The sequence below is a fragment of the Rhodococcus sp. NBC_00297 genome, assembly GCF_036173065.1.
In the GTDB taxonomy this organism is placed as follows: Bacteria; Actinomycetota; Actinomycetes; order Mycobacteriales; family Mycobacteriaceae; genus Rhodococcoides.
On sequence record NZ_CP108041.1, the window covers coordinates 4,472,229 to 4,529,899 of the forward strand.

At 69.4% G+C, this 57,671-nt stretch carries 48 protein-coding genes, 1 tRNA gene, 1 other RNA gene and 1 pseudogene (2 of these 51 cut by a window edge); 31 read left to right on the forward strand and 20 right to left on the reverse strand.

Annotated features, from left to right (window positions below; all coding sequences use genetic code 11):
- Positions 1-320, forward strand: partial view of a sirohydrochlorin chelatase gene (locus OG947_RS21080; protein WP_328812804.1) — the final stretch only. 409 nt of this gene lie to the left of the window's left edge; the window shows 320 of its 729 coding nt (coding positions 410-729); its start codon lies beyond the left edge, outside the window; the stop codon is at positions 318-320.
- Here OG947_RS21080 and OG947_RS21085 read toward each other — a convergent pair.
- Together OG947_RS21085 and OG947_RS21090 are read right to left on the reverse strand one after the other, a co-directional pair.
- Positions 262-2,058, reverse strand: coding sequence for an NTP transferase domain-containing protein (locus OG947_RS21085; protein ID WP_328812806.1), 1,797 nt, complete (start codon positions 2,056-2,058; stop codon positions 262-264). The two genes, OG947_RS21080 and OG947_RS21085, sit on opposite strands and share 59 nt — an antisense overlap.
- A gap of 33 nt (positions 2,059-2,091) precedes the next feature.
- Positions 2,092-2,226: a hypothetical protein gene (locus OG947_RS21090; protein ID WP_261769634.1), complete on the reverse strand. Its 135-nt coding sequence runs from the start codon at positions 2,224-2,226 to the stop codon at positions 2,092-2,094.
- 75 nt (positions 2,227-2,301) lie between these two features.
- On the opposite strand from OG947_RS21090, the gene yczR reads away from it, so the two are divergent.
- Entirely contained in the window at positions 2,302-3,783 is a 1,482-nt protein-coding gene (yczR, locus tag OG947_RS21095; RefSeq protein WP_222638661.1) for an aminotransferase-like domain-containing protein, read from the forward strand.
- Positions 3,784-3,790: 7 nt separating this feature from the next.
- On the opposite strand, the gene OG947_RS21100 is transcribed toward yczR, so the two are convergent.
- Together OG947_RS21100 and OG947_RS21105 are read right to left on the reverse strand one after the other, a co-directional pair.
- Positions 3,791-4,093: an MGMT family protein gene (locus OG947_RS21100; RefSeq protein WP_222638660.1), complete on the reverse strand. Its 303-nt coding sequence runs from the start codon at positions 4,091-4,093 to the stop codon at positions 3,791-3,793.
- On the reverse strand, positions 4,090-4,911 hold the full coding sequence (locus tag OG947_RS21105) for an alpha/beta fold hydrolase (RefSeq protein ID WP_328812807.1): 822 nt from the start codon (positions 4,909-4,911) through the stop codon (positions 4,090-4,092). Before OG947_RS21105 ends, OG947_RS21100 begins: the two co-directional genes overlap by 4 nt.
- 112 nt (positions 4,912-5,023) lie before the next feature.
- Here OG947_RS21105 and OG947_RS21110 point away from each other — a divergent pair, with 112 nt between their 5' ends.
- Both OG947_RS21110 and OG947_RS21115 read left to right on the forward strand, forming a co-directional pair.
- On the forward strand, positions 5,024-8,413 hold the full coding sequence (locus OG947_RS21110) for an ATP-dependent helicase (RefSeq protein WP_328812808.1): 3,390 nt from the start codon (positions 5,024-5,026) through the stop codon (positions 8,411-8,413).
- Positions 8,410-11,766, forward strand: coding sequence for an ATP-dependent helicase (locus tag OG947_RS21115; RefSeq protein WP_328812809.1), 3,357 nt, complete (start codon positions 8,410-8,412; stop codon positions 11,764-11,766). The genes OG947_RS21110 and OG947_RS21115 overlap by 4 nt, the downstream gene beginning before the upstream one ends.
- Here the strand turns inward: OG947_RS21115 and OG947_RS21120 are convergent, their stop codons facing one another.
- Positions 11,767-12,198 carry a DoxX family protein gene (locus tag OG947_RS21120; protein ID WP_261769633.1) on the reverse strand — a complete coding sequence of 144 codons (432 nt, stop codon included), beginning with the start codon at positions 12,196-12,198 and terminating at the stop codon, positions 11,767-11,769. It lies immediately after the preceding gene.
- A gap of 159 nt (positions 12,199-12,357) precedes the next feature.
- On the opposite strand from OG947_RS21120, the gene OG947_RS21125 reads away from it, so the two are divergent.
- The gene (locus OG947_RS21125) at positions 12,358-13,428 is read left to right on the forward strand and encodes a potassium channel family protein (protein WP_027506830.1); all 1,071 of its coding nucleotides are present in this window, start codon (positions 12,358-12,360) and stop codon (positions 13,426-13,428) included.
- An 87-nt stretch (positions 13,429-13,515) separates the two neighbouring features.
- Entirely contained in the window at positions 13,516-14,391 is an 876-nt protein-coding gene (nudC, locus tag OG947_RS21130; protein WP_328814083.1) for an NAD(+) diphosphatase, read from the forward strand.
- A gap of 20 nt (positions 14,392-14,411) precedes the next feature.
- On the opposite strand, the gene OG947_RS21135 is transcribed toward nudC, so the two are convergent.
- Positions 14,412-14,639 (reverse strand): mycoredoxin, encoded by a 228-nt coding sequence (locus OG947_RS21135; protein WP_037186837.1) that lies wholly within the window; start codon positions 14,637-14,639, stop codon positions 14,412-14,414.
- 136 nt (positions 14,640-14,775) lie between these two features.
- Here OG947_RS21135 and OG947_RS21140 point away from each other — a divergent pair, with 136 nt between their 5' ends.
- The 3 genes from OG947_RS21140 to OG947_RS21150 all read left to right on the forward strand — a co-directional run bounded on the left by OG947_RS21140 (position 14,776) and on the right by OG947_RS21150 (position 17,748).
- Positions 14,776-16,905, forward strand: coding sequence for an ATP-dependent DNA helicase UvrD2 (locus OG947_RS21140; protein ID WP_328812810.1), 2,130 nt, complete (start codon positions 14,776-14,778; stop codon positions 16,903-16,905).
- 89 nt (positions 16,906-16,994) lie between these two features.
- Complete coding sequence (locus OG947_RS21145; protein ID WP_222647049.1) at positions 16,995-17,252, forward strand: hypothetical protein; 258 nt, start codon at positions 16,995-16,997, stop codon at positions 17,250-17,252.
- Positions 17,253-17,403: 151 nt separating this feature from the next.
- Positions 17,404-17,748, forward strand: a complete 345-nt coding sequence (locus OG947_RS21150) for a WhiB family transcriptional regulator (protein ID WP_155957109.1) — start codon at positions 17,404-17,406, stop codon at positions 17,746-17,748.
- Positions 17,749-17,771: 23 nt separating this feature from the next.
- Here OG947_RS21150 and OG947_RS21155 read toward each other — a convergent pair whose 3' ends face one another.
- The 3 genes from OG947_RS21155 to OG947_RS21165 form a co-directional block, all read right to left on the reverse strand.
- Positions 17,772-19,082, reverse strand: a complete 1,311-nt coding sequence (locus OG947_RS21155) for an ABC1 kinase family protein (protein WP_328812811.1) — start codon at positions 19,080-19,082, stop codon at positions 17,772-17,774.
- A gap of 82 nt (positions 19,083-19,164) precedes the next feature.
- Positions 19,165-20,046, reverse strand: coding sequence for a hypothetical protein (locus tag OG947_RS21160; RefSeq protein WP_328812812.1), 882 nt, complete (start codon positions 20,044-20,046; stop codon positions 19,165-19,167).
- Between the two features lie 123 nt (positions 20,047-20,169).
- Positions 20,170-21,549 (reverse strand): zinc-dependent metalloprotease, encoded by a 1,380-nt coding sequence (locus OG947_RS21165; protein ID WP_328812813.1) that lies wholly within the window; start codon positions 21,547-21,549, stop codon positions 20,170-20,172.
- Between the two features lie 133 nt (positions 21,550-21,682).
- Between OG947_RS21165 and OG947_RS21170 the strand changes: the two genes are divergently transcribed.
- Complete coding sequence (locus OG947_RS21170; RefSeq protein ID WP_328812814.1) at positions 21,683-22,708, forward strand: YlbL family protein; 1,026 nt, start codon at positions 21,683-21,685, stop codon at positions 22,706-22,708.
- Between the two features lie 17 nt (positions 22,709-22,725).
- Here OG947_RS21170 and OG947_RS21175 read toward each other — a convergent pair whose 3' ends face one another.
- On the reverse strand, positions 22,726-23,364 hold the full coding sequence (locus tag OG947_RS21175; protein ID WP_231476446.1) for a PPA1309 family protein: 639 nt from the start codon (positions 23,362-23,364) through the stop codon (positions 22,726-22,728).
- A 178-nt stretch (positions 23,365-23,542) separates the two neighbouring features.
- On the opposite strand from OG947_RS21175, the gene OG947_RS21180 reads away from it, so the two are divergent.
- On the forward strand, positions 23,543-26,539 hold the full coding sequence (locus tag OG947_RS21180; protein ID WP_328812815.1) for a UPF0182 family protein: 2,997 nt from the start codon (positions 23,543-23,545) through the stop codon (positions 26,537-26,539).
- 532 nt (positions 26,540-27,071) lie between these two features.
- Here OG947_RS21180 and OG947_RS21185 read toward each other — a convergent pair.
- A complete protein-coding gene (locus tag OG947_RS21185) occupies positions 27,072-27,602 on the reverse strand; it encodes a transglycosylase family protein (protein WP_222628530.1) in 531 nt (176 codons plus the stop codon).
- A gap of 462 nt (positions 27,603-28,064) precedes the next feature.
- On the opposite strand from OG947_RS21185, the gene OG947_RS21190 reads away from it, so the two are divergent.
- Positions 28,065-28,141, forward strand: a tRNA-Met gene (locus OG947_RS21190).
- A 99-nt stretch (positions 28,142-28,240) separates the two neighbouring features.
- On the opposite strand, the gene OG947_RS21195 is transcribed toward OG947_RS21190, so the two are convergent.
- From OG947_RS21195 to OG947_RS21210, 4 genes are all read right to left on the reverse strand, one after another.
- Positions 28,241-28,450: a hypothetical protein gene (locus OG947_RS21195; protein ID WP_328812816.1), complete on the reverse strand. Its 210-nt coding sequence runs from the start codon at positions 28,448-28,450 to the stop codon at positions 28,241-28,243.
- A 102-nt stretch (positions 28,451-28,552) separates the two neighbouring features.
- The gene (locus tag OG947_RS21200) at positions 28,553-29,773 is read right to left on the reverse strand and encodes an acyl-CoA dehydrogenase family protein (RefSeq protein WP_056447862.1); all 1,221 of its coding nucleotides are present in this window, start codon (positions 29,771-29,773) and stop codon (positions 28,553-28,555) included.
- A gap of 31 nt (positions 29,774-29,804) precedes the next feature.
- Positions 29,805-31,223: an acyl-CoA dehydrogenase family protein gene (locus OG947_RS21205; RefSeq protein ID WP_027506817.1), complete on the reverse strand. Its 1,419-nt coding sequence runs from the start codon at positions 31,221-31,223 to the stop codon at positions 29,805-29,807.
- Positions 31,224-31,262: 39 nt separating this feature from the next.
- Positions 31,263-32,087, reverse strand: coding sequence for an inositol monophosphatase family protein (locus OG947_RS21210; protein ID WP_051613595.1), 825 nt, complete (start codon positions 32,085-32,087; stop codon positions 31,263-31,265).
- A gap of 57 nt (positions 32,088-32,144) precedes the next feature.
- Here OG947_RS21210 and prfB point away from each other — a divergent pair, with 57 nt between their 5' ends.
- From prfB to OG947_RS21285, 15 genes and pseudogenes are all read left to right on the forward strand, one after another.
- Positions 32,145-33,260: a peptide chain release factor 2 gene (gene prfB, locus OG947_RS21215; RefSeq protein ID WP_027506816.1), complete on the forward strand. Its 1,116-nt coding sequence runs from the start codon at positions 32,145-32,147 to the stop codon at positions 33,258-33,260.
- Positions 33,261-33,326: 66 nt separating this feature from the next.
- Entirely contained in the window at positions 33,327-34,151 is an 825-nt protein-coding gene (locus OG947_RS21220; RefSeq protein WP_328814084.1) for a mechanosensitive ion channel family protein, read from the forward strand.
- Positions 34,148-34,600, forward strand: a complete 453-nt coding sequence (locus OG947_RS21225; protein ID WP_328812817.1) for a hypothetical protein — start codon at positions 34,148-34,150, stop codon at positions 34,598-34,600. The genes OG947_RS21220 and OG947_RS21225 overlap by 4 nt, the downstream gene beginning before the upstream one ends.
- A 53-nt stretch (positions 34,601-34,653) precedes the next feature.
- Positions 34,654-35,343, forward strand: a complete 690-nt coding sequence (gene ftsE / locus OG947_RS21230) for a cell division ATP-binding protein FtsE (protein ID WP_328812818.1) — start codon at positions 34,654-34,656, stop codon at positions 35,341-35,343.
- Between the two features lie 69 nt (positions 35,344-35,412).
- Positions 35,413-36,318 (forward strand): permease-like cell division protein FtsX, encoded by a 906-nt coding sequence (gene ftsX / locus OG947_RS21235; RefSeq protein ID WP_027506812.1) that lies wholly within the window; start codon positions 35,413-35,415, stop codon positions 36,316-36,318.
- 87 nt (positions 36,319-36,405) lie between these two features.
- Positions 36,406-36,879, forward strand: a complete 474-nt coding sequence (gene smpB, locus OG947_RS21240; RefSeq protein ID WP_027506811.1) for an SsrA-binding protein SmpB — start codon at positions 36,406-36,408, stop codon at positions 36,877-36,879.
- A complete protein-coding gene (locus OG947_RS21245; RefSeq protein WP_155957108.1) occupies positions 36,876-37,745 on the forward strand; it encodes a DMT family transporter in 870 nt (289 codons plus the stop codon). The genes smpB and OG947_RS21245 overlap by 4 nt, the downstream gene beginning before the upstream one ends.
- A gap of 69 nt (positions 37,746-37,814) precedes the next feature.
- The gene (locus tag OG947_RS21250) at positions 37,815-39,332 is read left to right on the forward strand and encodes an SDR family oxidoreductase (RefSeq protein ID WP_051613594.1); all 1,518 of its coding nucleotides are present in this window, start codon (positions 37,815-37,817) and stop codon (positions 39,330-39,332) included.
- 62 nt (positions 39,333-39,394) lie between these two features.
- Positions 39,395-39,765: a transfer-messenger RNA gene (gene ssrA, locus OG947_RS21255) on the forward strand.
- 122 nt (positions 39,766-39,887) lie between these two features.
- The gene (locus tag OG947_RS21260) at positions 39,888-40,544 is read left to right on the forward strand and encodes an alpha/beta fold hydrolase (protein ID WP_328812819.1); all 657 of its coding nucleotides are present in this window, start codon (positions 39,888-39,890) and stop codon (positions 40,542-40,544) included.
- A gap of 59 nt (positions 40,545-40,603) precedes the next feature.
- Positions 40,604-41,902 carry an NAD(P)/FAD-dependent oxidoreductase gene (locus OG947_RS21265; protein ID WP_328812820.1) on the forward strand — a complete coding sequence of 433 codons (1,299 nt, stop codon included), beginning with the start codon at positions 40,604-40,606 and terminating at the stop codon, positions 41,900-41,902.
- 41 nt (positions 41,903-41,943) lie between these two features.
- Positions 41,944-42,570 (forward strand): annotated as a pseudogene (locus OG947_RS21270) (DUF1365 domain-containing protein); the annotation flags it as partial.
- Positions 42,571-42,726: 156 nt separating this feature from the next.
- On the forward strand, positions 42,727-44,001 hold the full coding sequence (locus OG947_RS21275; RefSeq protein ID WP_056448067.1) for an SAM-dependent methyltransferase: 1,275 nt from the start codon (positions 42,727-42,729) through the stop codon (positions 43,999-44,001).
- Positions 43,998-45,293, forward strand: a complete 1,296-nt coding sequence (locus tag OG947_RS21280; protein ID WP_027506806.1) for an SAM-dependent methyltransferase — start codon at positions 43,998-44,000, stop codon at positions 45,291-45,293. The genes OG947_RS21275 and OG947_RS21280 overlap by 4 nt, the downstream gene beginning before the upstream one ends.
- Positions 45,290-46,084: a DUF1295 domain-containing protein gene (locus OG947_RS21285; RefSeq protein ID WP_056447886.1), complete on the forward strand. Its 795-nt coding sequence runs from the start codon at positions 45,290-45,292 to the stop codon at positions 46,082-46,084. Before OG947_RS21280 ends, OG947_RS21285 begins: the two co-directional genes overlap by 4 nt.
- Before the next feature lie 79 nt (positions 46,085-46,163).
- On the opposite strand, the gene treY is transcribed toward OG947_RS21285, so the two are convergent.
- From treY to OG947_RS21305, 4 genes are all read right to left on the reverse strand, one after another.
- A complete protein-coding gene (gene treY / locus OG947_RS21290; protein WP_328812821.1) occupies positions 46,164-48,512 on the reverse strand; it encodes a malto-oligosyltrehalose synthase in 2,349 nt (782 codons plus the stop codon).
- A 9-nt stretch (positions 48,513-48,521) separates the two neighbouring features.
- On the reverse strand, positions 48,522-50,834 hold the full coding sequence (gene glgX, locus OG947_RS21295; protein ID WP_222647058.1) for a glycogen debranching protein GlgX: 2,313 nt from the start codon (positions 50,832-50,834) through the stop codon (positions 48,522-48,524).
- 80 nt (positions 50,835-50,914) lie between these two features.
- Positions 50,915-51,844 (reverse strand): NAD(P)/FAD-dependent oxidoreductase, encoded by a 930-nt coding sequence (locus OG947_RS21300; protein ID WP_056447895.1) that lies wholly within the window; start codon positions 51,842-51,844, stop codon positions 50,915-50,917.
- Complete coding sequence (locus tag OG947_RS21305; RefSeq protein WP_222638640.1) at positions 51,841-52,437, reverse strand: TetR/AcrR family transcriptional regulator C-terminal domain-containing protein; 597 nt, start codon at positions 52,435-52,437, stop codon at positions 51,841-51,843. Before OG947_RS21305 ends, OG947_RS21300 begins: the two co-directional genes overlap by 4 nt.
- A gap of 66 nt (positions 52,438-52,503) precedes the next feature.
- On the opposite strand from OG947_RS21305, the gene OG947_RS21310 reads away from it, so the two are divergent.
- Together OG947_RS21310 and OG947_RS21315 are read left to right on the forward strand one after the other, a co-directional pair.
- Positions 52,504-53,079 carry a DUF2567 domain-containing protein gene (locus OG947_RS21310; RefSeq protein ID WP_328812822.1) on the forward strand — a complete coding sequence of 192 codons (576 nt, stop codon included), beginning with the start codon at positions 52,504-52,506 and terminating at the stop codon, positions 53,077-53,079.
- Between the two features lie 113 nt (positions 53,080-53,192).
- On the forward strand, positions 53,193-54,269 hold the full coding sequence (locus OG947_RS21315; RefSeq protein WP_328812823.1) for a GGDEF domain-containing protein: 1,077 nt from the start codon (positions 53,193-53,195) through the stop codon (positions 54,267-54,269).
- On the opposite strand, the gene OG947_RS21320 is transcribed toward OG947_RS21315, so the two are convergent.
- Positions 54,262-55,017 (reverse strand): NUDIX hydrolase, encoded by a 756-nt coding sequence (locus OG947_RS21320; RefSeq protein WP_081821419.1) that lies wholly within the window; start codon positions 55,015-55,017, stop codon positions 54,262-54,264. The two genes, OG947_RS21315 and OG947_RS21320, sit on opposite strands and share 8 nt — an antisense overlap.
- Positions 55,018-55,097: 80 nt before the next feature.
- Between OG947_RS21320 and nadA the strand changes: the two genes are divergently transcribed.
- Positions 55,098-56,135, forward strand: a complete 1,038-nt coding sequence (gene nadA / locus OG947_RS21325) for a quinolinate synthase NadA (protein ID WP_222627055.1) — start codon at positions 55,098-55,100, stop codon at positions 56,133-56,135.
- A protein-coding gene (locus OG947_RS21330) for an L-aspartate oxidase (RefSeq protein WP_328812824.1) crosses the window boundary here: on the forward strand, positions 56,132-57,671 show its 5' portion. It continues 83 nt past the right edge of the window; 1,540 of the gene's 1,623 nt are visible here — the first part of the coding sequence; its start codon is at positions 56,132-56,134; its stop codon lies off the right edge, out of view. The genes nadA and OG947_RS21330 overlap by 4 nt, the downstream gene beginning before the upstream one ends.

Here is a 57,671-nt window from a genome sequence, read left to right on the forward strand (position 1 = left end):
CCGCGGCGGATCAGCTCGCCGCCGTCACCGGATCGGCGGTCACCGTCGCCTACGTCGCCACAGGCGAGCCGCGCGCGGCGGACCTGGTCCCCACTCTGAAGGCCACCGGGGAGAAGGTCTTCGTCGCCTCGTACCTGTTGGCGCCCGGCCTCTTTCACACGAGGTTGCAGTCCGCTGGAGCGGACGGTGTCACCGAACCGCTGGGGCTGCACGGGGGAGTGGTGCAGCTGCTCGTCGATCGCTACCGCGAGGGTGCCGACGTCATCTCTGCGGCAGCGGCACGATCTCGACGGGAGCGCCCGGACTCCGGCCCGCAGTGACGACGGCGATGCCGTCACGGCCCACCAGCGCCGCGAGATGTGCTGTACGCACGGAGCTCTCGCACCGCCAGGTACCCGCGCCGAGGTAGGACGCGGGCAGGGCTCGAGTGACGTCACCGGCATCGACCTCGGTGGCCAGTGTTCCGGTCAGCGGTATCGGGACGGACCGTCCGGTCAAGGCCGCGGCGATGGCGGGGCCGAGCAGCATCACCGTGGTGACGGCGGCATACGGATTGCCCGGGACACCCAGGACCACGCGATGATCGGGCAGCTCCGAGACGGAGGCGGAACCGCCGGGGCGGCAGGCGAGTCCGTCGACGACACGGTGTGCTCCGGCGCGTCGAAGTGCGTCGTCCAGTCGATCCGCGGCGCCGCCGCCGGTCGCGCCGATGATGACTACGACGTCCGGCGGTGCGGAGTCCGCACCGCCGTGGATCGCCGCGTCGAAGGCATCGTCGGTGTCGGCGCAGTGCGCGACGTCGGCGAGTGCGAACCCGCACGACCGTAGGTACGTCGGCATGACCGGCCCGATGGTGTCGCGGATGCGCCCGGCCGCCGGCGCGGTGTCGTCGCCGATCTCGTCGCCCGTGAGAACGAGTCGGACGGTCGGGGCGGGGCGTGTCGACGCCCGGATCACGCCGGCAGAGAGCGCGGCCGACACGACGGCGGGGGAGATCACGGTGCCCGCCGGCGCGAGTTCGCTTCCGCCGTCCCAGTCCTCGGCGATACTGCGGGCGTCGTTGCGCACGGGTGCGCCGTCCGACCGGTGGAGCAGACCGTCGTCGTCGAGAACGACGAACTCGTCGCGGACCACGCCCGACTCCGCCGGAACCGCTGCGCCGGTGGCGATGCGCACCGCGTGGCCGGTGTCGAGGACGACGTCGTCGGTGGCGCCGGCGACCACCACGGCGTCGTCGACGTGCCAGGGTCCGTCGCCGCACACGGCGTAGCCGTCCATCGCGGACGTGACGAAGCTCGGAAACGGGCGTGCGGCGATCAGCGGCTCCGCGAGCGTGCCGCCGAGGCTGTCGGCCAGCGACGCGGTACGAGGTGCGATCGCGGTGAGTCTGCTCCCCACGAGGAGGCGCGCCACCTCGACGGAGGGGCGTCTCGACGCGGTGCGGACGGCCGCGAGTTCGGTGGGCGTGTCCACGTCGTCGATGCCGGTGAGCGCCACGGTGCCCACGACGTCCGGCAGGGCGTCGCGGATGGACGGGCCGCGCTCGGCGTCCGCCGGACAGCGTGCGAGCGCGGCGGTGACGCCTCGAACGAGGGCGTCGCGACGCCAGGCGCCCACGAGGTACTGGGTGCGACCGGTCGAGTCGGTTCCGAACACTGCTTCGACTGTCGTGTCTCGCAGCAGTTCTCGCACGAGCAGTCGGAGTGCAGGCTCGGTGATGTACGGCAGGTCGGCGGACAGGGTCAACACGACGTCGTTCTCCCGCGGACCGTCACCGTCGTCGACGGTGACGGCCAGCCCGGCCGCCAACGCACGTACCGGGCCTCCGAACGGCGGGTCCTCGCGGGTGCGGCGGACACGCCTCGGTCCCGGCGGGTCGGCAGTCACGTCGTCCGGTCCGACGAGGACGGTGACGGTGCAGAACGACGTCGCTCCCAGCACCCGATCGACGAGGGTGACTCCGTCCACGAGCGCGGCAGGCTTGGTGGTTCCCTGCATCCGTGAGCTGCGTCCGCCGGCGAGTATCAGCGCGTCCGTGCGCGCTGTGCGTCCCGACATGTGATCCACAGTAGTGGAGGCGACGCGGCAGCCTCATCGACCGGTGGTGGACACGGGCCGACTGCGCGGTGGGCCCTCGAGAGAGTGGCGACCGCCGCCCGCGACGGCGACGGCGCCGAACCCGATGCTGAGAGTGGACAGGGCCAGAAGTGTTCCGATGACGATCATGGACAGAGTCTCGACCGGCGAAAGGCCTGATGGAGCAGTCCACTGGACTCGAGTGGACTGTGGCATAGTGGCGGCATGGCATCCACTCCCGCACGGCTGCGCGACGGGTTGTCGGCGCGCGCACTCGCCGCCGCGATCGACATGACCGCCGTCGCGCGGGACAGTCGGTCCCTGTACCTCGGACTCGCGCAGGAACTGCACCGTCTCGTCGAGGAAGGCGCGGTGGCCGCCGATGCCCGCCTGCCCGCGGAGCGCGTCCTCGCGTCGGTGCTGGGGGTCAGCCGGGTGACGGTCGCGTCGGCCTATCGCGAACTCCGTGAGCACGGCATCGCGGTGTCGGTGCACGGGGCGGGCACCTTCGTCGTTCCGCGCGGGGACAGTCAGCCGTGGGGCGGCATCCTGCGCGGCACCCAACCGGGCGTGCTCGAATTCGTCAACGCCGCGCCGCCGGCCTCGGCCCTGCTGGGACCCGCTTACGACGCTGCTGCCCGCGCGCTGAGCACGACGGGCCTGCACGTCGGCTACGTGCCCACCGGTGTGGGCCGACTGCGCGAGGCGATCGCCCGGTACTACTCCGCTCGCGGGCTCCCCACCAGCGCCGACCAGATTCTCGTGACCGCTGGCGCCAGCGATGCGTTGCACGCCGTGATCGACACCTTCGTCGAACAGGGCAATCGTGTGCTGACCGAACACCCGACCTACCCGGGCGCCATCGACATGGTGCGAGCCGTGGGTGGCAAGTGTGTTCCGGTGGCCATCGATCCGGATGATCCCGACACGTTCGTGGAGAACATGGACAGGGCTGCGCGGCAACATGATCCGGTACTGGCCTACCTGATGCCCGACCACTCCAACCCGTCCGGAGCGGTGTTGCCCGAGACGTCCCGGCGTCGGCTCGCGGCCACGCTGCATCGGCACGCCGTGGTGACCGTGGTGGACGAGGCGTCGGCCGACCTCCGTCTCGACGGCGACGCCGACGTCGAGCCGTTCGGCGCACCGGTCCCGGACCGCGCCTGCATCACCGTCGGATCGTTGAGCAAGACCGTGTGGGGCGGGCTGCGGGTGGGGTGGGTGCGCGCGGACCCGGTGCACCTGGCGCGCGTGGCCACGACCTACGCGAGGCGGCAGCTCTCGGTGTCGATGATGGATCAGTACACGGCCGTGGAACTGTTCGGCGAGTACGACGCGGTGGTGGCGCACCGCGCCGATCAGCTGCGGGCGGGTCGCGACACGGCGATGGCGGCCGTGACGCGGTCGCTGCCGGGCTGGACGTTCCACCGGCCGCGCGGCGGACTGTCGCTGTGGTGCACGCTGCCATCGGGCGTCCGGTCCACGGACCTGGTGGAATCGGCCCGCGGTCGCGGACTGCTGCTCGCCCCCGGATCACGCTTCGGGACGGGATACGCCTTCGACGAGTGCCAACGCATCCCGTTCTCCCGCAGCCCCGAGGAGATCGAGGACGCGGTCGCCGTCCTCGCGGAACTGGTGGGAGCGGGAGTCGATGCCGGGCCCCGCGAGAGCGTTCCGTCGCACGCCGTCCCCGAAGCGATGGTCTGACACTCGATCAGGGCTCGTGGCGGTACCGGACCGACGCCAGAGCGATGCGGCCGTCGACGGACGACACCCCCTCCTCGGCCAGCGCCGCGAGTTGACGTGTCACGAGGTGGGGAGCCGGGCGGCCGTCGGCACGGATGACCCGGTGCCACGGCAGATCGGAGGAGTCCGTCCGCATGATCCACGCGACGATGCGTGGGCTTGGCAGTCCGACGACCCGGGCGATGTCGCCGTACGTGGTGACACTGCCCGCGGGGACTGCGGCCACGACGGCGCGCACGGCCTCGACCTGTTCGTCGGTGATGCGGCTCACGACGTCGTCACGCGTCGGATCATCTCGTCGACCAGAGCTGCCGATTCGGGACCCTTCGCCTGCGGCACCATGTGGTCGCAGTCCAGGTCGACGATCCGCACGTCCGGCGACGAGCGGACGAGTGCGTCCCGGAACTCCGGTGTGAGGTACGGCGGGTCCACCCGCGCGGCGCGCACGACGGTGACCGGAATGTCACCGGGCGGCAGCACGAACGGGCGCGCGAGCTCGCCCCACGACGCGACGACGGCGGCCGTCGACGTCCGCCATCGCACTCGCCCGTCGTCGGTGTCCACCAGGTGCTCGGCGATCTCCTCGTCGACGAGAGCCGGGTGGACGTCGGACCACGCACCGTGGAGCTTCTCCGAGCGTGCCTCCGCGGCATCGGTGTAGTCGTCGTACAGCACCGTCGACTGCGCCGTCTCCAGCATCGAGTCCGGCGGCAGGCCGATGGCGGGATCGAGCAGCACCAGTCCCGCGACGAGCGACGGGAACGACCTCGCGAGATGGATCGCGAGCGCGCCCCCGTAGGAGTGGCCGACCACGACGACGGGCCCGGCCGAGTGGGCCCGTAGGACGTCGGCCAGCCGATCGACCTGGCGCTCGATCGACCACGGCGGAGTCCACGGTGCCCTGCCGTGACCCACCAGGTCCGGAGCGACGACGCGGGCCTCGGGCAGGTGCTCGCTCCACCGATGCCAGCGCCTGCCGTGGCCGGTCATGCCGTGGATCGCCAGGACCACCGGTCCGGACGCCGGGCCGTACACGGCGACGTCGTCGGCATCCGTCGTGGGGGCGGGGGATTCGGAGGTCGTCGGCATGGGGTCTCCTGAGCGGTCGAGTGTCGACGCGGTGGCGGAACCGAGTCGGTCTCGGAGAGGGGGCTGTGTGGGAACTGGGGGTGTGTCGGACTCCCATGATGCAATGCGCCTCATGAACGACGACGGCGCGGGCACCACCGGAGACGCGGCTGTCACCCGTGGCGGTATCCGGCTGGTGCGCCGGACGCACCGTGTCGCGCAGGTGCGCACGTGGCCGCAGGAGTGTGCGCCGCTGGTCGCGCCGAGTGAGCCCGGCGACTCCCGGCCGTGGCAGGTTCTGGGCGGTCCGGGCACCGGGAAGACCGCGCTCGTCGCCGATGTGGCGGTGGCGCGGATGACGGCGCCGGGAAGCGATCCGGAGTCGGTCCTGGTGCTCACGCACTCGCGTCAGGCGGCCGTCGACATGCGCGAGCAGATCACCGCCGGGCTGTTGGGCGTGTCCTCCGAGCCCCGCGCGACACGCGAGCCACTCGTACGCACGGTGCACTCGTACGCCTTCGCCGTGCTGCGGTTGCAGGCGTCCGCCTACGGCAATCCGCCGCCGCGTCTCCTCACCAACGCGGAGCAGGACTCCGTGATCCGCGAGATGCTCCGCGGTGAGATCGCGGACGGCGCCGCCCGGTGGCCGGAGCGCGTGCGCCCGGCGCTCGGACTGGTGGGCTTCGCGTCCGAGCTCCGTGATCTCGTCCTGCGCGCCGCGGAACGCGGGCTCGGTCCGGAGGACCTGATCGCGTGGGGGCGGAAGCACTCTCGGCCCGAGTGGGTAGCTGCGGGCAAGTTCGCCGCACAGTACGAACAGGCGATGTTGCTTCGAGGATCGGTCGGCGTCGAGACTCCGGAGGCCACGTCGCCCGGACTGGACGCGGCCGAGCTCGTGGGTGCAGCGCTCACGGCGTTCGCGACGGATCCGGACCTGCTCGTCTCCGAACGTCGGCGCATCCGCCACGTGCTGGTGGACGATGCCCAGCACCTCGATCCGCAGGCGGCCCAGCTGGTGCGGCTGCTCTCCGCCGGTGCGTCGTCCACCGTCGTCGCCGGCGATCCCGATCAGGCGGTCTTCTCCTTCCGCGGCGCGGACGCGCACTTCCTCACCGATCTGGACGACGGGCACGGTGGTCGTCGTGTCGTGTTGTCCCGCAACCACCGTTCGGACTCCGGTGTCGCCTCGGTGCAGCGGGCGATCACCGCGCACCTGTCCGGTCGGGTCGCACACCGTGTCGGCACGCAGTTCCGCGACGACAGGGCGGAGGACGAACACCCGTCGGCCGAGGAGGAGACCCGCGCGGTTCCGCCGGTGCGGGTGGTCGTCGCGTCCTCGACGGCGAAGGAGGCCACCGCCATCGCCGACAGGTTCCGCCGCGCGCATCTCGCCGACGGCGTGCCCTGGTCGGAGATGGCCGTCGTCGTCCGCTCCGTTCCGCGGTCGCTGCCGTCCCTGCGTCGCGCGCTGCACGCCGCGGGGGTGCCGGTGGTGTCGTCCGCCACGGCCGTGCCCCTGCATCGGCACCGTGGTGCGGCTGCCCTGCTGCTCGCGATGCGTGCGGTCGCCGCTGCCCGGTGCGCACCCGAGCGGTCGGCGGCGGTGTTCTCCGACGACGCTGCGTTGGCACTGCTCGAAGGTCCCATCGGAGGGGCGGATCCGCTCGCCGTCCGCAGACTGCGTCGCGGGCTACGGCGGGGCGACGTGGCCGAGGGCGGCGAGCGGGACTCGTCCGTGCTGCTGCGCGCCGCGATGATCGGCTCCTCGGTCGACCCGCTCGTCGCACGTCTGTCCGACGTCGAGAAGGCACCGCTCACCCGCGTCCGTGCCGTGGTCACGGCCATCGCGAAGGCGGTGGGCCCGGCCGGTCGTCGCGTCGAGGACGCACTCTGGGCCGGGTGGCGTGCCACCAGGCTCGAACGCCGGTGGGTGGCGTCGTCCGGCCGGGGTGGGCCTCTCGGCGTGCAGGCAGATCGGGATCTGGACAGCGTCGTCGCGTTGTTCGACGCCGCGGCCGCGTACGTCGACGCACTCCCGCGCGGCACCCTGGAGGGGTTCGTCGAGTACGTCACCGACCAGGAGGTTCCCGTGGGCGACGGGCGGCGTCCCGCGATCGTTCCCGACGCGGTGCGGATTCTGAGTGCCCATGCCGCGGTCGGGCGCGAGTGGGACGTCGTCGCGGTGGCGGGCGTACAGGAGGGACTGTGGCCCGCGCTGCGCCCGCGCGGATCGCTGCTCGGGGTCGAGGCCCTGGTGGATCTCGCCGCGGGTGTCTCCGACGGCGATCGCGAGTTGGACGATCGGGTCTCGCGGACCGCACCGTTGCTCGCGGAGGAACGTCGCCTGTTCCTGGTGGCGTGCAGCCGCGCACGGTCGAGCCTGCTCGTCACCGCCGTCGACTCGGTGACCGGTGGCGCGGACACCGTGCGGTCGAGGTTCGTGGACGACCTGCTCGCGTCCGATGCCGTGCGGTACTCGGACGTCGACGAGAGCGACTCCGGTGCCGGCCCCACCGCGCCTCTCGGCCGGGTGCTCGCGTTGCCCGCTCTGGTCGCCGAGCTGCGTGCGGTCGTGTGCGACCGTCGTGTCGCGGAGAACGACCCCGACCGCCGTGCGCGCGCCGCACGGCACCTGGCGCGACTGGCGCGGGAAGGGGTGCGCGGCGCCCACCCGGACGAGTGGTACGGGCTGTCCGGAACCAGTACCGAGTTGCCGCTGTGGGATCCGGCGGACGGGCCGGTGTCGTTGTCGCCGTCCACGGTGGAGGTGCTCACCGCGTGCCCGCTGCGGTGGGCGCTCGAACGCAACGGGGGCACCGACGGCGACACCGTGCACGCGGTCACCGGAACGCTGGTGCACACGCTGGTGCAGGCAGTGGCCGGTCGGGTGCCGCCGCACGAGGTGCGCAGAGAGCTGGAGAAAGCTTGGGTGGCAGTCGATCTCGGATCTGCGTGGTTCTCGCGCAAGGAGCTCGCACGTACCGCCACCATGATCGAGACGTTTCAGGAGTGGATGTCACGCTCACGCGGCGAGCTGACGGAGGCCGGTGTCGAGGTGCCGGTGGACGGGGTGTTGGAACCGCGCACGCCGGACGAGCCCGCCGTCGCGCTGCGCGGACGGATCGATCGGCTCGAACGTGACCCCGACGGACGACCCGTGGTCGTCGACGTCAAGACCGGTAAGAACGCGGCGACGGCCGCGGCGACGGCCGAGCACGCGCAGCTCGCGACGTATCAGGTGGCACTCGCCGCCGGTGCGGTCGAGGGCGAACCGGCCGGCAGTCCCGGCGGCGGGCGGTTGGTCTACGTCGCCAAGCCGCACACCAGGACCGGTGCCACCGAACGAGCGCAGGCAGCACTCACGGGGGAGACCCTCGAGCAGTGGCGCACCGTCGTCGTCGACGCGGCGCGTGCCACGCGGGGCCCGGTGTTCGAGGCTCGCGTCAACGACGGCTGTCGGCACTGCCCGATAGCGTCGTCCTGCCCGGCACAGGACAGAGGCAGGCAGGTGACCGAAGGATGAGAGACGTGGCCCGAGTGAGCCCCGCCGAGGTCGCCGTCGCTCTCGGCCAGTTCCCGCCCACCGACGAGCAGTCGGAGATCATCGCGGCTCCGCGCGGTCCGTTGCTGGTCGTTGCCGGCGCCGGTGCCGGCAAGACGGAGACCATGGCGGCGCGAGTGGTCTGGATGGTGGCCAACGGTCTGGTCCGGCCGGAGGAGGTGCTGGGCCTGACCTTCACGCGCAAGGCCGCCCAGCAGCTCACCACGCGCATTCGCCAACGGCTGGCCCGATTGGCCGGGTCCGACCTGCTGCGGCGTCTCGATCCGTCCGGTGAGCTGCGGCGCACCGTCCTGTCGGGCGAGCCCGAGGTGAGCACGTACCACTCGTACGCGGGCCGACTGCTCCAACGCCACGGCATGGTGCTGCCGCTCGAACCGTCCACGACTCTCGTGTCGGAGACCGAGCTGTGGCAGCTGGCCCACCGCGTGGTGGCCGCATGGGACGGCGACGTCCCACTGGACCGGGCACCGGCGTCGATCACGGAATCCGTGCTCGCCCTGTCCGGTCAGCTCGCCGAGCACCTGGTCGAACCGGGCGACCTGGGAGAGGCCCACACAGAGCTCGAGAAGCTGATCCACCATCTGCCACCGGGCCCGAAGCAGAAGAGCGGCGGTCCCACCAAGGACCTGCTGGGCATACTGCAGGTGCAGGAACACCGGCTCGATCTGCTGCCCCTGGTGGCGCGGCTCCACGAGGTCATGACCCGTGACGGACTGCTCGACTTCGGGCGGCAGATGTCCCTGGCCGCCCGTGTCGCGGCGGACCACCCGAACGTGGGCCGCGACGAGCGCACGCGGTGCCGGCTGGTGCTGCTGGACGAGTACCAGGACACCGGTCACGCGCAGCGCGTCCTGCTGTCCTCGCTGTTCGGGGGTGGCCGTGACTCCACTCTGACGGTGACGGCCGTCGGCGACCCGATGCAGTCGATCTACGGCTGGCGCGGTGCGTCCGCCGCGAACCTTCCCCGGTTCGCTACCGACTTCCCACGCTCGGCGCGCTACCCGGCCCCGGTGCGTCAGTTGTCGACCAGCTGGCGCAACCCGCCCGAGGCGCTCGCGCTGGCCAATGCGGTGGCTGCCCCGTTGCGCATGCGCGGTGTCGCGGTGGACGAGTTGCGCGCGCGTCCCGGTGCGGTGCCCGGCGATGTCCGGCTCGCGCTGACCACCACGGTGGACGACGAGCGCCGGTGGATCGCCGAGGCGATCGCGGGGGAGTACCGCACGGCGCGGGAGGACGGGCGCACGCCGCCCACCGCGGCGGTCCTGGTGCGGCGCAACGCCGATGCGGGGCCGATGGCCGAGGTTCTGCGCGGCGCAGGCCTGCCGGTCGAGGTCGTCGGACTCGGTGGGCTGCTCCGGACGCCCGAGGTCGCCGACCTCGTGGCGATGCTGCGGCTGGTGAGCGACCCGCTGGCCGGCAGCGCCGCCATGCGCGTTCTCACCGGCTCGCGCTGGCAACTGGGTGCCGCCGATCTGCGTGCCCTGTGGAGGCGAGCGCGGGAGATCGCGGCGCACACCGGCCGCGGGCGGACGGGCACGGTCACCGACGCCGAGGAGTTGGGGCGCGCGCTCGAGGACGGCATGCCCGGGGAGCGATCGGAACAGTCCGGGCTGGTGGACGCCCTGGCGGATCCGGGCGACCCGTCGCGCTACTCCGAGGCGGGACATCGGCGCATTCTCGCCCTCGGCGGGGAACTGCAGTCACTGCGCCACCGGCTCGGTCAGCCACTTCCCGATCTGGTCGCCGACGTCGAGCGAGTGCTCGGGATCGACGTGGAGGCGGGGGCGCGTCGTCCGTCGGGGGACGCGGGCGGGCGCGAGCATCTCGACGCCTTCGCCGAGGTGGTCGCGGAGTACGGCGATCAGCAGACGGCGACTCTCACCGGGCTGCTGTCCTTCCTGTCCGCCGCCGAGTCCGTCGAGGACGGCCTCGCGCCCGGCGAGGTCGACGTCGACCCGCACCGGGTGCAGGTGCTCACCGTGCACTCCGCGAAGGGTCTGGAGTGGGAGGTCGTGGCGGTACCGCACGTCTGCGAGAGCGTGTTCCCGTCCACCAGGTCGTCCGCGTCCTGGTTGGGCTCGGTGGCCGAGCTACCGCCGTCCCTGCGCGGTGACAGGGCGATTCCGGGTGACGACGCCGGGGGCGTCCCCGTTCTCGATCTCGAGGGCGCGACGCACCGCGGCGACATCGCCGACGCCGTCACCGAACACAAGGCTGCGCTCGCACGTCGCCGACTCGACGAGGACCGACGGTTGTTCTACGTCGCCCTCACGCGCACCGAGCGGGTGTTGCTGGTCTCGGCGCACCACTGGGCTCCCGGCGCCTCGTCGCCGAAGGGTCCCTCGTCGTTCCTCGCCGAACTGCACGGCCTCGTCGAGACCACCTCGGCGATCGGCGGCGCGGAGATCGGGACCGTGCAGCACTGGGAACCCACTCCGCCGGACGGAGCCGACAACCCCTACGCGACAGTCGAACTGACGGCACTCTGGCCGGCCGATCCGCTGGGTGCCCGCCGTGAGGACGTGATCATGGGGTCTGCAGCCGTGCGCGCCGCACTCGTCGAGTCGGCATCGGTCGAGGAATCGTCGTCCGAGAATCCGGACGACGACGATCCCGACGGGTGGGCGCGTGACGTCGAACTGCTTCTCGCCGAACGTGATGCGGTGTCGCGGCCGGAAACCGACGTCGTCGTGCCCGACACCATGTCGGTGAGCCAGGTGGTCCACCTCGTCGCGGATCCGGACGCCCTGGCATCGACGCTGCGGCGACCGGTCCCGTTCGCGCCCAACCCCTTGGCGCGTCGCGGCACCGCGTTCCACGCCTGGGTCGAACGACGCTTCGGGGCGACCCGCCTGCTCGACCTGGACGAGCTGCCCGGCGCGGCGGACGGCGCCTCGGCCGCCGACACGGACCTCGAGGAGCTGCAGCGTGCGTTCGACGCGTCACCGTGGGCGTTGCGCAGTCCCGTCGAGGTGGAGGTCCCGTTCGAGACGTCGGTCGGTGGAGTCGTGTTGCGGGGACGGATGGACGCCGTGTTCGCGGACTCCGACGGTGGCTGGACGGTGGTGGACTGGAAGACCGGCGCGCAGCCGACACCGGCCGAGGAACGTGCGGTGGCGATCCAGCTCGCCGCCTACCGACTCGCCTGGGCGGAGCTGATGTCGGCGACCCGCTCCGAGCCGGTGCCCCTCACCACGGTGCGGGCGGCCTTCCACTACGTGCGATCGGGAGTCACCGTGTCTCCGACGGATCTCCCGGACGCGGAACGGTTGGCGGAGATCATCTCCACGGCGGGCGCGGACCCGGCGACGTGATCAGCGCGCGTCGCGGTACACCTTCCAGGACTGCGTGATCAGCGGGATCTGCAGCGGCAGTCGAGCCACGACCCCCACCTTCATCGCGGTCGAGGTCTTCTCGCTCTGCAACCACGACGCGGCCATCTGCAGGTTGGCCGGGAACACGGCCACGAAGAAGGCGGCGGCCGCGGCGCCGGTCAGGCGACGAGTGCGGGGAACGATCAGTCCTGCCGCCAGTCCGAGCTCCGCCACTCCCGACACGTACGTGTACGTCCGCGGTGATCCGGGGAGCACGTGCGGCACCTGGGAATCGAACGGCGCCGGTGTGACGAAGTGCAGGACACCGGCTCCGCCGAGGAGGACCGCGAGTCGCTGCGCCGCCGTGTCCGCCGCCCGTCGGCGCGACGGGAGTCGAACGGAATCGAGCAGCGGCAGGGTACGGAGCGTCATGGTCGCAGCCTGCACCATCGTCTGCTCGTTGCCAACAGGACGGTGGAGCACCGGAGTTCTGCAGCGACTGATGGGGGTCCGCGGCTCGATGCTCCGATACAGTCACGGCAGCCGACGAGGCGGATCGACGACCACGAGCGACGGACGAGGACCACATTCATGGCAGGACGGTTGCGGAATCGGCTGCTGAACACCGACACCGGACTCACGGATCGCCCCGACTTCGCACTGGTGGGTGTCCTGCGGATCCCGGAGTTCGAGCAGAGCCCCTGGCGGGCGATCTACCAGCGCATCATCATCGCGCTCGCCACGCTCTTCGTGGCCGCCATGGTCGTCTACGTGGACCGGGACGGGTACGCCGACAACCAGGACAATCAGCTGTCCTTCCTCGACGCTTTCTATTACACGACCGTGTCGCTGTCGACCACCGGCTACGGCGACATCGCGCCCATCACCCCGTCCGCGCGCCTGGTGAACATCCTGGTCATCACGCCGCTGCGCGTCTTCTTCCTGATCCTGCTCGTCGGCACCACCCTGTCAGTGCTCACCGAACGTTCGCGCCAGGCGTTCAAGATTCAGCGATGGAGGCGCAACGTGCGCAATCACACCGTGGTCGTCGGGTACGGCACGAAGGGTCGCACCGCGATCGCCGCGATGCTCGGAGACGGGGTGTCGGCCTCGGACATCGTGGTCGTCGACACCGATCAGTCGTCCCTGGACGCGGCGAGCAACCTGGGGCTGGTGACCGTGCAGGGCTCGGCCACCCGGTCGGACGTCCTGCGCCTGACCGGTGCTCAGTACGCCGCGTCGATCATCGTCGCGACCAACCGGGACGACACCGCCGTGCTGGTGACGCTCACGGCGCGGGAGATCGCGCCCAAGGCGAAGATCGTGGCCGCGGTGCGCGAGGCGGAGAACGTGCATCTCCTGCGCCAGTCGGGCGCCGATTCCGTGGTGGTCTCCTCGGAGACCGCCGGGCGACTGCTGGGCATCGCCACGACCACGCCGAGCGTCGTGGAGATGATGGAGGATCTGCTGACCCCCGAGGCGGGCTTCGCGATCGCCGAGCGCGAGGTCGAACGCGACGAGGTCGGCGGATCGCCCCGCCACCTGTCGGACATCGTGCTCGGTGTTGTCCGTGACGGTCGCCTGGTGCGGGTCGGTTCGCCCGAGGTCGATGCGATCGAGGCGGACGACAGACTGCTCTACATCCGACGCGTCTCCAACTGACCAGCCGCACTGCGGTGCACCGGATCTGCCGCCGTCGGACCCGGTCAGTAGGGTCGTGACGTGTCCTTCCGACTTCTGTCCGAGCCCATGCTCTCGCGTTCCCCGATCGACCGCGCCGAGGAATTGCGTCGCGACGACGCGGCACTCGCCGCAGGGTGGCCCACCGCACGGCTGTTGCGCGTGGACAGTCAGGGTCGCGTGCCGGTCGAGGACGGTCGAGTGGCGCTCGTACCGGCCGTCGACACGGCGGACTCGCCGCCGGAGGACGCGGTGTTCCTGGGAGTCGTCGACGACCACCACGTCTGGGCGGTCTCCGTCTCCGCACTCGCCGGCGAGGTGACGGATCTGCGGTCGTTCGGCGACGTCCTCACGGAGTCGTCGGCGGGGCTGGTCGTGACGGCGGTGGCGTTGTTGAACTGGCACCGGGCAGCCGCGTTCAGTGCGCGCGACGGATCACCGACCGTGCTCTCGTCGGCGGGGTGGTCCCGCACCAGCACGCTCACGGGCCACGAGGAGTGGCCTCGGTCCGACCCGGCGATCATCGTCCTCGTTCACGACGGGGCGGACCGCGTCCTCCTCGCACGCCAGCCGATGTGGCCGGAGCGTCGGATGTCGGTGCTCGCCGGTTTCGTGGAGGCGGGGGAGTCGCTCGAGACGTGCGTGAGCCGCGAGGTGGGCGAGGAGGTCGGTCTCGACGTGTCCGACATCACCTATCTCGGCAGTCAACCCTGGCCGTTCCCGCGCTCGGTGATGATCGGGTTCGCGGCGCGCGCGAACGCTGCACAACCGCTGTCGTTCAACGACGGTGAGATCGCGGAGGCGCGATGGTTCACCCGCGACGAGGTACGCACCGCCCTCGCCGCCGGGGACTGGAGCGGCTCGGAGGACGCTCCGCTCCTACTTCCGGGAAGCATCTCCATCGCCCGCGCGATGGTGGAGTCGTGGGCGGCGCTCGAGTCCTGACGAACGCGAGCGCCCGCGGCTCAGTTCAGGCCGATTGCCTTTTTGACCTGCGCGAGGCTGGGGTTGGTCGCAGTGGACCCGTCGGCGTACTTCAGAGTCGGCACGACGTGGTTTCCGTTGTTGACGCTTCCGACGAACTCGGCGGACGCGGGATCCTTCTCGATGTCGATCTCCGTGTAGGCGATGCCGTTCTCGTCGAGCTGCGTCTTGAGACGTCGGCAGTAGCCGCACCAGGTCGTCGAGTACATCGTCACTGCGGGCACGTGGGCTGTGTCTTTCTGCTGTGCTGTGGTCACGGAACTCTCAACGCGGAGTCATCGACGGTTGTTCCGATCGGGCGATGGGCGCGCCGGCGGTGTCGGTGCGGGCTGACATGATGGCCACGTGAACGACAGGGATGCGGTGGAGGGTCTCGACCCCGAACAGTCGGCCGCCGTGCTCGCTCCGCGAGGCCCCGTGTGTGTGCTCGCGGGTGCAGGAACCGGCAAGACCAGGACGATCACCCGTCGCATCGCCCACCTCGTCGCGGACGGGCACGTCAAGCCGAGTCAGGTCCTCGCCGTCACGTTCACCGCGCGGGCTGCGGGGGAGATGCGCGAACGGCTCCGCGTCCTCGGTATCCGGGGGCAGTCGTCCGACGGGCAGGTGCAGGCGCGCACGTTCCATGCCGCCGCGATGCGGCAGCTCAAGTACTTCTGGCCGCAGGTCGTGGGAAACACGGACTGGCGTCTGCTGGATCGCAAGTTCGGCGTCGTCGGGCAGGCCGCCTCTGCTGCCGGCGTCTCGACGTCCACCGACAGTGTCCGCGACCTGGCGGGTGAGATCGAGTGGGCCAAGGCCTCGCTGATCGCGCCCGAGGACTATCCGGCCGCCGCCGCGCGGCTGCACCGCGACACGCCGACCGACGCGGATCGTGTCGCCGCGGTCTACGAGGGTTACGAGGAACTCAAGAACCGCGATCCCGATGCTGTGCTCCTCGACTTCGACGATCTGCTGCTGCACACGGCGGCGGCGCTCGAGAACAGTCCGTCCGTCGCACAGGAGTTCCGCGAGCGGTACCGGTGCTTCGTCGTGGACGAGTACCAGGACGTCACTCCACTGCAGCAGCGTGTGTTGGACGCCTGGCTGGGCGATCGGGACGACCTGACGGTGGTCGGCGACGCCAACCAGACCATCTACTCCTTCACCGGGGCCACACCGCGGTTCCTGCTCGACTTCTCGCGGCGGTTCCCGGAGGCGACGGTGGTGCGCCTGGAGCGCGACTACCGGTCCACACCGGAGGTCGTCGGGCTCGCCAACAAGGTCATCGGCGCGGCGAAGGGGCGCATCGCGGGGACACGGCTCCAGCTCATCGGACAGCGCGCGGCGGGACCGGACCCCACCTTCGTGGAGTACGACGACGAGGCGTCCGAGGCCGCGGGAGTCGCGCGCACCATTCAACGGTTGATCCGTACCGGCACGGCGCCGTCCGAGATCGCTGTGCTCTATCGCATCAACGCTCATTCCGAGGCGCACGAGAAGGCGCTGACGGATCTGGCAATTCCGTATCAGATCCGCGGCGGCGAGAGCTTCTTCCAGCGGCAGGACGTCCGGTCGGCCGTCGCCGCCGTTCGGTCGAGCGCCGCCCGGGACGACCTGCCGTCCGACGCACGCAGCGGGGCCGGGCTGCCGCGGCTCGTGGAGGCGGTGCTGGCTCCCCTGGGACTGTCGGCGACGGAACCCAACGGTGCTCAGGCGCGGGAGAAGTGGGCTGCGTTGCGGGCTCTCGTCGCGCTGACCGAGGATCTCGTCGTCCAGATACCCGATCTCGATCTCGAGGGACTGGTGCGTGAGTTTGCGATGCGCGCGGAGGCTCGGCACCCTCCGGTGGTGGAGGGGGTGACGCTGGCGTCACTGCACGCCGCCAAGGGACTCGAATGGGACGCGGTCTTCCTCGTCGGTCTCACCGACGGCACGCTGCCCATCAGTCACGCTCTGGGAGACAACAACTCGTCGCCCGACGAGGCCGCGGTGGAGGAGGAGCGTCGCCTGTTGTACGTGGGTGTGACGCGCGCCAGGGAGCACCTCGAACTGTCCTGGGCGCTGGCCCGCAACGAGGGCGGTCGCAAGTCGCGTCGGCGTTCGCGGTTCCTGGTCGACCTGGTTCCCGAGTCGTCGCCCGCATCGCGCATCGCCGCACCCACCGTCCACAAGAAGCGGCCGGTCTGCCGTGTGTGCGGCAAGCCCGTCATCGGCACGGTGGCCACCATGCTCGGCCGGTGTGAGAACTGCCCGGCCGACGTCGACATCGCTCTGCTCGAATCCCTGCGGACCTGGCGGTCGGAGACGTCGAAAGCGCTCAAGGTTCCTGCCTACGTGGTCTTCAGCGACAACACGCTGACCGCCATCGCGGAGCAACGGCCACGCGATGATCGCGGGCTCGTCGCGATCCCGGGTATCGGGGCGAAGAAGCTCGAGCGGTTCGGAGCCGACGTCTTGGCGCTCGTCGACGCCCGTCTCTCCGCCACCGAGTGAGCGCATCTCCGCAGGTCGAAAAAGGGTTGTGCGGTCTGAGACAGCCGTTTACTGTGTATTTCGTACCGCGCGCCCCGTGAGGGTTTCCGGTGCGTGACCTGCTCGATTCCGACTCGCCGCCGAAGGAGGTGTCACCCGTGGAGATCTACACCACCGCAGCGCTTCTGCAGCAGAAGTCTGCCGTCTGCAGCACCGGCATGAACAAAGCCGGCGCAGGCGCAGTCGCCGAAGCAATCGCACTGAGCACGACCGGTTTCGGAGTGGCACCCTTGCCGCGCCGTCACCGCGAGCGCTGGGCGCATCGCGCATCCGTGGGCACCGGAGTCGATCGGGACATCACTCGATAGGCACCGCACAGCATTCCTTCGTCGAAGGCCACGGATTCGCACCTGCGAACCGTGGCCTTCGTCGTGGGACACCCCTCGACGCCGTTCACGGATCTCGCCAGATCTGTCGAGTTCGACACCACCGTGAATCGCAGCAGAAGAGGAGAACGACGTGTCACCCGCCACCACCCGGACGACATGCCGCACCGACGACACCACGACCGACCGGTCCGTGGCCGCCATCGACGACTTCGTCGCAGATCAGTTGCCGTGCCGCCGAGCCGATCCGGATCTCTGGTTCGCCGAGTCGCCCGACCGTCTCGAACGCGCCAAGCAGCTGTGCGCACACTGCCCCATCAGGTCGGGGTGCCTCGACGCGGCGCTCGACCGTGCCGAGCCGTGGGGAGTGTGGGGCGGCGAGATCTTCGATCAGGGAGTCGTCATCGCGCGCAAGCGGTCTCGCGGCCGTCCCCGCAAGAACCCGGTTTCACCCGCACCGTCCGTCGTCTGTGCTTGACGGTCGGTGCGGGTGTCGCCCGGCTACTCGGCGAACCCGGGCATCCACTCGGTGAGAATCGCCATGTACGGAGCATTCGCGTCGAGCTGGGCGCAGATGCCCACCGATCCCAGGAGAACGCGGAAGATCACCGCGTACCGCGGCGGCAGATTGAGGGACCGGGCCGTACGGAACTGCGGACCGTTGAAGTCCGCGGCCTTGCCTGCCGTGCCCTGCAGCCACTTTCGAGTGAAGTGGAACGACTCGGTCATGATCGGATCGGTGAAGGGGCGGAGATAGTCGGCGATCTCCTGCTCGGTGACCTCGCGGCCGGGAATCACGAATCCCGTCTCGCGCAGCAGTTCCGTCAGCTCGTCGAACTCCTCGTCGCGCGAGAGTCGCACCATCCGACCGAGTTCCGGGGGCAGACCGTCGGGGAGAGTGAGGCACGCACCGAAGTCGATGACGCCGAGCCTGCCGTCGGCGAGCAACTTGAAGTTGCCGGGGTGCGGATCGCCGTGGATGCGGCGGACGCGCTCCGCCGATTCGAAGTGGAAACGGGCCAGGTTCTCGCCGGCGGTGTTGCGCTGCTCCGCGGTTCCGGTGGCGATGACGGAGGAGAGGGACGTTCCTTCCATCCACTCCGTGATGACCACCTTGGGAGCACTCGCCACGACACGAGGCACGGCGAATCGCTCGTCCCCGTCGTAGACCGCGGCGAACGCACGCTGGTTCTCGCCTTCGATCCGGTAGTCGAGTTCCTCCTCCGTGCGCGCCGACATCTCGTCGAGGACGGCCTTCACGTCGGTACCCGGCACGATGGTGCCGAGGATGCCGACGAAACGCGACAGCGTCTTGAGGTCGGCCTTCAGCGCCTCGTCCGCACCCGGGTACTGGATCTTGACCGCCACGTCGCGACCGTCGGACCAGGTCGCTCGGTGCACCTGCCCGATGGAGGCCGACGCGGTGGCCGTGTCGTCGAAGTCGGAGATGCGCGAGCGCCACCCGGTGCCGAGCTGTTGATCCATCACCCGATGGACCGTCGCGATCGGCATCGGGGGCGCCTCGGCCTGCAGCTTGGTCAGCGCCTCGCGGTAGGGCTCTGCCATCTCCTCGGGTACGGCCGCCTCCATGACGCTGAGAGCCTGACCCAACTTCATCGCTCCGCCCTTGAGTTCGCCGAGGACGGCAAACATCTGCTGGGCGGCCTTGGCGCTGAGTTCGGCGTCGATCTCCGCACGATTTCCGCCCGCGAGTTTGCGTCCGAAGCCCATCGCTGCGCGGCCTGCCATCCCGAGGGGGATGCTGGCCAGCTTGGCTGTCCGGGCGGAACTGCTGCGGGGGATGTCGGGCATGACTCCATCATGTCTGACGATCGGCCGACGCGCCGCGACGGCCGAGACCCGGCCGCGCATCCGTGACACGTCACACCGTCCGTCACCGACGAGCGCAGGTGCACAACAGGTGACGCGGCCATCGTCGACGACGGGTGGCCGCGGCGACGAGGTCCACCTCCAGGCTGTGCCCGACGGTCATCGGTGCGGGCGAGTCCGCGTGTGCGTCGAGGAACTCGGTGACCTGCGCGACCGCGAACGCCGCGGTGGCGGCGATGGTGGCGCCGCTCGCGGACCCGACGGTGCCGAGTAGCTGCGCGGCGAGGTGCGGCCATTCCCGGTCGTAGTCGCACCGCGTCAGCTCGACGCACTCGAGGCAGGGCGTGTGTCCGGGCAGGACGAGCGGACCCACCACGCCGACGCCGTCGCGCAGCCGCACGGGAAGGTGCGGGATGCCGTCGTCCATGAGCACCCGGGAGACCTCGGGAGCACAGAGCACGGTGTCCGCCACGACCACGCAGTCGACGTCCGCGTGTCTGTGGGGGAGCGACACGTGCCGGCGCTGGACGCGGCCCGTCGAGGACAACCCGATGGACACCGCATCCGACAGGGGACCGCGTCCCAGAACGAGGACCGTGCGGACGGCGGACGACCGCGGACGACGACGTCCGAGCACGCCCAGTCGTTCGAGTTCGGCCTGCACCGCGGTGAGCACTGCCGCGTCCACGCCGAGTTCGGCTGCACGCCAGTAGACGTCGGGTATCGACCGTCGTCCGTCCAGGAGACGCAGCACCGAGGCCATGACGGCCGGTGTCACGCCGTCCGGCGGGGTGAGGACCACCCGGCGCTCGGGATGCCAGCCGACCTGCAGCCGACCGTCTCGGCGCACGAGGAGCGTGACCGACTCGGCCAGGTGCGGGAGGCCGTCCCGGTCGGCGCGCGTGCGGGCGATCTCGGGCGAGCTCGCGTGGCGTGTCTCCGTCATGCGCAGACGATGGCACGCCCCACACTGCGGACGGGGGTGTCTCGCGCCGTTTGTCCACAGGCGTTCGGCGCTCCGACCTGCGATCCAGTCACGCGGGCGCCGGGAAGTCCCAGGTCGGCGGAATCAGACGGGGGCGGGGCCCTCGTCGTCTCCCTCGGCCTTCTTCTCGGCCGCGCGCTTGCGCTCGAACTCCTCGAGCTGCGCGATGGGGTCGTCGAAGGACCCGGTGTCCCCGCCCACGATGCGACCGATGAAGGACGACGAGTCGTCGAGGTCCGCGGTGTCGGGCAGCAGATCGGGGTGGGCCCACACACCGTCGCGGCCGTCGATACCCGCAGCGTCGGTCAGTCGACGCCACAGATCGGCTGCTTCACGCACCTTGCGCGGCCGCAATTCGAGGCCGATGAGCGTCGCGAAGGTCTGCTCGGCCGGGCCGCCGGACGCGCGACGGCGCCGCATCGTCTCCGACAGCGCGGACGCTCCCGGCAGCCGCTCGCCCAGAGCGGTGGTCACCACCGTGTCCACCCACCCCTCGACGAGGGCCAGCAATGTCTCGAGGCGCTCCAGGGCCGCCTTCTGCTCCGGGGTCGTCTGCGGCTCGAACGCACCCTGCTGCAGGATCTTCTCCAGCTGGCTCGGGTCGGTGAGCGCGGACGGATCGATACCGCGGGCCGCCTCCTCGATGGCACCGAAGTCCATCCGGATGCCGCGCGCGTACTCCTCGACGGTGGCCAGAACGCGCTGACGCAGCCACGGCACGTGCGAGTAGAGACGGTGGTGGGCGACCTCGCGCGCGGCCAGGAACACCAGCACCTCGCGCTCGGGCAGCTCGGTGCCCTCGCTGAACACCGCGACGGCGTCGGGAAGCAGCGCCGCAGTGTCCGAGGGGCCGAGCGGCAGGCCGATGTCGGTCGAGGTGAGGACCTCCTTGGCGAGCTGGCCCAGGGCCTGGCCCAGCTGTGAGCCGAACGCCATACCGCCCATCTGACCGAGCATGCCGATCATCGGACCGACCATCTGTTGCGCCTCCGGCGGCAACGCGGAGGTCCACATGCCGGAGATCTGCTCGGCGACGGGATCGCACAACCGCTTCCACGTGTCGAGCGTGTTGTCCAACCATTCCTGCGGAGTCCACGCCTCGGTGCGTACCGCGCCGGCCGGGAGGATGGTGGCCTCGTTCAGCCACTGCTCCGCCAGGTGCGCCGCGTCGACGACGGCGGACTTCGACCCCTCCCGCACGGGGGTGGTGGACCCGATCTGCTGGAGGGCCAGCTTCTTCGCCAGGTCGTAGTTCACCGGTCCGGACGTGGCACCGGATCCCATCCCGCTGAACATCTGACCCATCTGCGTGAACATCTGGCCGAGCGCCGCCGGATCGAAACCCTCGGCGCCGAAACCGAATCCGCCGGCACCACCTCCGGGCGTGCCGGAGCCGCCGCTCGACCCCTCGTTCTTGTCCGGGTCGTCGTCGGAATTGGAGAATCCGAAAGGCGTGTTGGTCATGGTTCAACGGTACAAGCCGAACACGGGTTCGGCGGCGATGCCGAGTGCGCCGAGCGCGAACACAGCGACGCCACGGGCGACGTCGACGCGTCTCCCCGACAGCGCTGACGGTGTCGTTCTCTACTGTGGTGACGTGAATCGAAGGATCGCGACGCTCCTGGTCGCTCTGTTGCCGGTGGTCGTCCTCGGAGTTCTGGGATCTGCGGTCACCGTTCCGTTCGCGGCCCTAGGGCCCGGACCGACGTTCGACACCCTCGGTGAGGTGGACGGCAAGCCCGTCGTGGACGTCCAGGGCACCGACGTCGATCGGCCGTCCGGCCACCTGAACATGACGACCGTGGCGGTGCGGGACGAGTTGACGGTGTTCGACGCCCTCGGCCTCTGGCTCAGCGGCAGGCAGGGGCTGGTCCCGCGCGACGAGATCTACCCGCCCGATCGCAGCCGAGAAGAGGTCGAGAACGCCAACCAGGCCGACTTCGCGGAATCCGAGGACAGTGCGGAACTCGCAGCCCTGGATCACCTCGGACTGCCCACGGTGCTCACGGTCGCGCAGATCGGCGACGACAGCCCCGCGGCGGGCGTCCTCGAGGAGGGTGACCGAGTGACCGCGATCGACGGCGCGCCCGTGTCCACTGTGGCCGACGTCCAGAAGGCCGTCGGTGCCGTGAATCCCGGCACGACCATCTCGGTGGACGTCACGCGGGACGGCGCGACGACGACGGAGAACGTCACCGTCGCCGCCCGTCCGGACGACGCCGAGCGCGGCTATCTCGGCATCACCCCGGAGGAGACACCGGACGTGCCGTTCACCGTGGAGTTCAATCTCGCCGACGTCGGCGGCCCGTCCGCCGGACTGATGTTCTCGCTGGCGGTGGTGGACAAGCTCAGTCCCGGCGACCTCAGCGGCGGTGCCTTCGTCGCCGGCACGGGAACGATCGACGCCGACGGCGCTGTGGGTCCCATCGGCGGCATCCCGTACAAGTTGGTCGCCGCACGCGAGGCCGGCGCGACGATCTTCCTCGTTCCCGCGGACAACTGCGCCGAGGCGGCGCCGCGGACGCCGGAGGGGCTACGCCTGGTGAAGGTCACGAGCCTGGACGATGCGATCGGGTCGCTCGACGCTCTGGCCGGTGGGGGAGACGCCCCGTCCTGCTCGTGACGATCCGGGTGCGAACGTCAGTAGTCCTCGTCCTCGGGATCCGCGTCGAGCGTGGCGTGCAGCGCCGCGACGACGTTCGGCGCCAGGTTCTCGTAGGTCAGTAGCTCCGGCGCCTCGTCGAAACTGCTGTCGTCCTCGTTCTCGGGACGCAGCTGCAGCAGGGCGATGGACGGACCGTCCCGAAGTACGGCGACGATGAGCCGCCCGTCGCGCCGGTCGGGGTGCTCCTCGGCCGTGAGGCGCGCGGCCTGGTCCGCCGCGTCGCGATCCGCCAGGAGCGGAGCGAGGGCGCTGTCGAGATCCGATTCGGCCTCGGGCGGCAGAACGACGATCTCCTCGACCAGTGCGCACCCGGCGACCGACGCCGGCCAGGTGGTCGTGCCGAGGAACTCGTCGAGCGCGTGCGATCCGCCCGCGACGTCGGCGGGCAACCGCTCCTGGGCGACAGGGGTCAGGTCGGCGCCGTCCTCGAGCTGGTCGAGCAGGCTGGGCTCCGCGGCCGCCAGATCCTCGGTCGGGACCAACGCGAACAACTGAGGCCCCTGGTCCCACCCGCCGGCGTCCACGTAGTCGACGACCTCGCGCACACAGCGGGCGAGGGCGCGTTCGGCGCGGGCGTCCCCGGATTCGGGATCGAACCACTCGCTCCCGGTCACGATGCATCCTCGTTGTCACTCACCGCTCCATCCTCGCATCGAGGGCTAGAGTCGTGGACGTCGCCACGGCGGGACACTCCGCGTTCGAGGGTGTCCGTACAGTGGTCGAAAACGGACATGTGGTGTCGTCACGGTGGTGTCACGAGGCGACGGCGCGCGAGATCTTGGAGTGTGGCACGTGGGCATGAGGCCCCCAACCGGTTTACCGTCGTTGTCGAGACGGAGCCGTACGTTACTGGTCCTGGCGTTGGTTCTGGCCGCGCTGTTGCTCATCGGTCCCCGGTTGGTGGACACGTACACGGACTGGTTGTGGTTCGGGGAGGTCGGTTTCCGCAACGTCTTCACGACGGTGCTCCTCACTCGCGTGATCACGTTCCTCGTCGTCGCTCTGCTGGTGGGCGGCACGGTGTTCGGTGCACTCACCGTCGCCTACCGGTCGCGTCCGGTCTTCGTGCCCACGGCCGGACCGAACGATCCCATCGCTCGCTACCGCACCACCGTCATGTCGCGTCTGCGCGTGTTCGGTATCGGCATCCCGGTCGTCATCGGCCTGCTCTCCGGCCTTGTCGCACAGGGCAATTGGGTCACGGTGCAGATGTTCCTGCACGGTGGATCCTTCGGCGTGCAGGATCCGCAGTTCAACCTGGACGTCGGCTTCTACGCCTTCGATCTGCCGTTCTACCGGTCGATCCTCAACTGGCTCTTCGTCGCCGTCGTCATCGCCTTCTTCGCGGCACTGGTCACGCACTACATCTTCGGCGGCCTGCGCCTCAGCGGCCGCGAGGGTGCGCTGACCAAGTCGGCGCGCATCCAGTTGGCCGTGCTCGCCGGCACCTTCGTCGTCCTCAAGGCGGTGGCGTACTGGTTCGATCGTTACGCACTCTTGTCGAGCAGCCGTAAGGAGCCCACGTTCACGGGCCCCGGCTTCACCGACATCAACGCCGTCCTGCCCGCGAAGCTCATCCTGCTGGCCATCGCTGTCATCTGTGCGGGTGCCTTCTTCGCGGCGATCTTCCTGCGCGATCTGCGGATCCCGGCACTCGCCACCGCGCTTCTCGTCCTGTCGTCGATTCTCGTCGGCGCCGTCTGGCCGTTGGTCGTCGAGCAGTTCTCGGTGCGCCCCAACGCTGCCGACAAGGAGCGGGCGTACATCGAACGGAACATCGAGGCCACCCGAGCCGCCTACGGCATCACGGACGACACCGTGACCTACGAGGACTACACGGGCGTCGGTTCCGCGTCGCCTCGGGACGTCCCCGCGGACCAGACCACCATCGCCAACACCCGTCTGCTCGATCCGAACGTGCTCTCGCGCACCTTCACCCAGCAGCAGCAGCTCAAGAACTTCTACGGGTTCCCGTCCACGTTGGACGTCGACCGCTACGAGATCGACGGGCAGCTCCAGGACTACATCGTCGCGGCGCGTGAGCTGTCTCCCAACAGCCTCACCGGCAACCAGACCGACTGGATCAACCGCCACACGGTGTACACGCACGGCAACGGTTTCGTGGCGGCCCCGGCCAACCGCGTGAACGCCGCCGTGCAGGACGCGACGAGCACCGAGTCGAACAGCAACTCCGGGTACCCGATCTACACCGTCAGCGACCTCGCGTCGCAGGCCGCGGACGACCAGGTCATCCCGGTGGAGCAGCCCCGCATCTACTACGGCGAGGTCATCGCGTCGTCCAACCCCGACTACGCCATCGTCGGTGGCAGCGAAGGCTCGGACGGCCGCGAGTACGACACCGACACCTCGCGCTACACCTACACCGGTTCGGGTGGCGTCAGCATCGGCAACTGGTTCAACCGGTTGGCGTTCGCGGCGAAGTACACCGAACGCAACATCCTCTTCTCGGGCGCCATCGGCGACGACTCGAAGATCATCTTCAACCGCGATCCTCGTGAGCGCGTGCAGAAGGTCGCACCGTGGCTGACCGCGGACGGCAACTCCTACCCGGCCGTGGTCGGTGGAAAGATCGTCTGGATCGTCGACGCGTACACAACGCTGGACCAGTACCCCTACGCGCAGCGCAGTTCGCTCGAGGGACTGGTGCAGGACAGCATCGACGCCAACACCGGTCGACTGCTTCCGCGTGACGAGGTGTCCTACATCCGCAACTCGGTCAAGGCCACCGTCGACGCCTACGACGGGTCGGTGAACCTGTACCAGGTGGACGACAACGATCCCGTCCTCGCCGCGTGGATGGGCGCGTTCCCGGGTGCGGTCCAGCCCGAGTCGGCGATCTCCGACGAACTGCGTCAGCACTTCCGCTACCCCGAGGACCTGTTCAAGGTCCAGCGCGAGATGCTCGCCAAGTACCACGTCAACGATCCCGGCGAGTTCTTCACCAACAATGCGTTCTGGTCGGTCCCCAGCGACCCGACCGTCGAGGGTGGCACCAACCTCAACCAGCCGCCGTACTACGTCCTGATCGGTGATCCGGACACGGGCCAGCCGTCGTTCAGGTTGACCAGTGCGATGGTGGGCTTCAACCGAGAGCTGTTGTCCGCGTACATCTCCGTGCGCTCCGATCCGGAGGGTTACGGCGAGTTCACGGTGCTGCAGTTGCCCACCGACACGCAGACTCAGGGTCCGCAGCAGGCGCAGAACTCCATGACGTCGGACACCCGTGTGGCGTCGGACCGAACGCTGCTGCAGCAGTCCAACAGGATCCAGTACGGCAACCTGCTGACACTGCCCATCGCCAACGGCGGAATCCTGTACGTCGAGCCGCTGTACACCGAGCGCAACACGACGAACACCTCCACGTTCCCGCAGTTGTCCCGCGTACTCGTGAGCTATCGCGAGCCGGGTGCGGGCGGCGGTGTCCGCGTCGGGTACGCGGCGACGCTGGCCGAGGCACTGGACCAGGTGTTCGGCTCCGGTACGGGCAGCGTGGCGACCGCGCCGGGCGGTGAGGCGACAGAGCCGCAGCCGGACAACGGCTCGTCGACCGGCACCACCTCGGCACCCACCGAGGGGTCTGCCACCACGCCTCCGTCCACGTCGGCCGCACCCGCTGCGCCCGTCGACCGGACGGCCGCGGTGAACAACCTCAACAGTGCGCTGGCAGCAGTGCGGACCGCGCAGCAGTCGGGTGACTTCGCCCAGCTCGGTACCGCGTTCGACAACCTGCAGCGCGCGATCGACCAGTACAACAGCACCGGGGGATAGTCGGCCCGGTAGTCACGACCGAAGCCCCGTCACTCGTCACGAGTGGCGGGGCTTCGTCGTGAGCGCGGGTCGTTGTGTTCGGGTCGTTGCGCGCAGGTTCCAGCGCCCCGCACGCGTTGCCGCCGGCGGGTGGGGGTGTGCGGCTTGTGCGACGTGTGCGGATGGCAGTGGTGGTATCGGGGAGCCGGGTTGCGGGGGAGCCGCTGCGTCGACCCGCACGGGTTCCAGCGCCCCGCACGCGTTGTCGCCGGCGGGTGGGGGTGCGCGGCTAAGGAAACGTGTGCGGATCGCCTGCGCCGACGACGGGGCCGGGGCGTGGCCGGGTGTGGGGGAGCCGCGTCGACCCGCACGGATTCCAGCACCCCGCACCCCTTCCCGCCTGCTGGAGGGGGTGTGAGCCCCGAGCACAGGGTGCAGATCGCGTCGCGGGGCCGGTGCGGCGACACCAGGGCCCCAGCAGACGCCCCGCACACGACGAAGCGGGCGCACCCGATGATCGGGTGCGCCCGCTTCGGACGTTCGAGAGGATGCTCTAGCGAGCGAGGCCCGCGAGGACGCCGGAGTTGGCGGCCACGAAGTCCTGGTACTGCTGGCCGACGCCGTACTGCTGGGCCAGTGCTGCGCCCTGCTCGACGACGGACTGCACGGGTGCCGGTGCGGCGGGTGCAGCAGGCGCGGGAGCGGGTGCCGGCGCGGGCGCCTCGGCGACCGACGTGGTGCCCGACGAGAGGTACTGGCCGCAGGTGGGCCATGCGCCGACGCCCTGGGTCGCGAGAACGTTCTCGGCGACGCGGATCTGCTCGGCCTTGGAGGCGCTGGACGCGGTGCCGGAGCCGCCGTTGGCCGCCCAGGTGCTCTGCGAGAACTGTAGGCCACCGTAGTAGCCGTTGCCGGTGTTGATGCCCCAGTTGCCGCCGCTCTCGCACTGTGCGACGCCGTCCCAGTTGTGGGCGGGTGCTGCGGAGGCGGTTCCGGTGCTCAGGACGAGCGGTGCGGCGACGACGGCGCCGGTGACGGCGGCCCATCCGAGCGCGCGGGTGGTGAAGTTACGTGCAGTGGTCATGCGGGGTAGATCCTCTCAGCGCTGGTCGACGTGAGCGCGCAGGCGAGTGACGCCTGCATTCGCTCGAATCCCTGCCCCCATCGAGTCGGGTCTCCGATCCCGCGGGGCAGAAGAATCCAGCGGCGGGTCGGCCTGGCCCTTGTTTCGGGCCGAGCGCGACGGTAACGAAACAATCACGAGCCGTCACCCGGCCCTCCGGCGAGGTCGGAAACGGGCGAGATGGTGGGTTTGTGACATCTCTGCAGGTCATGACGGATGACAACCGTCTCGTGTCCTCTTCGTGACCCCATCGTTATGTGAGGGGGAACACGGGTGAAAAGAGACCGCGGTCACCCTCCGAGGCTCGATCTCGTTGCTCAGCAGGCGATTTGCAATTCACCGACGCCGTCCGGTAACTTCTTGTTCAGCAAGAACGCAGTACAGCTTGCACCGCAGACGGAGCCGAAAGGTTCTCGATGCTGACGCGGGGTGGAGCAGCTCGGTAGCTCGCTGGGCTCATAACCCAGAGGTCGCAGGTTCAAATCCTGTCCCCGCTACCACCACGAAAGGCCCGACAGTCTCAGACTGTCGGGCCTTTTGCGTTGCCGCAGACACCGGCGTCGACTCGATCGGATCAGAGCGACGTCGGTGCCTGGTGCTCAGTGAGAGACGTCGGGATCCGCCGACGTCATGCCCGTGCTGGGCGCGTCGTTCTCGTCGACGTCCCCGCCGGCGTCCGTACGGTCCCCCGAGTCGTCCGTCTCGTCCAGATCGACGGCGTCCGCACCCTCGAGGTGGGTGAGGCCCACCTCGGCCTCCGCGACGAGGCCCTTGGCTTTGTCCTCGATCTTCTTCGCCCAGTCCGACATGGCAGTCTCCCTCGTGTTCGCCGTGCTTCGTCCGTTCCAGCTTGCCAGAACCGCAGAAAGGCCCGGCACATGTGCCGGGCCTTTCTCAGGGTCGTGTGGCCGTCACTTCAGCTCGGCGGACGTCTTCCCGAGCACGCGGCGAGCCACGATCAGCTGCTGGATCTGCTGGGTGCCCTCGAAGATGTCGAGGATCTTCGAGTCGCGTGACCACTTCTCGAGCAGCAGGTGCTCGGAGAAGCCGAGCGTGCCGGCCAGTTCCACCGCCTTGAGCGTGATGTCGGTGGCGCTACGGCCTGCCTTCGCCTTGGACATCGACGCCTGCAGCGAGTTGGGCTCCTTGTTGTCCGCCATCCACGCAGCGCGGAGAGCGAGCAGGTAAGCAGCCTCCCAGTCGGCCTCGAGCCGGATGTACTCCGCAGCAGCGGCCGACTGGCTGTAGGTGGCAGCGTCGTAATCGATGACCACTCCGGCGTCGGTCAGGATCGACCGGAGCTCCTCGAGCGCTGCACGGGCGACTCCGATGGCCATGCCGGCGACCAGAGGACGGGTGTTGTCGAACGTCTGCATGACGCCGGCGAAGCCCTTGTCCGTGTCGACGTCCGGGGAACCCAGGAGGTTGTCCTTCGGGATGCGGCAGTTGTCGAGGAGCAGGGCTGCGGTGTCGGACGCCTTGATTCCCAGCTTGTGCTCGAGGCGTGCGACGGACAGGCCCGGCGCGTCCCGCGGGACGACGAAGGACTTGATCGCGGCGCGGCCCTTGGTCTTGTCGACGGTGGCCCACACGACGATGTGCGTGGAGCGCTCGCCGGCCGTGACGTAGATCTTCTCGCCGTTGAGGACCCACTCGTCACCGTCGAGTACCGCGGTGGTGCTCACGGCGGCCGAGTCGGAACCGAACGAGGGCTCGGTGATGGCCATCGAGGCCCACACCTTGCCGAAGCGCTCGAGCTGCTCGTCGGTGGCGACGGCGGCGATGGCGGAGTTGCCGAGGCCCTGGTACGGGATGGACAGGGTCAGACCCACGTCGCCCCAGCAGGTCTCGATGACGTTGACCAGAGCGGACATGTTGCCGCCGTTGGCATTTGCGGTCTTGCTCGGCTTCGGAGCGTCGCCCTTGGCCTCACGGCCGCCCTTGGCGCCGCCGATCTCACCGCCGGCGTCGCTCATGCCCTCGATCATGGCGGCCATGGTGTCGAGCTCGACCGGGTAGGCGTGCTCCGCCAGGTCGTACTTGCGCGACACGGGGCGCATGATCTCGGCCGCGACCTGGTGAGCCTGGTTGGCCGACGCCCTGAGCTTGCGAGGAAGTTCGAGATTGATCATGAGAGTTCCAATCGAAAGGTGGGGTGTCGGATCAGATCAGGACGATGCCCTCGGCAACGCCGACGGCGCGGAGATCGCGGTACCAGCGCTCGACCGGGTGCTCCTTGGTGAAACCGTGTCCGCCGAGAAGCTGGACACCGTCGAGGCCGATCTGCATGCCCTTGTCCGTCGCGAGTCGACGGGCGAGCGAGGCCTCGCGTGCGAAGGACAGTCCCTGCTCCGCACGGGACGCACCACGCTGAATGACCAGGCGCAGACCGTCGAGCTCGATCGCGATGTTGGCCACCATGAAGGCGACGGCCTGACGGTTGCTGATCGGCTCGCCGAACGCGGTGCGGTCGTTGACGTAGGGGACCACGTAGTCCAGGACGGCCTTCGATGTGCCGGCGGCCATGGACGCCCAGCCGAGACGCGCGAGCCGGATGGCGTCGGTGTAGTCGGACACGTGGGCGTCCGCGTCGCCGTCGCCCAGCAGGTTGGCCTCGGGTACGGCGACGCCGTCGAGATGCAGTCGGCCGATGCCCGCTGCACGCAGACCCATGCTGGGGTCCGCCTCGACACTCAACCCGGCGCTGTCCGACTCGACGATGAAGAGAGCGGGACGGCCGTCGAGTTCGGCGGCGACGATGAACAGCTCGCAGGCGGCGGCCGACGGCACGAGGCTCTTGACGCCCGTGAGCTTGTAGCCGCTGGGGGAGCGGACCGCCTTGGTCTGCAGCGCGAACGGGTCGAAGAGCGCGCGCGGCTCGTTCACGACGAGAGCCGCACTGGGCACCTTCTCACCCGTGAAGGACGGCAGGTACGTCTTCTGCTGAGTCTCGGTGCCCCACTGCGTGAGCGCCACCGCCACGCCGCTGGGGGCGAGGATCGGCAAGGCCAGGCCCATGTCTCCGTACGCGAGCGCCTCGGCGACGAGGGCGTTGGTGACGGCGCCGCGCTCACTGGCCGCGCCCTCGAGGTTCTCGGGGACGTTGATGAGGGTGATGCCCAGTTCGGCGGCGCGAGCGACGAGGTCGTCCGGCGATGCCGCGGCCTCGTCGGCATCGTGCGCTGCCGGGCGCATGATCTCCTCGGCGAACTCGAGCACCGTCTCGACGATCATCTTCTGCTCGTCGTCGGGAGTCAGGTCGAAGTAGTCGAGTCCCTTGGTCGAGGACTCGGGCAGACGCTCGGGCTTGCCTCCGCCGGACACCTTGGAGAAGGTCCGGGTGGCGGCACCGAGCGTCTTGAAGCCGGTCTTCGTGCTCTCGTACGTGACACGGTCGATCGTCTGGCGCAGGTTGTACTTCTCGGCCAGGTCGGAGCCGGAGAGCTTGGTGAGCACGCGCATCGCGGTTCCGATGGCGTCGCGTCGGATCGGGTTGAGCCCGACCGCTGACGTGTCGCGCACCGGGCGCCGAGACGCATCGGTCTTGGTCGTGGGGGCGCTGTCGTTCTTCGTCATGATCACCCAGCTGTTCTCGGTGTTCGGTCGTGGACGGGACCTATCTTACTCGCCGGTAAGTTCGGTGTCTACCGTCGAGTAAGGTCGGCGCGTCAGGCGCCCGAGGACGGCGTCGTGCAGAAGCGCGTTCGACGCCACCGCACTGCCTCCGTGCGGCCCCGCCGCACCGTCGAGAGCGGTGAAACGGCCGCCCGCCTCCCGTACCAGCACGTCGAGCGGAGCCAGGTCCCACAGTGATACTTCGGGCTCGGCGGCCACATCGATCGATCCCTCGGCGACCAGGCAGTACGAGAGGAAGTCGCCGTAGCCGCGGACGCGCCACACCTCGTCGGTCAGATCCAGGAAGTTCTCTCGCAGACCGGCGTCCTTCCACCCGCTGAGGCTGGAGAATCCCAGGCTCGCCGAGGACGGAGACGCCACCGACGACACCGACAACCGTCGCGGCTCGCCGGCACCGAAGCGTGCGAACGCTCCCAGCCCGTCGGCCGCCCACCATCGCCGCGCGAGAGCGGGAGCGCTGACCACTCCCACGACCGGCACGCCGTCGGAGAGCAGCGCGACCAGCGTCGCCCAGATCGGCACACCGCGGACGAAGCTCTTGGTGCCGTCGATGGGATCGAGCACCCACTGACGCCCGGAGAGGACGGCGTCGCCGCCGAACTCCTCGCCCAACACCGCATCGCCCGGTCGGACCTCGCCGAGCAGCCGCCGGATCTCGGTCTCGACGGCCAGATCCGCGTCCGAGACGGGTGTGAGATCCGGCTTGTCCTCGATGCGCAGGTCCACGGCCAGGAATCGCGCCGTGGTGATGGCGTCGGCCGCGTCCGCGAGACGGAGGGCGAGGGTGAGATCGTCGGCGAGGTCGGTCACGGCACAGGACGTTACTGCGGTGCGGGCCCGTCGGTCGTTGCCGGTAACCTCGGGCGCGTGCATCCTGACGTATCCGCTGACATCGCCGAACTCGACACCACCCTCAAGACCGTGGAGTCGGTGCTCGACATCGAGGAACTCCGTCGCCGGATCGACGAGCTCGAACACCAGGCTGCCGACCCCGAGCTGTGGAACGACCAGGACCACGCCCAGCAGGTGACCAGCGCGTTGTCGCACGCGCAGACCGAGTTGCGGCGGGTCGAGGCACTGCGCCAGCGGCTCGACGATCTTCCGGTGCTGTACGAGCTCGCCGAGGCGGAAGAGGGCGAGGCCGCCGCCGAGGCGCTCGCGGAGGCGGACGCCGAGCGCGTCTCCCTGCACACCGACGTCGAGCTGCTCGAGGTGCGGACCCTGCTGTCGGGTGAGTACGACAAGCGTGACGCGCTGGTCAACATCCGGTCCGGCGCCGGCGGGATCGACGCCGCGGACTGGGCCGAGATGCTGATGCGCATGTACATCCGCTGGGCCGAGAAGCACGGATACGGCGTGGAGGTCTACGACACCTCGTACGCCGAGGAGGCCGGCATCAAGAGCGCCACCTTCGCGGTGAAGGCGCCCTACAGTTACGGAACTCTGTCGATCGAGCAGGGCACGCATCGTCTCGTGCGCATCAGCCCCTTCGACAACCAGGGTCGCCGCCAGACGTCCTTCGCCGAGGTCGAGGTGCTGCCGGTCGTCGAGACCACCGATCACATCGAGATCCCCGAGAACGACATCCGTGTCGACGTGTACCGCTCGTCGGGACCGGGTGGTCAGTCCGTCAACACCACCGACTCCGCCGTGCGGCTCACACACATTCCGACCGGCATCGTCGTCACCTGCCAGAACGAGAAGTCGCAGCTGCAGAACAAGGTGTCCGCCATGCGCGTGCTGCAGGCCAAGCTGCTCGAGGTCAAGCGCAAGGAGGAGCGCGCCGAGATGGACGCCCTCAAGGGCGACGGCGGCAGCTCCTGGGGTAACCAGATGCGCTCGTACGTCCTGCACCCGTACCAGATGGTGAAGGATCTGCGGACCGAGTACGAGGTCAACAACCCGTCCTCGGTGCTCGACGGTGACATCGACGGCTTCATCGAGTCGGGCATCCGCTGGCGTATGCGTGCAGAGCAGGAGTAACAGGTGAGCGCCTTCTGGCCACTGCCTCCCGATTTCGTCTTCTGGCTCCAGAACAACTTCCTCGAGATGATCCTGTGGATCCTCGGCGGCATGCTCGCGGCGCGGGCGGTGGGGTGGGCCGGCGGCAAGATCACCGGCCGCATCGACCGGACCTACCAGCAGACCGACGCGCTCGTGCGCACCGAGGCGGCGAAACACCGCCACTCGGTGGCGCAGGTCGTCACCTGGGTGGTCGTGGCACTCATCTACGTGCTGGTCGCCATCCGGGTCCTGCAGCGCCTCGGCTTCCCGATCACCAGCCTCGTGGCTCCGGCGACCGTGCTCGGTGCCGCGCTCGGTTTCGGTGCCCAGCGCATCGTCCAGGACATCCTGTCCGGGTTCTTCATCATCACCGAGCGTCAGTACGGGTACGGCGACGTGGTCCAGCTCGCGATCACCGGCACCGCGGGCGACGCGATCGGCACCGTCGAGGACGTGACACTGCGCGTCACGCGGGTGCGGTCGGCCGAGGGCGAGGTGATCACCGTGCCCAACGGGCAGATCGTCAAGGCGGTCAACCTGTCGAAGGACTGGGCGCGCGCTGTCATCGACGTGCCGGTGCCGCCGTCCGCGGACCTGTCCCGCGTCACCGAGCTGCTGAAGTCGGTGGGCGAGGAGGCCTACCGCGACGGTCGGCTCACCGAGTTGCTGCTCGACGAGCCCACCGTCATGGGTGTCGAGAGCATCGAGGTGGACCAGGTCAACCTGCGCCTCGTCGCCCGCACCCTGCCGGGCAAGCAGTTCGAGGTGGGACGTGAGCTCCGCGCGCGCATCGCTCTGACACTGCGCAACGACGGCATCACCGTCTCGCCCGAACTCTCCGCCGACCGTCCCGTGGGAGGCGAACTGTGACCTCGAACGAACCCGAGAGCCCGGCGACCGAGCACCCGGACGCTCCGCGATCGACGTTCCGCCCCGGGTGGATGTCGCGCATACCGGCGCGCATCCTCGGCCGTTTCCGCACGACCACCGTGGTGATGGTGCTCGCCTTCCTGGCAGTACTGGTGCTGTGGAACAACGTGCGCTTCGACCCGACCCTCAACGAGAACTCGCCGGTGTACGTCCCGCCCGCACCGTCGTCGTCCGAGGCGCCGCCCCCGGCGGAGACCTACGCCCCGACGACCACCACGTTCCGGTCGACCACGACGCCCGTGCCGACCACAGCCGATCCGGCCTCGCCGCAGGACGGTGTCACGACGACCGCGCCGGCGCCCACGACCACCACCGGCACGACGACGCGAGCGCCCGGGTTCCAGCTGCCGACCATCCCCGGTCTGCCGTTGCCGAGCGGAACGAACTGACCCGCGCGTCGCTGTAGCGGCACCGTCGGGACGCGCGGCTACACTGGCGACCCGTGATCAGCGTGGAGAACGTCTCGAAGTCCTACAAGTCCTCGACTCGACCCGCGCTGGACAATGTGTCGGTGAAGGTGGAGAAGGGCGAGTTCGTCTTCCTCATCGGGCCGTCGGGCTCGGGCAAGTCGACCTTCATGCGCCTGCTCTTGCGCGAGGAGATGCCGACCTCGGGCGACATCACGGTGGCGGACTTCCACGTGAACAAGCTCGTCGGGCGGCGAGTGCCGAAGCTGCGGCAGAGCATGGGATGCGTCTTCCAGGACTTCCGCCTGCTGCAGAACAAGTCGGTGTCGGAGAACGTCGCGTTCGCCCTCGAGGTGATCGGCAAGCCGCGCGGGGTGATCGAGCGGACGGTGCCGGAGGTGCTCGAGCTGGTCGGCCTGTCCGGCAAGGCGGATCGTCTCCCGTCCGAGCTGTCCGGCGGTGAGCAGCAGCGAGTCGCCGTGGCCCGCGCCTTCGTGAACCGGCCGCTCGTGCTGCTCGCGGACGAGCCCACCGGCAACCTGGACCCCGACACCAGCCAGGACATCATGTTGCTGCTCGAGCGCATCAACCGCACGGGCACGACCATCCTCATGGCCACTCACGACAACCACATCGTCGACTCGATGCGTCGCCGCGTCGTCGAGCTCGACAACGGCCGGGTGGTCCGCGACGAGGCACGAGGGGTGTACGGCGTGGGTCGTTAGATCCCGCTCTCGGCTCCGTCCCCTCCTCGCGCCTCGGCGCAACGACCTCTCGAAGAAAGTGTGTGAACCGTGCGCGCTAGTTTCCTTCTCGGCGAAGTTCTCACCGGACTGCGCCGCAACATCACGATGACCATCGCGATGGTGCTGACCACCGCCATCTCCCTCGGTCTGTTCGGTGGTGGCCTGCTGGTCGTGCAGATGGCGGGGAAGACGCAGCAGATCTTCCTGGATCGCGTCGAGGTCCAGATCTTCCTGACCGACGACATCTCGACCACCGACCCGGACTGCACCTCGGGCATCTGCGCCGGCCTCCGCACGGACCTCGAATCGACGCCGTCCGTGGTGTCGGTGCAGTACCTCAACCGGGAGGACGCCGTCGCCGACGCCACCGATCGCGTCTTCAAGGATCAGCCGGAGCTGGCGTCCCTGGTGTCACCCGAGAGCTTCCCCGCGTCGTTCAAGGTGAAGCTCAGCGATCCCGAGCGGTTCGGCGTGATCAACGACGAGTTCGGGGCGCGGCCGGGTGTGCAGAGCGTGCTCAACCAACGCGAACTGGTCGACCGGCTGTTCAGCGTCCTCGCGGGCGTCCGCAACGCCGCGTTCGCGGTGGCTGTGGTCCAGGCCGTCGCGGCGGTACTGCTGATCGCCAACATGGTGCAGATCGCCGCGTTCACCCGTCGGACCGAGGTGGGCATCATGCGCCTGGTCGGCGCCACGCGGTGGTACACGCAGCTGCCCTTCCTGCTCGAGGCCATCGCGGCATCGCTGGTGGGTGCGGTGCTCGCCATCGCCGGACTGTTCACCGCCAAGGCGGCGTTCATCGACTCGGTGCTGGACGACCTGTACCAGGCCAACATCCTGGCTCGGGTGACGACGAGCGACGTCTTGTTGGTCTCGCCGATCCTGCTTCTGGTCGGCGTCGGCATGGCCACGATCACCTCCTACATCACCCTGCGCCTGTACGTCCGGCAGTAGCGCACCCGGCACCCGGAACAAACGGGTGGACGGAGTCCTTATGGTTGTCAGAAGTCACGTCCACCCGCGCCCGAAGGAGTTCCAGCTGTGAAGGAGAAAGGTCGCAAGGCGATTGCGACCAATCGCAAAGCGCGACACAACTACACGATCCTCGACGTCTACGAGGCCGGAGTCGCCCTCGTCGGCACCGAGGTCAAGAGCCTGCGTGACGGGAAGGCGTCGCTGGCCGATGCCTTCGCCACCGTCGACGACGGCGAGGTGTGGCTGCGCGGCCTGCACATTCCCGAGTACATGGCGGGAAGCTGGACCAACCACGCGCCGCGGCGCAACCGCAAGCTCCTGCTGCACAAGCGGGAGATCGAGGTCCTCATCGGCAAGACGCGTGAGGGCAACATGACGCTGGTACCGCTCTCCATGTACTTCAACGAGGGCAAGGTGAAGGTCGAGCTGGCCCTGGCGAAGGGCAAGCAGGACTACGACAAGCGTCAGGACCTGGCTCGCCGAACGGCGGAACGCGAGGTCACCCGTGAACTCGGTCGTCGCATAAAGGGAATGCGCTGACCGCGATCGTCCTCGCGCTGATCGCGGCGCTCGGGTACGGCGTCAGCGACTTCGTCGGAGGAGTCGCGTCCCGACGCGTAGCCGCGCTGCGCGTGGTGATCGTCTCGTACCCGGTCTCGGTACTCGTCGTGGCGGCGGTGATGCCGTTCGTCGGAGGCACTCTCACCGCGTCGTCCGTGGTGTGGGGTGCGTTGTCCGGACTGGCCGGCGGTGTCGCCGTGTGGTGGTTCTACCTGGCACTCGCCGCCGGGCCGATGGCCGTCGTGTCGCCGATCACGGCCGTTCTGGTGGCCGGTGTACCGGTCGGCGTCGGGCTCGTCCTGGGCGAGCGACCCGGCGTCCTTGCATACATCGGCATCGCGTTGGCGCTGGTGGCTGTGCTCATGGTCAGCAAGGAATCACCCGACGACGCCGCAGGTGACGTGGCCGGCGGACGGACTCTGCGATTCACGCCCCGGGTGGCATGGCTGACCGTCGGTTCCGGTCTGGCATTCGCGTTGACGTTCATCTTTCTCGACCGGGCCGGGGAGGACGACGCGGGTCTGTGGCCGTTGCTGGCGAACCGGGTCACCGCCACCGCCCTCGTGTGGGCGGTCGCCCTCGGCACCGGCATGTTCTCGTTCCCCCGTGGCGGCGTTCTGAAGCTGGCCGCCTGGATCGCTCTTCTGGACGTCGCCGCCAACGCCGCGTTGCTCTATGCCTTCCAGGGTGGGCTGCTGTCCCTCGTCAGCGTGATCGCCTCGCTGTATCCCGCCGCGACCGTGCTGCTGGCCATGGTGATGCTGGGGGAGCGGGTGGCCAAGGTGCAGATCGTCGGCATGGTCATCGCCCTGGGCGCGGTCGGGCTGATCACCGCGGGTGCCTGACCACCTGGCGGTAGCTTCGCTCCGGGTGGGCGCCACACTCGAGGTGCTCCTCTGCTACGAATGGAGTGCATGAACACCGAAGCAGGCGCCCGTGTCGTGGTCACCGGAGCGACGGGCTACATCGGCGGTCGACTCGCCCCGCGACTGACGGAGGCCGGCTACCGGGTTCGCGTCCTCGCCCGGTCGCCTCAGAAGCTTCGCGACGTGCCGTGGGCTGCGGACGTCGAGGTGGTGCAGGGCGATCTGAGTGATCGCGAGTCGCTGGACGACGCGTTCCGGGACGTCGACGTCGTCTACTACCTCGTCCACTCCATGGGGGGATCCGACCACTTCGCCGAGGCGGAGCGTCGGAGTGCGGAGAACGTGGCCGAAGCGGCGAAGGCCGCCGGGGTGCAGCGCATCGTGTATCTCGGCGGCCTCCACCCGGTGACCGGCGCGTTGTCCCCGCACCTCGAATCGCGTGCCGAGGTGGGCCGGATCCTCATCGAGTCCGGCGTCTTCACCGTGGTGCTGCAGGCGGGTGTCGTCATCGGCTCCGGATCCGCGTCGTTCGAGATGATCCGGCACCTCACCAATCGACTGCCCGTCATGACGACCCCCAAGTGGGTGCACAACCAGATCCAGCCGATCGCCGTCCGCGACGTGCTGCACTACCTGATCGAGTCGGCGACCGCTCCGTTCGAGACGTCCCGTACCTGGGACATCGGTGGGCCGGACGTCCTGCAGTACGGCGAGATGATGAACGAGTACGCGAGTGTGGCGGGTCTGCGCAAGCGTCGCATGCTGGTGTTGCCGGTGCTGACTCCCCGACTCGCCGGTCACTGGATCGGGTTGGTCACGCCGATCCCACGCGGACTGGCCATGCCCCTCATCGAGTCACTGCAGTACGACGCCATCGCCCACGAACAGGACATCGACACGGTCGTCCCTCCGCCGGAGGGTGGATTGACCACATTCGCCGATTCCGTGCACCTCGCGCTGCGGCGCATCGAGGACGGGGAGGTGGAGACCACGTGGTCCAACGCGACCGATGCCGGCGCCCCCTCCGATCCGCTGCCGTCGGACCCGGACTGGGCCGGCGAGGTGGTGTACGTCGACGAACGTGCGCAGGACTGCAACGCGCCACCGGAACTGCTGTGGGACGTCGTCGAGGGCATCGGTGGTGAGAACGGGTGGTACTCGTTCCCCGCTGCCTGGGTCATCCGCGGCTGGATGGACAAGATCGTCGGGGGCGTGGGACTCAAGCGCGGCCGTCGGGATCCACGTCGGTTGGTCAACGGCGAGGCGCTCGACTGGTGGCGCGTCGAGGAGATCGAGCGCGGGTCGCTGCTGCGTCTGCGCGCCGAGATGAAGGCGCCGGGCGGTGCCTGGCTGGAACTGCGCGTCCTTCCGCGCGACGGCGGGACCCGCTCCCGCTACGAGCAGCGCGCGATCTTCTTCCCGCGGGGGCTGGGCGGACGGCTGTACTGGTTCGCCATCATGCCGTTCCACGGTGTGATCTTCCGCGGAATGCTCGAGAACATCACGGGCAAGGCCGAACGCGCGGCCGACACCGGTGACAAACGGGATGAAACCCGCGTCGGATGACGTTAGACTGACGTGTCCACCGGGAAGACCGGTGGAACGAGACTTCGCCACAGCGGAGGAAAGGGGCTGAACGGTTTCGACTGTGTGCGTCTAGTCAGGGGAAGCGTGCCGGTGCAGGCGAGAGACCACCGCAAGCGTCATCGCAAAAATATAAGCGCCGATTCCAATCAGCGCGACTACGCACTCGCTGCCTAAGTAGCGACTGCGTGTCTGTCAGTCCGATCTTGCCCTCGGGTCGGGTACTGGCATCAGCTAGAGGGCTCACCTGATCACTCGGTCACGGAGTGATGTGGGACATCAAACAGTGGCTGGGATCGTCATCCAGGCTTGTCTGCGAGATCTGGAGATCCGAGTAGAGGCTTAGCAGACTGCGCACGGAGAAGCCCTGGCAAACCGACACAGGACCCGGGTTCGATTCCCGGCAGCTCCACCGAACGGCCGGACACCATCAGGTGTCCGGCCGTCGTCGTGTCACCCCCCTGACGTCCGGCAGTGAGGGCGCGACGTTCGCCACTGCCAGGCATCCAGCGGCCGGAGCGCCCCGAATCAAGAACCATGAGTGTTGACGACGTCGCGGCCCCGACTCTGCACGGGCTCCGGTCCGGGCCCGCCGACTCCACGGTGCTGGTTCTGCACGGCGGCAAGGTGACCAGCCACGACCGTGCCCGTCCGTGGCAGCTGTCGGCTCTGCGCATGGTCCCCTTCACGCGCATGCTCCGGCGCGCGACGGGGCCATCGGTCGCGGTGACCCAGTTGCAGTACCGGTACCGCGGCTGGAACGGCGCCGACCGCAGTCCCGTCGCGGACGCGTGGTGGGCGTGCGAGCAGATCCGCGACACGTACGGACCGGGGACTCCCATCACCGTGCTCGGTCACTCCATGGGCGGTCGCACGGCAGCAGCGATCGCGGGGCACCCCGACGTGGTGGCTCTCGTCGCGCTGGCGCCGTGGTGGCCCGATGGCAGGGAGACCGACACCCTGCGCGCCGATCAGCGCCTGTTGGTCCTGCACGGCACCGTCGACCGGTGGACCGACCCCGTCGCGTCCCGCGCCGCGACCGAACGCGCCGCCGCGCGCGGTGTCGACGCCTTGTTCGTTCCGATGGCGGGAGCGGGTCACTTCATGCTTCGATCACCGCGGACATGGTCGCGGCGGGTACGGGAGTTCGTCGTCGACCAATCGCGCGAGGTGTCGTCTACGAAACCCGAGTGACACTGCGAGCGGTCCGACGCACAGCGGCCGGCCGATCGCATCACGTAGGGAGAAGACACATGGCTCACGATGCTCACACCGACCGGCGCATCGCCGTGGTCGGCGCCGGCGTCGCCGGCCTCACGGCAGCGTACGTGCTGTCGAAGACTGCTCGCGTCACGCTGTACGAGGCCGACGGCCGTCTCGGCGGTCACGCGGACACCCACGTCGTGTCCACCCCGCAGGGTGATCTGCCCGTGGACACGGGCTTCATCGTCCACAACGACCGGACATACCCGACACTGCAGCGACTGTTTCGCGAATTGGACATTCCGACACAGGAATCGGACATGAGCATGTCGATCCGCTGCGACGGATGCGGGCTCGAGTACTCGGGTGGGCAGGGCCTCTCCGGGCTGATCCCCGGCCCCGGCAGCGTGGTCCGCGGTCGCTACCTGCGGATGCTGCTCGAGGTCACCCGCTTCCACCGTGTCGCCCGTGCGCTGCTCGCGTCCGACGACGATGATGCGACGGTCGCCGATGTGCTTGCCCGGCACGAGTTCTCGCAGTACTTCGAATCGCACTTCATGACGCCCCTCGTGTCCGCCGTGTGGTCGTGCGAGCCGTCACGGGCCCTGGACTACCCGGCCCGGTACCTCTTCTCGTTTCTCGAGCATCACGGGATGCTCGGCGTCGGCGGTTCGCCGACCTGGCGCACCGTGACCGGTGGATCCGCCCGCTACGTCGAGCGTGTCGCCGAGACGATTGCCGACATCCGTTCGGGCACACCGGTGGCCGCCATCCGGCGGGGCGACCAGTCGGTCGAGATCGAGGACGCCTCCGGGCACACGGAGACGGTCGATGCCGTCGTCGTCGCGACGCATCCCCAGCAGGCGCTGAAGATGCTCGCTGAGCCCACCTCGACGGAGCACCTCGTTCTCGGTGCCATGCCGTACTCGCCCAACGTGGCTCGGCTCCACACCGACGAGAGCGTGCTCCCGCGTCTGCGGCGTGCCCGCGCCTCGTGGAACTACCGCATGCCGGCGTGCGATGCGGCGCCGGGCGGAGTGGTGGTCACCTATGACATGTCACGGCTGCAGCGGCTGCCCGACACCGGCTCCCGGTACCTCGTGACGTTGGGCGACGAGGACGATCCCACGGCCGAGGGTGCCGCACTCGACCCGTCCGCCGTGCTCGAGACGATGCGGTACGAGCATCCCCTCTACACGTCCGAGTCGGTCGCCGCGCAGGCGCGACTCGGCGAGCTCGACACCGACCTGGTCGCTTTCGCGGGCGCCTACCACGGGTGGGGCTTCCACGAGGACGGTGCGGCCTCGGGCCTGCGCGCGGCGGAACGTCTGGGCGGGGTCTGGGCATGACCGCCGTCGACACCCGCGCCGCTGCCGGTACTCGCACCGCCATGATCTACGAGACCTCCATCAGGCACGTGCGGCGCGAGCCGATCGAGAACGAGTTCACGTATCGCAGCTACTCGTGGTTCGTCGACATCGACGCACTCCCGTCGCTGCCCGGCCCGCTCGCGCCGTTCGCGAAGATCGACGCCGCCGACCACGTGGGCGATCCGTCGGCGACGCTGCGGGCCAACCTCGACGACTTCCTCCGGGCACACGGCCGGGTACCCGTCGCGGGGCGGATCACGATGCTGACCAACGCTCGTGTTCTCGGGTACGTCTTCAACCCCCTGACGGTCTACTGGCTGCACGATGTCGCCGGCCGCGTCGAGCACGTGGTCGCCGAGGTGCACAACACCTACGGCGAACGTCACCGCTACCTGCTGGACACGGACGCGCGCGGGGCGGCGCGCACGCCCAAGGAGTTCTACGTCTCGCCGTTCAACGACGTCAGCGGGGAGTACGCGATGCGCCTCCCGGAGCCCGACGGCTCCCTCGCCCTGTCGATCACGCTGCTCCGGGACGGGCACCCCCCGTTCGTCGCGGTCATGTCCGGCACCGGACGCCCCGCGACGACGGGCCGCGTCCTGGGCGTTCTCGCACGAGCCCCCCTCGCCCCGCACGTGGTCACCGCGCGCATCCGGCGTCAGGGGATCGGGTTGTGGGCGCGTGGGCTCCGCACGGTTCCGCGTCCGCCGGTGCGCGGCGACGTACCCGCCGTGGTGGACCGGCACGGTCCGCTCTCCACTCCGCTCGGCTCGGCAGTACCCCCTCGATCAGAAGGCACCAGGATGACTCAGTACGCCGTGGCATCGACCGTCGACGCCGAACGTTGGCCCTCCATCGCGACGGCGCCGGTCACCGTCAAGGCGCGCCTCGCCGCGCCCGTCGCCGACGCTCTCTTCCGCAGGGCGGCAGAACATCTCGCGATCCGGGTCGAGATGCCGAACGGCGTCGTCATCGGAGGTGGCGCGAACGATCCCACCGCCCCGGTGATGACGATCCACCGCCCACGCGACTTCGCGGCGCGCGTGGGGGAGAGTGGGCTCATCGGATTCGGTGAGGCCTACATGGCCGGCGACTGGGACGCGCCCGACCTCACGGCGGCACTCGGTGTCTTCGCCGAACGCATGGCGACCCTCATCCCGAAGTGGTTGCAACGCCTGCGCGGCCTGTACATCCCCAAGCAGCCGGTCTCCGAGACCAACACCACGAGCAACACGCGCTCGAACATCTCGCGCCACTACGACCTGTCGAACGAGATGTTCGAACTGTTCCTGGACGAGACCATGACCTACTCGAGTGCGCTGTTCCCGTCGCTGACCCCGCAGCCCGGATGGGACGACATCGCCGCCGCCCAGCGGTCCAAGATCGATCGACTGCTCGATCGCGCGGGGGTGACCGCGGGAACACGCGTTCTGGAGATCGGCACGGGCTGGGGCGAACTCGCCATCCGCGCCGCCGAACGCGGTGCCACGGTGCGGTCGGTGACCCTGTCCACCGAGCAACTGGAACTCGCGTGCAAGCGCATCGACGCCGCCGGCCACGCCGACCGGGTCCAGGTCGATCTCCTGGACTACCGGCTGGTCGACGGCGAGTACGACGCGATCGTGTCCGTCGAGATGATCGAGGCCGTGGGACACCAGTACTGGGGCGAGTACTTCCGCACCATCGACTCGTTGCTCGCCCCCGGAGGCAAGGTGGCGATCCAGGCCATCACCATGCCGCACGAGCGCATGCTGGCCACGCGCAACACGTACACGTGGGTACACAAGTACATCTTCCCCGGCGGGTTCCTCCCGTCGATCCGCGCGATCGAGAGCATCACCGAGAAGGAGACGACGCTGCGCGTGCGAGAGCGTCTGTCCATCGGCGACCACTACGCCCGCACCCTGCGCCTGTGGGACGAGCGCTTCCACGCGCACGCCGAGGAGGCCCGGATGCTGGGCTTCGACGACGTGTTCGCCCGCATGTGGCACTTCTACCTCTGCTATTCCGAGGCCGGTTTCGGCTCCGGCTACATCGATGTCCAGCAGATCCTGCTCGAACGAAGGAGCGACCGATGACCGGCACCCCCACCGTGGCCGCACGGCTCGAAGACCTGATCGCCCCCTTCGTCGGCGGCGCGCTGCCGGTGCACCTGACTGCGTGGGACGGCTCGACCGCCGGCCCCACCGACGCGCCGAAGGTGACGCTGTACAGCCCGAACGTCCTGCGACGGTTGCTGTGGAGCCCGGGGGAACTGGGTGCTGCTCAGGCGTACGTCACCGGTGAACTCGACGTGGAAGGTGACCTCGACGAGGCGCTGACGCACGTGTGGGACGTGGTGCGCACCCGTCGGCTGACGGCCGTGCGGCCCAGCCCGAAGGCGATCGTCGAGCTCGTCCGCACCGCGGCGTCGCTCGGTGTCGTCGGGGTGAAGCAGGCCCGCCCTCTTCCCGCCCCCGCCTCGCAGGCGGTCATCAAGGGTCGGCTGCACTCGCTGGTGCGCGATCGCGCGGCGATCAGCCACCACTACGACCTGTCGAACGAGTTCTACGAGATGGTGCTCGACCCGCAGATGGCGTACTCGAGCGGCTACTGGACGTCGGACTCGCCCGACTACGGCCTCGAGGACGCGCAGCGCGACAAGCTCGACCTCGTGTGCCGCAAGATCGGCCTCGGCCGCCCCGGAATGCGGTTCCTCGACGTCGGGTGCGGATGGGGGTCGCTGAGCCTGCACGCGGCGGAACATTTCGACGCGCAGGTCGTCGGCGTCACCATCTCCCGCGAGCAGAAGGCCTTCATCGACAAGCGCATCGCGGACCGCGGCCTGCAGGACCGGGTGGAGATCCGCATCCAGGACTACCGAGAGGTGCCCGACGGCCCCTTCGACGCCGTCGCGTCCATCGAGATGGGCGAGCACGTCGGCGAGAAGAACTATCCGATCTACGCGAAGGCGCTGCACGACAACGTGGTGCCCGGCGGCCGGGTGCTGGTGCAGCAGATGTCGCGCAAGGCGGGGGACAACCCTGGCGGCGGTGCCTTCATCGAGTCGTTCATCGCCCCCGACATGTACATGCGGCCCGTGGGTGCGACGGTCGCCATGATCGAGGAGTCGGGTCTCGAGGTCCGCGACGTGCACGCCCTGCGCGAGCACTACGTCCGCACCGTCGACGCCTGGTACGCGACCTTCGAGAGCCGCTGGGACGATCTGGTCGCACTCGTCGGAGACGAGGTGGCGCGGGTGTGGCGTCTGTACCTCGTGGGCGGCGGAATGGCGTTCCGCGACGGCCGGATGGGTGTCGACCAGATCCTGTCCGTCCGCCCCGACGACCGCGGCGTGTCCTCGATGCCGCTGGTGCGGACGCACGGATGACGGACTTCTCCTGGTCCGATCTGGCCGTCGTGTCGGCGTTCTCCCTGCTGGCGGTGGCGGTTGTCCTCACCGTCACCGCGGTCGTCGGCTTCCGTATCGGTCGGCACAACGTGGTCGACGTGAGCTGGGGGGCAGGCTTCGTCGCGGTGGCGATCGCCGCGGCACTGGCCGGGTCTGGCGACGGGTGGCGGCGAGTGCTGATGCTGGTGCTCGTCGGAGCCTGGGGCACCCGTCTCGCGGTCTCGATGTTCCGCCGCTCACGGGGCAAGGGCGAGGACCCGCGGTACGAGAAGATGCTGTCGAACGCGCCGGGCAGCCCCGCTGTGTACGCGATCCGCAAGATCTATCTCACGCAGGGTGTCGCGCTGTGGTTCGTGTCGCTGCCGGTGCAGGTCGCCGCCGTGTCCGACGGATCGTTCGGCGTCGTCTCTGCGGTGGGCGTCGCTCTGTGGGTCCTGGGCATCGTCTTCGAGACGGTGGGGGATCGTCAGATGGACGCCTTCAAGGCGGACGCGTCCCGCAAGGGCACCATCATGGACCGGGGCTTGTGGCGGTACACGCGCCACCCCAACTACTTCGGTGATGCCTGTGTCTGGTGGGGCATCTTCCTGGTCTCCGCGGCGCACTGGCCCGGTGTGCTGACCGTCCTCTCGCCGGTTGCCATGACGTACTTCCTCGTGTTCGCGACGGGTGCGCGGCTGCTCGAGCAGCACATGGCGGAGCGGCCTGGATATCGCGAGTACCAGCAGCGCACCAGCTACTTCGTTCCGCTCCCGCCCCGCAAGGCCTGAGCGGGCCCGACTTCCGGTCACGCACGCAGCCCCGAGGAGGGGTGGTCTGCGCGCGTGACCGGTTCACCTCGAGATCAGGTCACCGTCGGACGAGGAGCGCGACCGGGAGCGCGGAGAGCAGTGAGGACACGGTGACCGTTCCGCTGAACGACCCACCATTCACGAGGTCGGTCCACTCACCGTCCGGCAACGCCAGCGAGGTGTCACCCCATCCGGCCTCGCCGAGGCGCATCGACCACCGCGTGGCGACGGCGACGACGTCGGCGTCACCGTCGGCGGGTCCACGACCGAACGCCACGACGTGGTCGGCGGCGGCGCCGGTCGCGAACACCGGAACGTAGGACCCGCCCACGAAGCTGTCCGGACGGTCGCGGCGCAGCCGTGCGGCACACCGGGTCACGTGGAACTTGGCGGCGCCGCTCGCGTCGAGCGCCGGCGTCCCGTCGATGTCCAGGAGAGCCTTGCGGGCGTCGTAGTCCACGTCCCGGCGGTTGTCGGGGTCGACGAGAGAGTCCTCCCACAGCTCCGTGCCCTGGTAGATGTCCGGGATGCCGGGACCCGCCAGGTGGAGGAGCTTCTGTCCGAGCGAATCGCTCCATGCGTGCGGAGCGATCTGCTGGACGAACGTCGTGAGCGAGGGAGCCACCGCTCCGTCGACGATGCCGTCGATCCACGTGTGGACGGCAGACTCGAAGTCCTCGTCCACGTCGTTCCAGCCGGTGTACGAGCCCGCCTCGCGGATGGCCTTCTCGGCGTAGGCGTGCAGTCGCTCGCGGTACTCGTCCGTGACCACGCCGTCGGTCGGCCAGGTGCCGACGATGTTCTGCCACAAGAAGAGTCCGGTGGACCCGTTGGGCGACGGAGCCTGCTCCTCCCAGTCGCTCAGGCACGCGCGCCACAGGTCGGGCACCTGAGACAGCACGCCGATGCGCGCCCGGACGTCCTCGCCGCGCTTGGTGTCGTGTGTCGAGAGGGTCGTCATCGCGGCAGGCCACAGCCGGGCCCGCTCGGACAGGCGGAGGTGGAACTCCGGCACCGACCGACCGAAGCGGGACGGGTCACCGCCGACCTCCTGGAGCGAGACCAGCCGCGACGTGCGGTAGAACATGCAGTCCTCGACGCTCTTCGCCATCACGGCGCCCGCGACCTGCTGCAGACGTCCCGACGCCTCGCCGCGTGCGGCCACGGCGGCCGCGACGACATCGAGGGCGGGAACCAGTTCGGGGCGATCCGCGGCGACGTCGCCGAGCAGGCGGGGCAGCATGCCGGCCAGCGGCGCGTAGTCGGAGCGGTACACCGGCATGCGGGCGACGATCTCGGTCACGGCCTCGCGGGCGAGGTCGGCGTCGAACGACGTTCCGGTGTCGCGGGCGATCGCCGCTACCAGGCGCCGCACCTCGGGAGCGAGCTGTGTGCTCGCCGTGTCGGCCTTGATGGTCCGCTCGGCCTCGTGCACCCAGTGTGCGTCCCCCGCGTGGCCGGTGACGTCCGACGACAGTCGCGTCAGCGGCTCCTCGCCCGACGGGTCGAGGAACACCCCACCGAGATCGGCGAGAGCGTCGTACCCGGTGGTTCCGTCGACGGGAAGGGTGACGTCGAGCGGCTCCTCGGCGGTGAGGATCTTCTCGACGACGAGCCACGAGTCGGGTCCGACGACGCCCCGCAAGCGAGCGAGATACTCGGCCGGTGCGGTGAGCCCGTCCGGATGGTCGACGCGCACACCGTCGACGAGACCGTCGCGGAACCAGCTGCCGACCTCGGCGTGCGTCGCGTCGAAGACCGCGGGGTCCTCCTGACGAAGGCCGGCCAGGTCGCTGACGGAGAAGAACCGGCGGTACCCGATGCGCCCGGAGCGCCACCCGACCAGTTCGTAGGACTGCTTGTCGTGCAGTGCTTTCGCGTCGTTCGAGCCGTCGTCGGTCGCGGGGTCCACCGGGAAGCGGTTCTCGTAGTAGGCCAACGTGGTCTCGTCTCCCGACCGGTCGACCGAGAGTTCGTTCACGTCGGCATCGTCGCCCAGCACGGGGAGCGCGATGCGCTCCGCACCGGCCCAGTCGATGTCGAACCACGAGGCGTACTGCGATGCGCGTCCGTGTCTCAGCACGTCCCACCAGAACGGGTTCTCCCGCGCCGTGGCCACACCGAGGTGGTTGGGCACGATGTCGACCACGACGCCCAGGCCGTGGGACCGGCACTCGGCGACGAGGTCCTCGAGAGCGGCTCGACCACCGAGTGCCTCGGAGACGGTGCGCGGATCGGTGACGTCGTACCCGTGGGTGGAGCCCTCGGCCGCCGTCAGGATCGGCGACAGATAGACGTGGGAGACACCGAGTTCGGCGAGATAGGGAACCAGTGACGCGGCATCGCGGAGAGTGAAGCGATCACCCCGTAGCTGGAATCGATAGGTCGAGGTGATCGCGTGGCTCATGTCGCTTCCTTACCCCGTTTTCCGTAGCACCAACAGTGACCGTGCTTGCACCTCGACAGCTGTGCCGGCGACGATGACTCGATCGTCGGCTCCGGTGGCCGAGGCGGTGTCGAGCGCGACGGTCCACTCGTCGGCGTACTTGCCGTCCAGTGTGGTGAAGTCGATCGGCTCGTGATGGGCGTTGAAGCACAGGTAGAACGTGTCGTCGACGACCCGGTTGCCCCGGTTGTCGGGCTCGGGGATGTTCTCGCCGTTGAGGAACACCGCCAGCGACTTGCCGAAGCCGCTGTCCCAGTCCTCCTCGGTCATCTCCTCGCCGGTCGGGGTGAGCCACGCGATGTCGCGCGTCTGCTCCGCCTTGCGGATCGGCCGGCCTTCGAAGAAGCGTCGTCGACGGAACACCGGGTGGTCGTTGCGGAGTGCGATCACGCGGGACGTGAACTCGACCAGATCGGCGTTCGTCTCCGCCAGCGACCAGTCCATCCAGGCCAGTTCGGAGTCCTGGCAGTAGACGTTGTTGTTGCCCTGCTGGGTCCGGCCCATCTCGTCGCCGTGCGCGAGCATCGGCGTGCCCTGGCTGAGCATGAGCGTCGCCAGCATGTTGCGGATCTGACGGGCGCGCAGCGACAGCACCTCGGGGTCGTCCGTCGGCCCCTCGACACCGCAGTTCCAGGACCGGTTGTGGCTCTCGCCGTCGTTGTTGTCCTCGCCGTTGGCCTCGTTGTGCTTGTCGTTGTAGGACACCAGATCGTGCATCGTGAAGCCGTCGTGCGCGATGACGAAGTTGATGCTCGCACCGGGGCGGCGACCCGTCGCCTCGTAGAGGTCGGAGGATCCGGTGAGCCGCGACGCGAACTCGCCGAGTGTCGCCGGCTCACCGCGCCAGTAGTCGCGGACGGTGTCGCGGTACATGCCGTTCCACTCGGTCCAGAGACCGGGGAAGTTGCCGACCTGGTAGCCGCCCTCACCGACGTCCCACGGCTCGGCGATCAGCTTGACCTGGCTCACCACCGGGTCCTGCTGGACCAGGTCGAAGAACGCGCTCAGCTTGTCCACGTCGTGCAGTTCGCGAGCCAGGGTCGATGCGAGGTCGAAGCGGAAGCCGTCGACGTGCATCTCGGTGACCCAGTAGCGCAGGGAGTCCATGATCAGCTGCAGGGTGTGCGGGTGACGGACGTTCAGGCTGTTACCCGTGCCCGTGTAGTCCATGTAGAAATACGGGTCGTCGTCGACCAACCGGTAGTACGCGGCGTTGTCGATGCCGCGGAACGCGATGGTCGGACCCATGTGGTTGCCCTCGGCGGTGTGGTTGTAGACCACGTCGAGGATCACCTCGATGCCGGCTTCGTGGAACGAGCGCACCATCGTCTTGAACTCCGACACGGCCGAACCGGCCATGGGGGAGGACGCGTACTCGTTGTGCGGGGCCATGAAACCGAACGAGTTGTAGCCCCAGTAGTTGCGAAGTCCCTTGTCCACCAGTGTCTGATCCTGCATGAACTGATGCACCGGCATCAGTTCGATGGCGGTGACGCCGAGCTTCTCCAGGTGGCTGATCACGGCCGGATGGCCGAGACCGGCGTACGTACCGCGCAGATCCTCCGGGATGTCCGGGTGGGTCATCGTCATGCCCTTGACGTGGGCCTCGTAGATGACGGTCTCGTTGTAGGGGCGACGCGGCGAGCGGTCGTTCTGCCAGTCGAAGAACGGATTGACGACGACCGTCGTCATCGTGTGCCCCAGCGAGTCGTGCTGGGGGAAGTGGTTCTCGGGCTCGGGCTCCGGATCAGGCTCGGGTGCAACGGTTCTGGCAGTCGCGACGTTGGCGCGGGTCGCGTCGACGGTGCGCGACGCGGTGGCCGATCCCGCGGGGCCGGCGACGTGCGCCTCGCCGGGATGCACGGCGTCGTCGTTCTCCTGCGCTGCGGGCACGGGACGTTCGGGGATGTCGATGTCGTAACTGAAGAGCGAGCGGTCACCGTCGAACGATCCGACGAACGCCTTGCCGTAGGGGTCGAGCAGCAGCTTGCTCGCGTCGCACCGCTGTCCCGCTCCGGGATTCCACGGGCCGTGCACGCGGTAGCCGTACCGTTGGCCGGGCTGGACCTGGGGGATGTAGGCGTGCCAGACGTACCCGTCGACCTCTTCGAGGCGGACGCGGGTCTCGTGACCGTCGGCGTCGATGAGGCAGAGATCGACGGCCTCGGCGACCTCGGAGAAGAGCGCGAAATTGGTTCCGGCGCCGTCGTAGGTGGCGCCCAGGGGATACGCGCTGCCGGGCCATACCTGGATCGATGGTTCGTGTGCATGGTCGACGGACATGCTCGGAACCCTATCCCGGCAGCGGCGAAGGACACCTGTCGGCGAGGTCCGTCGCAGGCCGGAGCGTCGGTCGCCCGGGCTCAGCCCAGTCGTGCGATCAGCGCGTGCCCGAGGTCGGTGCCCGATCGCCAGGCGCTCTCGACGCGGGGCGAGCCCTCCGGGCACCACTGATCCCCGGCGAAGCCGACCAGACGGTCTCCGTGCGAGACGATGTCGTGGCTCGCGTCGTGCTGGGAGGCGGGCTTGGCGAAGGTCCAGCGGTGGGCGTGCGTCCAGATCGGAGTGCCGATGCCCGTGAGCGCGGCGACGGCGTCGACGACGGCGGGGATCGCACCGGCGGGATCGTCGAGGTGTCGCCGGGCGCGCTGCGCGGACGTGTGGGCGACCAGGACCGCGGCTCCGTCGCCCCGGCGTGCGCCGTCGCGCGCGAGGAACTCGACGTCCGCGTCGTCGGACACGAAGGCGGCGTCGGGGAAGGGGAGTCCGGCGGCGTCGTCGTCGGTGAGCCCGAGGACCACCGCGACGACGGGGTCGTAGTCGACGGCGTCGGGCACGGTCACCAGGCGGGAGGCCTGCGGGTCGGGCATGGCCAGGACCACGTGTCCGTCGGGCAACGCCCGAGCCTCGGTGGCGTCGACAGGGATGCCGGACAGCAGGTCCTTGACCAGAGATCGCAGGCCCGCCGGCGTTCCCCACCGCGTGGGTCCCGATTTCTGTTCCGGCTCCGCCCCGGCCCGCACCACCGTGAAGGTGTCGGTCCACTCGTGCACGAGACCGCGAGAGGCCCAGTCGGACACGACGTCCCGGAACCCGTCGTCGCGGACGGTGAAGTAGCCGGCGCCCACATCGACTCGGCGTCCGTGCAACTCGGGGGACGACATTCGACCGCCGACGGCGCGGCCCCGGTCACGCAGCACGAACGGGACACCGGCGTCGCGGAGCACGCGAACGCACGCGGCACCGGCGATACCGGCTCCGAGGACGGTGACGGGAGAGGTCGAGGAGGTCACTCGTTCAGCGTACGGACGCGGCTCCGGACGCCGTCGACGAAGAGTTCGAGGCCGAAATCGAACCGAGCGGTGGCATCTCGATCGAGGTCACCGTCGTCGGGGTGTCGATCCGCGGCCAGCGCACCCGCGGACTCCATCTGCAGCCGGGACTGTTCGTCGCTCGTCGCACCCAGCACGTAGTAGAGCAGGGCGTCCGCGGCGTGTCCGGCGTCCTCCGGGGTCAGCCCGGTGGCGCGGAGATCGTCGACGACCGTGGTCCGCACGGGGTGCGTCACCGTGCGGGCGGACAGGCTGGAGGCGACCACCTCGGCGCCGTCCCGGTGAGCCAGGAGAGCGTCTCGAAGTCCGTGAGCGCGGCCGCGCACGGCGTCCAGCACATCGGAGGTGACGGCAGCGGGTACGGCGTCGAGGCGGCTCAGGATGCGATCGGACACCGCGCCGAGCAGCGCCTGCTTGTTCGCGACGTGCCAGTACAGCGCGCCGGGCGCCACACCGAGCGAGCCGGCCAACCGGCGCATCGTGAGGTCGGCGAGACCGTAGTCGTCGAGAATGGTCAGTGCGCCGTCGACGACGTCGTCTCTGCGCAACTGCATTCCGCACCTCTCCCGACTCGTGTCGCGGGCCCGTCGGCCACGCAGCGACAGCCTAGGCTGGCCGACGTGAGTGATGTCGACACGACGGGGTTCGCCTCGACCGCACCCGGGATCGGCGATGCGGGTCGGCCGTCGCGCGGCGCGTTCACCCGGCGTTCGATCCGGATCGTGCTCGCGACCGCGGTGGTCGGTGCCGTCCTCGGGATCCTGTGGGCTCTGCTCGCGCCCGTGGAGCACGTCGCTGCCGTCGGTGACGGCCGCGCGATCGTGTTGACCGGCGAGAGCGATCATCGCTTCGACGCACTCGCTCTGTTCCTCTGCGTGACCGCCGCGGCCGGGGTGCTGACCACGGTCGCCGTCTGGGCTCGCGTGACCGAGCGAGGGCCGCGTCTGGTCCTCGACATCGTGGTGGCGTCGGCGCTGGCGTCCGCCGCGGCGATCGGTGCCGGCCTCGCCGTGGGCGCGGTGCGGTATCCGAGTGCCGACGGCGCCCTTCGCGGCGATGTCGTCGCACTCGCCCCCGGTGTCTCGACGTGGCTGGCTCTGCTCGCGCAACCTCTGGCTGCGGCGGTCACGCTCGTTCTCGTCACGGCGCTGTCGCCGTCGGACGATCTGGGTCGGGACGAGTCCCCCGGGGAGTGATCCGTTCGGGTCTCGGACGCCGGGTTCGTCTGCTTGAATGAGCGCTCTCAGGGCGGCCCACGACGGGCCGCGGGCGGGGGCCGACCTCTTCGAACGGCGAGGGTCTCCAGGACGTGGCGAACACCATTCGGCGGTGGTTGACCAGACCCGTCGATTACGCGTGGACCGTCCACTACTTCGAGACGAACACCGCGCTCGGCTCGACCCGCGTCCTCATCGGTCTGTCCTGCCTCCTGTTCTCCGTCCTGTACGTCGTCGCCGGACTCGCCCCGCCGACCGCGCCGACGGGAGCAGCGCTGACGATCGTGCTCGTGAACGCGGTGGGGACCGCCGGCGTCGGGCTCGCGTGGATCCGCGGACCGTGGCCCTCACGCCGGATGTCGACGGCCTTCGTCGTGTACGCGGACGTCGGACTCTCCGTGGTGCTTCTCTCGCTGTCCGACCCGCTCGCCGTGCTGCCCTGCACGATCCTGTTCGGCGTCGCGAGCAGTTACGTGGCGACGTTCCACACGCCGCGGGTGTTCGCCGTCCACCATTCCCTCACCGTGGTGATCTGCGTCGGGTTGTTCGTCCGAGCGATCGGCTCGGAGTCCGTGCTCGGAGCGGCGCGCACCTCGCTCGCCGTCACCTACGGACTGCTCATCGTGATGGTTCTCTTCCTCGCACCGATCTCCATCTACCGCCTGCAGTTCCTGCAACGCGGCGACGTCACCGCCGCGTACGTGGATCCGCTGACCGGCCTGCGCAACCGGCGGGGACTCACCGTCGCGGCGGGCGAACTGCTCGGCACCCGGAACGGTCTCGTCGCGGTGGTCATCGACATCGACCGCTTCAAGTCGATCAACGACCGCTTCGGACACCACCACGGTGACCTCGTCATCCGTCGGACGGCGGACACCATCGACGAGATGTTCCCGTCTCCGTCTATCACGGCCCGCACCGGCGGGGAGGAATTCGCCGTCGTGACCGCGCTGCCGATGGACGAGGTGCTCGACCGGGCGCGACGGCTGCGCAGCGCCTACACGGCGCGGTCGGACCACGAGTCGAGTTTGAGCATCGGGGTCGCTCGCGAGGAGCGGGTCGTCACCTCGCACGACGTGGAGGTGCTTCTCATCTGTGCCGATCGAGCGATGTATTCCGCCAAGGCGGACGGCGGCGATGCCGTCGTCGGCTACGGCACTCTCACGTAGGTGGTCGGAGCGCGGCGAACTCGTCGGTCACACGTAGTGCGCTGTCCCGGAAGCGGTACAGCGCGGCGGGACGTCCTCCGGACGGGCCCGGGGGAGCGGTGTGGCCGGTGGACTCGATGACGCCCCGCCGGGTGAGCACCCGTTGGAGATTGGTGGTGTCGACTTGGTAACCCAGTGCGGCGCAGTAGATGTCGCGCAAGGTCGACAGGCTGAACTCGACGGGCGCGAGCGCGAAGGCGATGTTGGTGTACGACAGTTTGGCCGCCAGTCTCGCGCGGGCGTGCGCCACCATCGTGCCGTGATCGAACGCGGTCTCGGGGAGCGTCGCGACCGGGTGCCACGCAGTGTCGACGGGAAGTCGCGGGTCCCCGACGATGGGGACCAGACCGAGGAACGTCGAGGCGATGCGGCGATCGCCGGGGACCCGCCCGGGATCGGAGAAGACGGACAGCTGCTCGAGGTGGCGTACCTCGCGCACGTCGACCTTCTCCGCCAGCTGACGTCGCGCGGAGTCGGTCAGGTTCTCGTCGTCCCGGAGTAGCCCGCCGGGGAGTGACCAGGTTCCGCGTGCCGGGGCGAGTGCGCGCTGCCACAGCAGCACGCACAGTTCGGCAGGCTCGCGGGGCTGCAGCTCGCGCACCTGGAAGACGACGGACAGCACTTCGTGCACCGGTCGGGTGGCCGGATCGGGGGCACTTCCGGTCGGTCCGTCGGCGGCGGTGCTACGATGAATCACGTTTTCGATCATAAGTCGAAAACCCCGTCGGGTCCATTCCGGCGGATCGGCACCGGCGCACGCGAGCGCTGGACGCACGCGAGGAGCACGACATGGCGATCACCACCACGCGATTCGGCGGGAACTCCGCGGTCGTCGACGGACCGACGGGCTACGCCGGCGTCGATGCCGGCCCGGAGTGGGCCGAGGAGATTCTGCGCCTGGCAGAGGCGAAGAACGCGACGATCCTGGCGCACAACTATCAGCTGCCCGCCATCCAGGACATCGCCCACCACGTCGGCGACTCGCTCGCGCTCTCGCGCATCGCCGCCGAGGCGCAGGAGGAGACCATCGTCTTCTGCGGCGTGCACTTCATGGCCGAGACGGCCAAAATCCTCGCGCCGTCCAAGACGGTCCTCATTCCCGACGAGCGGGCGGGCTGCTCTCTCGCCGACTCCATCGACGCGGCCCAGCTGCGCGAGTGGAAGGCCGAGCACCCGGACGCCGTCGTCGTGTCGTACGTGAACACCACCGCCGAGGTGAAGGGACTGACGGACATCTGCTGCACCTCGTCCAACGCGGTCGAGGTCGTGCAGTCCATCGACCCGGACCGCGAGGTGCTCTTCCTGCCGGACCAGTTCCTCGGGGCCCACGTCCGTCGGCAGACCGGTCGCACCAACATGCACATCTGGGCCGGTGAGTGCCACGTCCACGCCGGCATCAACGGCGACGAGCTCACCGCACGGTCGCAGGCGTACCCCGAGGCCGAGCTCTACGTTCACCCCGAGTGCGGCTGTGCGACGTCCGCGCTCTACCTCGCCGGCGAGGGATTCGTGCCCGAGGACCGCGTCAAGATCCTCTCGACCGGCGGCATGCTCGACGCGGCGCGCACCACGGGTGCGAAGCAGGTTCTCGTCGCCACCGAGATCGGCATGCTGCACCAGCTGCGCAAGGCGGCGCCCGGTGTCGACTTCCAGGCCGTGAACGACCGCGCGTCCTGCCCGTACATGAAGATGATCACCCCCGCGGCGCTGCTCCGGTGCCTCACGGAGGGCAAGGACGAGGTGCACGTCGACGTCGCGACGGCCGAACGCGCACGCGCGTCCGTCGAGCGGATGATCGCCATCGGCTCGCCCGGCGGCGGCGAGTGACCACTTCGGCCACTCCGGGCGGAAGTGTCGCTGCCGCTCCGGGCTGGGAGGCCGCGGCCGATCTCGTCGTGGTCGGCGGGGGAGTCGCCGGTCTCGCCGCGGCGATCGAGGCGACCCGGTCCGGGCTGAGCGTGCTGGTGCTGAGCAAGGACGCGGCGGGTACGGCGACGCAGTACGCCCAGGGCGGCATGGCCGTCGCGATCGGCGAGGACGTCGAGGCTCACGTGCGCGACACGATCGTCGCGGGCGCCGGTCTGTGCGACGAGGCCGCGGTGCGCTCGATCGTCGGGGCCGGCGCCGACGCGCTGAGTGTGCTCACCGGCATCGGTGCTCGGTTCGACAGCGGCGCGGACGGCTCCATGGCCCGCACTCGTGAGGGCGGCCACTCGGTCGGCCGCATCGTGCACGCGGGCGGCGACGCCACGGGGCGCGAGATCCAGCGCGCTCTGTCGTCCGCGGCGCCCGCGACGGTGAACGGCGCGACCGTGCTCGACGTCCTGGTCGGCGACCGCGGTGTGGCGGGCGTGCTCGTATCGCTTTCGCCGGACGATCTCCACGCGAACCTCGGCGTGGTGCACGCACCCGCCGTGCTGATCGCCACCGGTGGCACCGGAATGCTGTACTCGGCCAGCACGAACCCGTCCGGCGCCACGGCCGACGGCCTCGCTCTCGCACTGCGGGCGGGCGCGGACGTGGCGGACGTCGAGTTCGTGCAGTTCCACCCGACCGTGCTGTTCCGCCCCGGCGGCCGCGGGCGGCTCCCGTTGGTCAGCGAGGCGGTCCGCGGTGAGGGCGCGCGTCTCGTCGACGCCGACGGCCGCTCGATCATGGCGGGCGTGCACCCGCTGGGTGATCTCGCTCCCCGCGACGTCGTGTCCCGGGCGATCGCCGCTCGGCTGGCCGAGAGCGGCGCCGATCACGTCTTTCTCGACGCGCGGTCCGTGCCCGACATGGCCCTGCGTTTCCCCACCGTCACCGCGGCCTGCCTCGCTCAGGACGTGGACCCGACGGAGCAGCCGATCCCGGTGGCCCCTGCAGCGCACTATGCATGCGGCGGTGTCGTCACAGACGAGTACGGCCGCACCTGCGTCGCCGGGCTCCACGCCGCGGGCGAGGTGGCCCGCACAGGACTGCACGGAGCGAACCGTCTCGCGTCGAACTCGCTGCTCGAGGGCGTGGTGCTGGGGACCCGAGTGGCTCGCAGCGCCCGAGACCGGGTGTCCGTCCGCTCCCTGACGTCCGGCGATCCGTCTGCGCGACACCGGGCGCCCCGGCTCGACAGGGACGTCCTCCAGTCCGCGATGACCCGTCACGTCGGCGTCGTCCGCGACGACACAAGTCTGCGCGAGGCAGCGGCGATCGTGGGAGCCGCTGTCCCGCGCGAGCTCACGTCGACCCACGACGTCGAGGACGCCGCACTGACACTGCTGGCGTCCGCGACCGCCTCGGCAGCTCTCGCCCGCACCGAGACGCGGGGTGCGCACACCCGCGCCGATCACCCCCGGTCCGACGACGCACAGCGCCGCAGCACCGTCT

Excerpts from the sequence above, each read along its gene's own strand:
- OG947_RS21085 (WP_328812806.1), bottom strand. The coding sequence starts at position 2,058 with ATGTCGGGACGCACAGCGCGCACGGACGCGCTGATACTCGCCGGCGGA.
- OG947_RS21090 (WP_261769634.1), bottom strand. The coding sequence starts at position 2,226 with ATGATCGTCATCGGAACACTTCTGGCCCTGTCCACTCTCAGCATCGGG.
- yczR (WP_222638661.1), top strand. The coding sequence starts at position 2,302 with ATGGCATCCACTCCCGCACGGCTGCGCGACGGGTTGTCGGCGCGCGCA.
- OG947_RS21105 (WP_328812807.1), bottom strand. The coding sequence starts at position 4,911 with ATGCCGACGACCTCCGAATCCCCCGCCCCCACGACGGATGCCGACGAC.
- OG947_RS21110 (WP_328812808.1), top strand. The coding sequence starts at position 5,024 with ATGAACGACGACGGCGCGGGCACCACCGGAGACGCGGCTGTCACCCGT.
- OG947_RS21115 (WP_328812809.1), top strand. The coding sequence starts at position 8,410 with ATGAGAGACGTGGCCCGAGTGAGCCCCGCCGAGGTCGCCGTCGCTCTC.
- OG947_RS21120 (WP_261769633.1), bottom strand. The coding sequence starts at position 12,198 with ATGACGCTCCGTACCCTGCCGCTGCTCGATTCCGTTCGACTCCCGTCG.
- OG947_RS21125 (WP_027506830.1), top strand. The coding sequence starts at position 12,358 with ATGGCAGGACGGTTGCGGAATCGGCTGCTGAACACCGACACCGGACTC.
- nudC (WP_328814083.1), top strand. The coding sequence starts at position 13,516 with ATGCTCTCGCGTTCCCCGATCGACCGCGCCGAGGAATTGCGTCGCGAC.
- OG947_RS21135 (WP_037186837.1), bottom strand. The coding sequence starts at position 14,639 with ATGTACTCGACGACCTGGTGCGGCTACTGCCGACGTCTCAAGACGCAG.
- OG947_RS21155 (WP_328812811.1), bottom strand. The coding sequence starts at position 19,082 with ATGCCCGACATCCCCCGCAGCAGTTCCGCCCGGACAGCCAAGCTGGCC.
- OG947_RS21160 (WP_328812812.1), bottom strand. The coding sequence starts at position 20,046 with ATGACGGAGACACGCCACGCGAGCTCGCCCGAGATCGCCCGCACGCGC.
- OG947_RS21165 (WP_328812813.1), bottom strand. The coding sequence starts at position 21,549 with ATGACCAACACGCCTTTCGGATTCTCCAATTCCGACGACGACCCGGAC.
- OG947_RS21185 (WP_222628530.1), bottom strand. The coding sequence starts at position 27,602 with ATGACCACTGCACGTAACTTCACCACCCGCGCGCTCGGATGGGCCGCC.
- OG947_RS21195 (WP_328812816.1), bottom strand. The coding sequence starts at position 28,450 with ATGTCGGACTGGGCGAAGAAGATCGAGGACAAAGCCAAGGGCCTCGTC.
- OG947_RS21200 (WP_056447862.1), bottom strand. The coding sequence starts at position 29,773 with ATGATCAATCTCGAACTTCCTCGCAAGCTCAGGGCGTCGGCCAACCAG.
- OG947_RS21220 (WP_328814084.1), top strand. The coding sequence starts at position 33,327 with ATGATCCTGTGGATCCTCGGCGGCATGCTCGCGGCGCGGGCGGTGGGG.
- OG947_RS21250 (WP_051613594.1), top strand. The coding sequence starts at position 37,815 with ATGAACACCGAAGCAGGCGCCCGTGTCGTGGTCACCGGAGCGACGGGC.
- OG947_RS21260 (WP_328812819.1), top strand. The coding sequence starts at position 39,888 with ATGAGTGTTGACGACGTCGCGGCCCCGACTCTGCACGGGCTCCGGTCC.
- OG947_RS21265 (WP_328812820.1), top strand. The coding sequence starts at position 40,604 with ATGGCTCACGATGCTCACACCGACCGGCGCATCGCCGTGGTCGGCGCC.
- OG947_RS21275 (WP_056448067.1), top strand. The coding sequence starts at position 42,727 with ATGACTCAGTACGCCGTGGCATCGACCGTCGACGCCGAACGTTGGCCC.
- OG947_RS21280 (WP_027506806.1), top strand. The coding sequence starts at position 43,998 with ATGACCGGCACCCCCACCGTGGCCGCACGGCTCGAAGACCTGATCGCC.
- OG947_RS21285 (WP_056447886.1), top strand. The coding sequence starts at position 45,290 with ATGACGGACTTCTCCTGGTCCGATCTGGCCGTCGTGTCGGCGTTCTCC.
- treY (WP_328812821.1), bottom strand. The coding sequence starts at position 48,512 with ATGAGCCACGCGATCACCTCGACCTATCGATTCCAGCTACGGGGTGAT.
- glgX (WP_222647058.1), bottom strand. The coding sequence starts at position 50,834 with ATGTCCGTCGACCATGCACACGAACCATCGATCCAGGTATGGCCCGGC.
- OG947_RS21305 (WP_222638640.1), bottom strand. The coding sequence starts at position 52,437 with ATGCAGTTGCGCAGAGACGACGTCGTCGACGGCGCACTGACCATTCTC.
- OG947_RS21320 (WP_081821419.1), bottom strand. The coding sequence starts at position 55,017 with ATGATCGAAAACGTGATTCATCGTAGCACCGCCGCCGACGGACCGACC.
- nadA (WP_222627055.1), top strand. The coding sequence starts at position 55,098 with ATGGCGATCACCACCACGCGATTCGGCGGGAACTCCGCGGTCGTCGAC.